The organism is Pseudomonas sp. ADAK7 (assembly GCF_012935675.1).
Lineage (GTDB): Bacteria > Pseudomonadota > Gammaproteobacteria > Pseudomonadales > Pseudomonadaceae > Aquipseudomonas.
Genome location: NZ_CP052861.1, coordinates 5,720,055 through 5,776,878, shown reverse-complemented (window position 1 = coordinate 5,776,878; position 56,824 = coordinate 5,720,055). Strand labels below are relative to the sequence as shown.

The 56,824-nt window shown below is 57.4% G+C and carries 56 protein-coding genes (1 of these 56 running past the window's edge); 30 read left to right on the top strand and 26 right to left on the bottom strand.

The annotated features are described in order from the left end of the window. The first annotated feature begins 49 nt into the window (after positions 1–49). The 6 genes from HKK53_RS26600 to HKK53_RS26575 all read left to right on the top strand — a co-directional run bounded on the left by HKK53_RS26600 (position 50) and on the right by HKK53_RS26575 (position 5,594). Entirely contained in the window at positions 50–367 is a 318-nt protein-coding gene (locus HKK53_RS26600) for a helix-turn-helix transcriptional regulator (protein ID WP_169373229.1), read from the top strand. After that, positions 364–669 (top strand): hypothetical protein, encoded by a 306-nt coding sequence (locus HKK53_RS26595; protein ID WP_148058603.1) that lies wholly within the window; start codon positions 364–366, stop codon positions 667–669. The genes HKK53_RS26600 and HKK53_RS26595 overlap by 4 nt, the downstream gene beginning before the upstream one ends. A gap of 531 nt (positions 670–1,200) precedes the next feature. Beyond that, complete coding sequence (locus tag HKK53_RS26590) at positions 1,201–1,491, top strand: hypothetical protein (protein WP_169373228.1); 291 nt, start codon at positions 1,201–1,203, stop codon at positions 1,489–1,491. Further along, positions 1,488–1,775, top strand: coding sequence for a DUF3077 domain-containing protein (locus HKK53_RS26585; protein ID WP_169373227.1), 288 nt, complete (start codon positions 1,488–1,490; stop codon positions 1,773–1,775). Before HKK53_RS26590 ends, HKK53_RS26585 begins: the two co-directional genes overlap by 4 nt. Then, entirely contained in the window at positions 1,765–4,647 is a 2,883-nt protein-coding gene (locus HKK53_RS26580) for a DUF927 domain-containing protein (protein WP_169373226.1), read from the top strand. Before HKK53_RS26585 ends, HKK53_RS26580 begins: the two co-directional genes overlap by 11 nt. Before the next feature lie 89 nt (positions 4,648–4,736). After that, complete coding sequence (locus HKK53_RS26575; RefSeq protein WP_169373225.1) at positions 4,737–5,594, top strand: hypothetical protein; 858 nt, start codon at positions 4,737–4,739, stop codon at positions 5,592–5,594. Positions 5,595–6,062: 468 nt separating this feature from the next. Here HKK53_RS26575 and HKK53_RS26570 read toward each other — a convergent pair whose 3' ends face one another. Then, positions 6,063–7,796, bottom strand: a complete 1,734-nt coding sequence (locus tag HKK53_RS26570; RefSeq protein ID WP_169373224.1) for a retron Ec67 family RNA-directed DNA polymerase/endonuclease — start codon at positions 7,794–7,796, stop codon at positions 6,063–6,065. 687 nt (positions 7,797–8,483) lie between these two features. On the opposite strand from HKK53_RS26570, the gene HKK53_RS26565 reads away from it, so the two are divergent. Then, positions 8,484–12,491 carry an AAA family ATPase gene (locus tag HKK53_RS26565; RefSeq protein WP_169373223.1) on the top strand — a complete coding sequence of 1,336 codons (4,008 nt, stop codon included), beginning with the start codon at positions 8,484–8,486 and terminating at the stop codon, positions 12,489–12,491. Positions 12,492–13,381: 890 nt separating this feature from the next. Further along, positions 13,382–13,972 carry a hypothetical protein gene (locus tag HKK53_RS26560; RefSeq protein WP_169373222.1) on the top strand — a complete coding sequence of 197 codons (591 nt, stop codon included), beginning with the start codon at positions 13,382–13,384 and terminating at the stop codon, positions 13,970–13,972. Positions 13,973–14,230: 258 nt separating this feature from the next. Here HKK53_RS26560 and HKK53_RS26555 read toward each other — a convergent pair whose 3' ends face one another. After that, a complete protein-coding gene (locus HKK53_RS26555; RefSeq protein ID WP_169373221.1) occupies positions 14,231–15,145 on the bottom strand; it encodes a LysR substrate-binding domain-containing protein in 915 nt (304 codons plus the stop codon). A gap of 121 nt (positions 15,146–15,266) precedes the next feature. Between HKK53_RS26555 and HKK53_RS26550 the strand changes: the two genes are divergently transcribed. Continuing rightward, positions 15,267–16,484, top strand: coding sequence for a cation:dicarboxylate symporter family transporter (locus tag HKK53_RS26550; RefSeq protein WP_169373220.1), 1,218 nt, complete (start codon positions 15,267–15,269; stop codon positions 16,482–16,484). Between the two features lie 31 nt (positions 16,485–16,515). Here the strand turns inward: HKK53_RS26550 and HKK53_RS26545 are convergent, their stop codons facing one another. Continuing rightward, positions 16,516–18,126: an argininosuccinate lyase gene (locus HKK53_RS26545; RefSeq protein ID WP_169373219.1), complete on the bottom strand. Its 1,611-nt coding sequence runs from the start codon at positions 18,124–18,126 to the stop codon at positions 16,516–16,518. Between the two features lie 26 nt (positions 18,127–18,152). Next, entirely contained in the window at positions 18,153–19,400 is a 1,248-nt protein-coding gene (locus HKK53_RS26540) for an OprD family porin (protein WP_169373218.1), read from the bottom strand. Between the two features lie 405 nt (positions 19,401–19,805). Here HKK53_RS26540 and HKK53_RS26535 point away from each other — a divergent pair, with 405 nt between their 5' ends. Both HKK53_RS26535 and HKK53_RS26530 read left to right on the top strand, forming a co-directional pair. Further along, complete coding sequence (locus HKK53_RS26535; RefSeq protein ID WP_169373217.1) at positions 19,806–20,135, top strand: hypothetical protein; 330 nt, start codon at positions 19,806–19,808, stop codon at positions 20,133–20,135. Between the two features lie 147 nt (positions 20,136–20,282). Further along, the gene (locus HKK53_RS26530) at positions 20,283–20,783 is read left to right on the top strand and encodes a DUF3916 domain-containing protein (protein WP_169373216.1); all 501 of its coding nucleotides are present in this window, start codon (positions 20,283–20,285) and stop codon (positions 20,781–20,783) included. A 579-nt stretch (positions 20,784–21,362) separates the two neighbouring features. Here the strand turns inward: HKK53_RS26530 and HKK53_RS26525 are convergent. Both HKK53_RS26525 and HKK53_RS26520 read right to left on the bottom strand, forming a co-directional pair. Then, the gene (locus HKK53_RS26525) at positions 21,363–21,860 is read right to left on the bottom strand and encodes a DUF4411 family protein (RefSeq protein ID WP_169373215.1); all 498 of its coding nucleotides are present in this window, start codon (positions 21,858–21,860) and stop codon (positions 21,363–21,365) included. Next, the gene (locus tag HKK53_RS26520; RefSeq protein ID WP_169373214.1) at positions 21,857–22,993 is read right to left on the bottom strand and encodes an XRE family transcriptional regulator; all 1,137 of its coding nucleotides are present in this window, start codon (positions 22,991–22,993) and stop codon (positions 21,857–21,859) included. Before HKK53_RS26520 ends, HKK53_RS26525 begins: the two co-directional genes overlap by 4 nt. Positions 22,994–23,677: 684 nt before the next feature. On the opposite strand from HKK53_RS26520, the gene HKK53_RS26515 reads away from it, so the two are divergent. Then, entirely contained in the window at positions 23,678–23,989 is a 312-nt protein-coding gene (locus HKK53_RS26515; protein WP_169373213.1) for a DUF3077 domain-containing protein, read from the top strand. 140 nt (positions 23,990–24,129) lie between these two features. Here HKK53_RS26515 and HKK53_RS26510 read toward each other — a convergent pair whose 3' ends face one another. After that, the gene (locus HKK53_RS26510) at positions 24,130–24,498 is read right to left on the bottom strand and encodes a PH domain-containing protein (RefSeq protein WP_149658098.1); all 369 of its coding nucleotides are present in this window, start codon (positions 24,496–24,498) and stop codon (positions 24,130–24,132) included. A gap of 12 nt (positions 24,499–24,510) precedes the next feature. Further along, on the bottom strand, positions 24,511–24,963 hold the full coding sequence (locus HKK53_RS26505; protein ID WP_169373212.1) for a hypothetical protein: 453 nt from the start codon (positions 24,961–24,963) through the stop codon (positions 24,511–24,513). A 377-nt stretch (positions 24,964–25,340) separates the two neighbouring features. Between HKK53_RS26505 and HKK53_RS26500 the strand changes: the two genes are divergently transcribed. Genes HKK53_RS26500 through HKK53_RS26485 form a run of 4 tightly spaced genes read left to right on the top strand, consistent with a single transcriptional unit; the run spans position 25,341 to position 30,446 of the window. After that, positions 25,341–25,820 (top strand): formate dehydrogenase subunit gamma, encoded by a 480-nt coding sequence (locus HKK53_RS26500; protein WP_169373211.1) that lies wholly within the window; start codon positions 25,341–25,343, stop codon positions 25,818–25,820. Then, entirely contained in the window at positions 25,817–27,349 is a 1,533-nt protein-coding gene (locus tag HKK53_RS26495; RefSeq protein ID WP_169373210.1) for a formate dehydrogenase beta subunit, read from the top strand. The genes HKK53_RS26500 and HKK53_RS26495 overlap by 4 nt, the downstream gene beginning before the upstream one ends. Then, positions 27,346–30,228, top strand: a complete 2,883-nt coding sequence (fdhF, locus tag HKK53_RS26490; protein ID WP_169373209.1) for a formate dehydrogenase subunit alpha — start codon at positions 27,346–27,348, stop codon at positions 30,226–30,228. Before HKK53_RS26495 ends, fdhF begins: the two co-directional genes overlap by 4 nt. After that, positions 30,225–30,446 (top strand): formate dehydrogenase subunit delta, encoded by a 222-nt coding sequence (locus HKK53_RS26485; RefSeq protein ID WP_169373208.1) that lies wholly within the window; start codon positions 30,225–30,227, stop codon positions 30,444–30,446. The genes fdhF and HKK53_RS26485 overlap by 4 nt, the downstream gene beginning before the upstream one ends. Before the next feature lie 58 nt (positions 30,447–30,504). On the opposite strand, the gene HKK53_RS26480 is transcribed toward HKK53_RS26485, so the two are convergent. Continuing rightward, positions 30,505–31,254, bottom strand: a complete 750-nt coding sequence (locus HKK53_RS26480; protein ID WP_169373207.1) for a tetratricopeptide repeat protein — start codon at positions 31,252–31,254, stop codon at positions 30,505–30,507. 196 nt (positions 31,255–31,450) lie between these two features. On the opposite strand from HKK53_RS26480, the gene HKK53_RS26475 reads away from it, so the two are divergent. Then, positions 31,451–32,713 carry a VWA domain-containing protein gene (locus HKK53_RS26475; protein WP_169373206.1) on the top strand — a complete coding sequence of 421 codons (1,263 nt, stop codon included), beginning with the start codon at positions 31,451–31,453 and terminating at the stop codon, positions 32,711–32,713. Positions 32,714–32,783: 70 nt separating this feature from the next. On the opposite strand, the gene HKK53_RS26470 is transcribed toward HKK53_RS26475, so the two are convergent. The 13 genes from HKK53_RS26470 to HKK53_RS26410 all read right to left on the bottom strand — a co-directional run bounded on the left by HKK53_RS26470 (position 32,784) and on the right by HKK53_RS26410 (position 44,279). Then, complete coding sequence (locus HKK53_RS26470; protein ID WP_169373205.1) at positions 32,784–33,362, bottom strand: TerD family protein; 579 nt, start codon at positions 33,360–33,362, stop codon at positions 32,784–32,786. Positions 33,363–33,394: 32 nt separating this feature from the next. Next, entirely contained in the window at positions 33,395–33,970 is a 576-nt protein-coding gene (locus tag HKK53_RS26465; RefSeq protein WP_133840491.1) for a TerD family protein, read from the bottom strand. Positions 33,971–34,003: 33 nt separating this feature from the next. Continuing rightward, entirely contained in the window at positions 34,004–35,038 is a 1,035-nt protein-coding gene (locus tag HKK53_RS26460) for a TerC/Alx family metal homeostasis membrane protein (RefSeq protein WP_169373204.1), read from the bottom strand. A 12-nt stretch (positions 35,039–35,050) separates the two neighbouring features. Then, positions 35,051–35,500, bottom strand: coding sequence for a tellurite resistance TerB family protein (locus tag HKK53_RS26455; protein WP_169373203.1), 450 nt, complete (start codon positions 35,498–35,500; stop codon positions 35,051–35,053). Positions 35,501–35,549: 49 nt separating this feature from the next. Further along, positions 35,550–36,731, bottom strand: coding sequence for a TerD family protein (locus HKK53_RS26450; protein ID WP_169373202.1), 1,182 nt, complete (start codon positions 36,729–36,731; stop codon positions 35,550–35,552). After that, positions 36,728–37,315, bottom strand: coding sequence for a TerD family protein (locus tag HKK53_RS26445; RefSeq protein ID WP_169373201.1), 588 nt, complete (start codon positions 37,313–37,315; stop codon positions 36,728–36,730). Before HKK53_RS26445 ends, HKK53_RS26450 begins: the two co-directional genes overlap by 4 nt. Continuing rightward, positions 37,296–38,075, bottom strand: coding sequence for an HAD-IB family hydrolase (locus tag HKK53_RS26440; RefSeq protein WP_169373200.1), 780 nt, complete (start codon positions 38,073–38,075; stop codon positions 37,296–37,298). The genes HKK53_RS26445 and HKK53_RS26440 overlap by 20 nt, the downstream gene beginning before the upstream one ends. After that, on the bottom strand, positions 38,072–39,022 hold the full coding sequence (locus HKK53_RS26435; protein ID WP_169373199.1) for an HpcH/HpaI aldolase/citrate lyase family protein: 951 nt from the start codon (positions 39,020–39,022) through the stop codon (positions 38,072–38,074). Before HKK53_RS26435 ends, HKK53_RS26440 begins: the two co-directional genes overlap by 4 nt. Then, positions 39,022–40,116: a cysteine protease StiP domain-containing protein gene (locus HKK53_RS26430; protein WP_169373198.1), complete on the bottom strand. Its 1,095-nt coding sequence runs from the start codon at positions 40,114–40,116 to the stop codon at positions 39,022–39,024. Before HKK53_RS26430 ends, HKK53_RS26435 begins: the two co-directional genes overlap by 1 nt. Next, positions 40,109–40,867 (bottom strand): trehalose phosphatase, encoded by a 759-nt coding sequence (locus tag HKK53_RS26425; protein ID WP_169373197.1) that lies wholly within the window; start codon positions 40,865–40,867, stop codon positions 40,109–40,111. Before HKK53_RS26425 ends, HKK53_RS26430 begins: the two co-directional genes overlap by 8 nt. Then, the gene (locus HKK53_RS26420; RefSeq protein ID WP_169373196.1) at positions 40,857–41,993 is read right to left on the bottom strand and encodes a phosphoribosyltransferase domain-containing protein; all 1,137 of its coding nucleotides are present in this window, start codon (positions 41,991–41,993) and stop codon (positions 40,857–40,859) included. Before HKK53_RS26420 ends, HKK53_RS26425 begins: the two co-directional genes overlap by 11 nt. Before the next feature lie 69 nt (positions 41,994–42,062). Beyond that, entirely contained in the window at positions 42,063–43,202 is a 1,140-nt protein-coding gene (locus tag HKK53_RS26415; RefSeq protein ID WP_169373195.1) for a trypsin-like peptidase domain-containing protein, read from the bottom strand. Between the two features lie 78 nt (positions 43,203–43,280). After that, on the bottom strand, positions 43,281–44,279 hold the full coding sequence (locus tag HKK53_RS26410) for an ATP-grasp domain-containing protein (protein WP_169373194.1): 999 nt from the start codon (positions 44,277–44,279) through the stop codon (positions 43,281–43,283). Between the two features lie 295 nt (positions 44,280–44,574). On the opposite strand from HKK53_RS26410, the gene HKK53_RS32820 reads away from it, so the two are divergent. Next, positions 44,575–44,706, top strand: a complete 132-nt coding sequence (locus HKK53_RS32820) for a hypothetical protein (protein ID WP_272900291.1) — start codon at positions 44,575–44,577, stop codon at positions 44,704–44,706. Between the two features lie 43 nt (positions 44,707–44,749). On the opposite strand, the gene HKK53_RS26405 is transcribed toward HKK53_RS32820, so the two are convergent. Together HKK53_RS26405 and HKK53_RS26400 are read right to left on the bottom strand one after the other, a co-directional pair. Next, complete coding sequence (locus HKK53_RS26405; protein ID WP_169373193.1) at positions 44,750–46,099, bottom strand: sensor histidine kinase; 1,350 nt, start codon at positions 46,097–46,099, stop codon at positions 44,750–44,752. Beyond that, positions 46,096–46,806 (bottom strand): response regulator, encoded by a 711-nt coding sequence (locus HKK53_RS26400; RefSeq protein ID WP_169373192.1) that lies wholly within the window; start codon positions 46,804–46,806, stop codon positions 46,096–46,098. Before HKK53_RS26400 ends, HKK53_RS26405 begins: the two co-directional genes overlap by 4 nt. 166 nt (positions 46,807–46,972) lie before the next feature. Here HKK53_RS26400 and HKK53_RS26395 point away from each other — a divergent pair, with 166 nt between their 5' ends. The 8 genes from HKK53_RS26395 (at position 46,973) to HKK53_RS26365 (ending at position 52,204) form a co-directional block, all read left to right on the top strand. Further along, on the top strand, positions 46,973–47,764 hold the full coding sequence (locus tag HKK53_RS26395; RefSeq protein WP_169373191.1) for an MlaA family lipoprotein: 792 nt from the start codon (positions 46,973–46,975) through the stop codon (positions 47,762–47,764). Further along, the gene (locus HKK53_RS32695; RefSeq protein ID WP_237150609.1) at positions 47,754–48,005 is read left to right on the top strand and encodes a hypothetical protein; all 252 of its coding nucleotides are present in this window, start codon (positions 47,754–47,756) and stop codon (positions 48,003–48,005) included. The genes HKK53_RS26395 and HKK53_RS32695 overlap by 11 nt, the downstream gene beginning before the upstream one ends. A gap of 60 nt (positions 48,006–48,065) precedes the next feature. Further along, positions 48,066–49,967: an alkaline phosphatase D family protein gene (locus HKK53_RS26390; protein ID WP_169373190.1), complete on the top strand. Its 1,902-nt coding sequence runs from the start codon at positions 48,066–48,068 to the stop codon at positions 49,965–49,967. Positions 49,968–49,975: 8 nt separating this feature from the next. Continuing rightward, complete coding sequence (locus HKK53_RS26385; RefSeq protein WP_169373189.1) at positions 49,976–50,491, top strand: adenylate kinase; 516 nt, start codon at positions 49,976–49,978, stop codon at positions 50,489–50,491. A gap of 13 nt (positions 50,492–50,504) precedes the next feature. Further along, entirely contained in the window at positions 50,505–50,930 is a 426-nt protein-coding gene (locus HKK53_RS26380; RefSeq protein WP_169373188.1) for a bleomycin resistance protein, read from the top strand. Beyond that, positions 50,915–51,499, top strand: coding sequence for a DedA family protein (locus tag HKK53_RS26375; RefSeq protein WP_169373187.1), 585 nt, complete (start codon positions 50,915–50,917; stop codon positions 51,497–51,499). Before HKK53_RS26380 ends, HKK53_RS26375 begins: the two co-directional genes overlap by 16 nt. A gap of 199 nt (positions 51,500–51,698) precedes the next feature. Continuing rightward, positions 51,699–51,953, top strand: a complete 255-nt coding sequence (locus HKK53_RS26370) for a type II toxin-antitoxin system prevent-host-death family antitoxin (RefSeq protein WP_123410196.1) — start codon at positions 51,699–51,701, stop codon at positions 51,951–51,953. After that, positions 51,950–52,204, top strand: a complete 255-nt coding sequence (locus HKK53_RS26365; protein WP_123410195.1) for a Txe/YoeB family addiction module toxin — start codon at positions 51,950–51,952, stop codon at positions 52,202–52,204. Before HKK53_RS26370 ends, HKK53_RS26365 begins: the two co-directional genes overlap by 4 nt. Before the next feature lie 6 nt (positions 52,205–52,210). Here the strand turns inward: HKK53_RS26365 and HKK53_RS26360 are convergent, their stop codons facing one another. Then, a complete protein-coding gene (locus HKK53_RS26360) occupies positions 52,211–53,386 on the bottom strand; it encodes an aspartate aminotransferase family protein (RefSeq protein ID WP_169373186.1) in 1,176 nt (391 codons plus the stop codon). Positions 53,387–53,488: 102 nt separating this feature from the next. Between HKK53_RS26360 and HKK53_RS26355 the strand changes: the two genes are divergently transcribed. From HKK53_RS26355 to HKK53_RS26340, 4 genes are all read left to right on the top strand, one after another. Further along, positions 53,489–54,394, top strand: a complete 906-nt coding sequence (locus tag HKK53_RS26355) for a LysR family transcriptional regulator (RefSeq protein WP_169373185.1) — start codon at positions 53,489–53,491, stop codon at positions 54,392–54,394. A 75-nt stretch (positions 54,395–54,469) separates the two neighbouring features. Further along, positions 54,470–55,483, top strand: coding sequence for a sensor domain-containing diguanylate cyclase (locus HKK53_RS26350; RefSeq protein ID WP_169373184.1), 1,014 nt, complete (start codon positions 54,470–54,472; stop codon positions 55,481–55,483). Continuing rightward, a complete protein-coding gene (locus HKK53_RS26345; RefSeq protein WP_169373183.1) occupies positions 55,480–55,884 on the top strand; it encodes a GNAT family N-acetyltransferase in 405 nt (134 codons plus the stop codon). The genes HKK53_RS26350 and HKK53_RS26345 overlap by 4 nt, the downstream gene beginning before the upstream one ends. 44 nt (positions 55,885–55,928) lie before the next feature. Further along, entirely contained in the window at positions 55,929–56,411 is a 483-nt protein-coding gene (locus HKK53_RS26340) for a GNAT family N-acetyltransferase (RefSeq protein WP_169373182.1), read from the top strand. Here the strand turns inward: HKK53_RS26340 and msrA are convergent. Then, positions 56,406–56,824 carry the 3' portion of a peptide-methionine (S)-S-oxide reductase MsrA gene (gene msrA, locus HKK53_RS26335; RefSeq protein WP_169373181.1) on the bottom strand. 289 nt of this gene lie beyond the right edge of the window, so only the last 419 of its 708 coding nucleotides appear in the window; its start codon lies beyond the right edge, outside the window; it ends in the stop codon at positions 56,406–56,408. The two genes, HKK53_RS26340 and msrA, sit on opposite strands and share 6 nt — an antisense overlap.

Below are 56,824 nucleotides of genomic sequence, written 5' to 3'. Positions count from 1 at the left end.
AGAACTATATAAATAGATACCCCTGTATCCATGAACAGGGTTTTTATCTATGTCCCCAACAAAATTCTCACCGTCCAAACTGCAATCACAAGTAGTGGCGAATGAAGTACCCCTCAGCTCGCTGAGCCTTTCTGGCACAACCTTTGATCCCGCAACAACACTAATCCGCATGCCTGAGGTTATGGCAATCGTTGGACTAGCACGCCCTACAATTTACAAGCTGATGCAGCAGCCAGAAAGTGGCTTTCCATTGCCCGTAAAGCTCAGCAACAGCACTGCCCGTGGCGCGGCTGTGGCATTTGTTTTAGGAGAAGTCCAAGACTGGGTAAGAGCACGCATTGCGGCGAGAAACAAGGTGGCTGCATGAGAAAACTCATCCCTCCACGCGGAAAATATCGACCATTTCACTCACTGCGCAAAGTCGGATTCTCCGTCACTCAAGTTAATCGTTTCGAACGTCTGCGCCGCAAGCATGAAAATCATGGCCGCTCGCTTTGCGTGCTGAGTTGGCCAGATGGGGTCTGGTGTGTGCTGATCATGCATACCGAGAGCTTCGGCATCGTCGTCCTGGGCGAAGCACAAAAGACGGACGCTTATCACGACGCTCGCCAGATGATCCGGGACGGTTACTCCCCAGTACTCACCTTGCGCCACGAGAATCATGCTTGAAATGAAAACGCCCCCGGGAGCGATCCGGAGGCGTTTAGGTAAATCTACATGCACGAACAATTTATGCCGCACCTGAACAAACCGCAAGCTATCAACGCAGTTGCACTTTCGAAAAACGGACGTTACTCTCTGGCCGTCGCTGCAAATTCAGCGAACGGGTTTGGCGACCCGAGTACATACAGGCGCACAGGCGTCTCCATACCGATTGCAGGCGCTTTTTTTGTGCCTGCATTCCTGCTTTATGGTAGCTGTGCGTGGGAGACCTTCGGGTCTGCCGGGGTCCTGTATGCCCGGTTCGCCAACCTGCGCACAGCTGCCACCCTTAAATCGTTTGGCGACGATCAGTGGCAGCTCCTCACATACAGGAGCTCGACCAATGTACGCCCTCAATCCGTTCAAAAATCGCGCCGCAGCACATCGTGCAATGGCTCTCGCCGCTTTACACGCCAACTCCAGCCTCGCTACACGTCTCACCCGATACAACGCCCATATGGCCAAAGCTCGCGCGCTCGAAGCCGCAGGCGGTGCCCAATGAACAACGCCCTGAGCTGCTCCCTACCCGAAGACCTGCTCGACGTCAGCAACGATGTCGAAGCCGGCATTCCGATTGACGCCATTACCTGTGCCATTAACCGCGCTGATTCAGTACTGACCCTGCTCGAGGACCACTTCGAAAGCGAAAGCGACAGACCTCGTCTGGCCAATCACGTACTGGCCGCCGTCATTTGGGACGTGCGCGGCACCCTGGGCCTGATCAAAACCCTGACCCTGCACGGCGATGCGACTTCGCTTCCTCGGGCTAAAACTGGGGGTGCGCAATGAGCCTTCAAGCCAGCATCACCACCCAAGGCACGACCTCTTTCGCACAGTGCGGGCAGCCCCATCAGATGCTGTTTCGGCTTAGTGCCGGCGTCCCAGTGTCCGAAGCGCTTGAATACGCCTCTGACCTGCTGAGCTGCGCGAATCGCATGACGCTTCTGGCCACCCACGGCGACAACACTGAGCAATGCGCGATGGCCGCTCATTACCTCAGCGAAATGGGTAAAGCCGTGATCGACGATGTGACCAGCGCCCTCCTGCGAATGGAGGCTGGCCATGACCAATAACGCGAAACGCCCCAGCTTTGCCGACGTGAAAGCGGCTTCTCTGAAAGAGATCGACCGGGTACTTTCCCATTGGCTGCCCAACGGTAAACGCGTCGACGGTGGTAAGGAATACACCGCCGCCAATCCAACCCGCACCGACAAGCGCGCCGGCTCGCTCAAGGTCAACTTGAGCAAAGGCACCTGGGCAGATTTTGCCACCGGAGACAAAGGCGGCGACCTGATCGATCTGGTGCGCTATCTGGATGGCGGTACCGACGTCGAGGCCTGCAATAAGTTGGCGGATCTGCTGCGCGTTACCGCTGGGGCGGCTCAATCGAAACCTAGCTCCAGCAAAAGCAAAACACCGGAATGGCTCGCAATCCAGCCGATCCCAGCCGAGGCCATGAACAAGTGCCCGACCAAACATCGGCAACACGGTACGCCGTCCAACGTCTGGATATACCGCAACGCTCAAGGCCAGCCGGTCATGGCGCTCTATCGCTTCGATTTGGGCCCGGACGAAGACGGCAAACCACGCAAGGTGTTTGCCCCCTTGACCTGGTGCCAGGGTACCGACGGTCAAACGCAGCAATGGCGTTGGCAAGGTCTGCCTGAGCCGCGTCCACTGCTGCGCCTGGATGAACTGACACAACGCGCAGAGGCTCCCGTCATTCTATGCGAAGGCGAAAAGGCCGCCGACGCCGCAGCGAAGCTGCTGCCCAACTACGTGGCCACGTGCTGGCCGAACGGTTCGAACTCCTGGCACAAAGCCGACCTAACACCGCTCAAAGGTCGAACGGTGATGTTGTGGCCCGACAACGACGCCAGCGGTAAAAGCTGCATGAGCGCCGTAGCCGAACAACTGCAACAGATCGGCGTCGCGTCGGTGCGCGTGATCGCCCTAGGCGTCTTCAAACGCAAGCCCACGCTCAAGAATGACCAACCGACCTTCGCCAAAGGTGGTCAATGGGAAGACGGCGACGACGCGGCCGATGCCCAAGCCAAAGGTTGGACGGCGGCGCACATCGCTGAGCTGGAACGCAGCGGTGAATTGTTTGGCGTCGAGCCGGAGAAAGCACCGGCCGGTCTACCCGAAGCCAAGACTAAGCCGGCGACCAAGCGCGCCGCGAAACCCAAAAACGATCTGTTGCCCGGCGGCTTCCGCCTGACACCCGAAGGCGTGTTTTATTCCGGTGACGATGGCGAGGCACGTCCAGTGTGCTCACCATTGGAGATCCTGGCGCGCACCCGAGATGCGCAGGGTCACAACTGGGGTCTGCTGGTCGAATTCGACGACCCGGACGGGGCGAAAAAGCGCTGGAACATCCCGGCGCGAACCATGACCGGTGACTTCGGCAAGGACGTGCTCGGCCCGCTCGTCGACATGGGTTTGCGTCTCGCCGGCAGTCGCTCCGGTCGTAATGCCCGCAACGACCTGCAGAGTTATCTCGGCGGCTTCGACAGCGCCCAGCGCGCACGCTTGGTCACCCGTTTGGGCTGGCACGACAGCGCCTTTTTACTGCCCGAACAGCAGATCGGTTCGCACGCCGAACACCTGCACTTCTATGAGGCCGGCGCGCAACTCCCGCCGATCAGCGAAGCCGGCACCCTGGAGCAATGGCAAGAGCAAATCGGCGCCTTGTGCATCGGCAACCACCGCTTGGCGTTTGTCGCCAGCGTCGCGTTTGCCGGTCCGCTACTGCACCTGCTTGGTCATGAGTCGGGCGGCTTTCACCTCTACGGTGACAGCTCGGGCGGTAAGACCACCCACCTGCAAGTGGCCGCCTCGATCTACGGCGGGCCACGTCTAGTGCGCTCCTGGCGCTCCACGGATAACGCCTTGGAGTCCATCGCTGCCGCGCATTCTGACGGACTCCTGGTGCTGGATGAAATCGGCATGTGCGACCCGCGCATCATTGGCGAAACGGTGTATATGCTCGGCAACGGCACCGGAAAGGCTCGCGCCAATGATCGAGGACAAGCTGGCCGCCAGGTGCAGGAGTGGCGCTTGCTGTTTCTCTCAACTGGCGAGAAAACCTTGGCGCAGCACATGGCCGAAGCCAATAAGGAGCTGAAAGCCGGCATGGAAGTGAGGATGCTCGCGGTTCCAGCCGATGCGAGCAAAGGCCTCGGCATGTTCGATGCGCTGAACGGTTTTGAGGACGCTGCCGCCCTCTCCGATGCGCTCAAAGCCCGGGTAACCAAATACTACGGCACGCCCCTCACCGCCTTTCTGCAAGCACTATGCGCGCCTGGAGAAATGCTCAGGTGGTCCGTGATTGTCCGGCGTACGGTGGAGCAGTTCATCACCCTGAACCTGCCCGCCCTTGCCAGTGGACAAGCCCAGCGAGCCGCCCTTCGCTTCGGCCTCGCTGCGGCGGCTGGAGAATTGGCCACCGCCTTCGGAGTCACCGGTTGGCCCGACGGCACTGCTACGACAGCCGCACGGGTGTGCCTGCATGCGTGGCTGGCCGAGCGTGGCGGCGCCGGAAACTTGGAGGGCGATGCGATTTTGGCTCGGTTACGCCAGGTCATCGAGCGCTTTGGAGAAAGCCGCTTTACCCGCTGGGAATCTGCCGCTGCAAAGATCGATGAGCACGGTCCCCGCACGATTGACCGGCTGGGCTTTCGCAAGACGATGGAACACGGCATGGGCGACGCCCTGCACACCACAAACACCTACTACGTGCTGCCCGAGGCATGGCGCTCCGAAATTTTCCGAGGCATGAACCTGAGTGCGGTTAACAAAGAGCTTTTGCGAAGAGGTGTTCTAGAGCCAGGAAAGGATGGCAAAGCCTCGACCGCAGTGCGACTACCGGGACTGGGCCTGCAGCGCTGCTATGTGGTTGTCGCAGTGCCAGAACAAGGTGATCACGGTGCCCAGGCGGCCTAAATATGGCTGCGCCATGAGGAAAGCAGGCTCACCTTGGCCTGGCCCGCCAGCGAAAAAACCAATCCACATTTCGTCTTTAGGAACTCAACATGAACGAGCTAAAACAGCAACAAACCGCCTTGCGTCAAGAACTGGAAACCCTGGAACAAAGTCTTCCACAACTGGAAGCCGAATGGCGCAATGCACCCAGCGAATACAATGCTAATGGCAATGCAATTGGGAGCCCTGAGAGCCGCGAGGCTCTGGAGAAAGTTTCAAGCGTCACATCCCGCATACGAGCCATTCCAGGTGCGCTGGCCGCAATTGATCGGAAGATTCAACACCTGGAACGCTTGGAAAAAATTGATCAGGTCAAAGCTGAATCTATCCAAGCGATGACCGATGCAAATGCTGTAGTCGAAGCGCTAGAGCGAAAAAAAAAGCACCTAAATGAACGGTTTCAGACGATTCAATCGGAAGCGGATCAATCACTGGAAAAAGCGCAACAAGCCGAGCGTGACGCTGCGACGTCCTACGCTAAAAGCCTGGCCAGTGGCGATATCGAAGGGGAAAAATCAGCAAGCAGCGAAATGCAGAAGGCGGCCAAACAACTGGCAACAACGGACGAGCAGGTCAGAAGGCAAGACCTGATCCTCGGCGCTCTGCAAGTCGAGATTGATACCCTCGAGGCCCAAATCAAATATGCCCGCCAACGTGGAGATGAAGCCAAGACGGCGGCATTGAACGCAGTCGGGTTTGCGTTAGACGAGGAATGGAATGCTGCAACCGAGCGACTGATGGCCGTGGGCGCCCGGATACTTGCCGTCAGCTATCAGAAAGGCGGTATGGGAGATGCGTTGTCTGGGCTTGAGGTGCCTCGTTTCGGCCCCTTCCATTCGAGACTCGATCGTACCGATTTGGCAAACGTCGCCCATAATATCTCCCTGGCAGAACTACTCGCCGCGTAATCCCGAATCAGCCCGCTCTCGCGGGCTGATTACTCTACCGAGTATCCCGCAACACTTGGCGCAGGTGCGAACAACAATCAACGAGCGAATTAGCAGTTGCTGCGGAGTCCGGTCTGAACGAACGTTCCTCTAAACGCCAAGCACAACTCAATAGAGAGCGCGTACTCAAAGAGACCGCAATGGGCCAGAGGCTGACGAACAAGAATTGATCGCGCTGAGGGTTTGCAGCAAAGAAACGAATTCAACTCGATTACAAACGAACCCGCGACGAAGTGCATGCTGGGACAGATACTCCACTGCAATTGATGGGCATCGTGACACAAACATGGGTGGGTATGGTTTGCAGCGGGAGCCTACTCAGCCCCTGATAATGCGGCTGAACAAGTTGAAGGGTGAAGGTCTATAATTTTTCAAGATATGAAAATTTGATATGTGTTGATTTTTTACAACTCTAGCGGGATTTTTTACTTATGGTAGTGAGTAGAAGTGTTTAGCGGCTTTCTGAATTCGATCTAGAACAGGGGTGAACCCTAAGAAATTTATGGTTTTCTGGTTAGCCTTTACCACTTTTTGTGAAAAGGTATGTTTACTATAAACAAGTTGGTTAGGTGCTTTATGAACTACGGAGAATCGTTGCCCATCTACGATTGTATTTAGGGTATCCGAGGTAAAAAAATCCTCCATCATTGTGTCATCACCCGACATTTTTAACGGAGTGAAAACTACATACAGATTCTGGGCGACGTAGTAGAAATCGAGAGACTTGTCGAGATTTTGCGCCTTCCCTGAACCGATCATGTATTTGTTCCCAGTTACAACTTTGAGCGCCGTAAATATTTTCTGGGAGCCTTCATCGTTATCTACCACAATAATTGTAGGATGTTTGAACGGATGATTTTTATATTTCCCACAACAGCTTACGTAACGCTTTATTAATTCTCCAATATCTCCGGTACCTCCATAGAGACCGAGCAATCTATGAGTGAGATCGGTGTATTTAAAGAAGTTAACATTCAATACAGCTTTGCCGTCGGCATTGAGTTTTGCAAGAATGGTATATTTTTTTGCAAGGCTTTTAATTGCGCACTGCAGGTAGATATTGTCTGTTTTCCCCTCGCAAAGTATTGTTATTTTTTGGTTTCCATAGAAATGTTTGTAGAATGCAAAGTCGGCGTGAACCTTCTCCATCGCGCTAAGCTTAATATCCTCATCTCGTATCGCGCTGTTTTCAACAATTTTTGACCTGTTGAATGTATTTACCATATATATATAGCTTAGCATTCCACCGAGCTGATTTATGGTGCCTGGAATTTTGGCTTTAACTTTTGGGTCTTTATCGGGAACAGAAAATGAACCAGTATTAAATAAGCTGTGCGCCATGGCTCTAGCTTGATGCCGATATACTGCAGGCGAATTTATTTTTCTGTTCACCGTTAGTCCCGTTACAGACTGTCTAGACTCCTGGTACTGCATTCTAGTTTTATTTTCATTTAGTGCGAAGCCACACTTCGATACGATTTTTATAAGTGTAGGGCTGGCCACCCACTCGTTTGATGGCGATACAAGTGCAATTTCTTTTGGGAATGTTTTTTTATTAGTCGAAAATGTAATGTCGTCTGCATATCTTGAATATGAACAGCCTAGTTTTGAAGCTAATTCTACAAGACGCACGTCAATGAGGTGGCCGATTAAATTTGAAAATACAGGGGAGGATGGCGCTCCTTGAGGTAAGGCGTCATCGTGACATGCAATTTGAGCTAAAGCACGCGCCACTTTTGGATTAAGCGAGAAGCTTTTATTCTTGGTAAGAAAGCCGAACACGCGACCTCTGTGAATTGAACCAAAAAAATTCTCTATATCTATGTTAAAAACATATCTTTTTTTTCTATGGAGGTCTGCATTGGTCATTATGGAATGACCTTTTGTAAAGCCGTGCGAAAGCGAGGTTGTTATGTTGAGATCGGCATTCATGTTGTGAATGCACAGCTGTAATAATTTTGAAACTTTGACTTGTAGAGCTTTCAATTCTTCCCTTGGAGCTGCAATTGAACGCGTACCGCCAGAACTTTTCGGTATGGTAAATTTCGTATACCGATTGGGCATTTTGTAGATTACATACGATAGTTTTTTGGGCTCGTATGCAAGCAGCTCTGCAAGGTCATGAAGTCCCTGCGCGGATCGAAGAATGGCTAGTTTAGACAAGTTCATTCATCCATGAAAAAAAATAGTAGAGCTTATAGATACTCATTAGCGTCCGCCAGACATTTACTTTGGCGCCAAGACTGCTGATAACTGTATGAGCAATCACTCACACAAGATTTGCAAATGTCACGAAACATGACAAAAAATCTATCTATAAGCTCTGAAGGAAAGGTAGCACATGGCTATCAGGTACAGTCAAGACTTTTTCTTTTACCACACGCCATTGTCACCACACCGTACCTGCGGGCTACTGGGGTCTTTTTTCCTGTGCTTCCGCACCCGGGTTAAAATCAGTTCGGGCTTGGGACTGTTGGAGTGATTACACGCGTAACTTATAAAGGCGATTGCCTTGACCAAGCTACGGAAACAGTTTCCGCCAGCGAGTGGGTACGTTAGGCGGTATCTATTGCTTCATCCTGAATCGCCCCTAATTTCGTCGACATTGAACAGGCGCATCTGGCCGATAGCCGCCAGTCGGTGAGCGCCCGTCAAACGAAGACATCTGATTGCGCGTTTAACCGGGCGTGACTTGGGGCGGCGTCCTTTAGACAGACTATGTTGTCACAAATCTGGCGATAACCAGCAACCCGGCCCAGACGCGATAAACTATGTTGTCAGGTCCCAAAACCGAGTGACAGAGGCGGGCGCCGATCAGTAGCCCCCCAATCCTCTCAAGGAGGAAAAAGCATGGCAGCGAATCAGTCACCTCTGGAACTGGAATCCAGCACTCTCGAAGAAATTGTCGAGGCGCTGTCGTTGGGTCGATCCATTACGCTGCCTGAGGGCGCTGAAAGCTTTCTTTTCGGCGCCGAAGATGCCCGAATAGCATTTCGCTTCTACGCGTCTAGGCGAGATCTTTGGGCCCAACAAAAGCAAATCTCCAGTACCGAAATAGACCAGTTGCTCCAAGCACTGGAAACGCCTAAGGCCGCCGTGCCTAAAGAACAGCCTGCAGCTTCCGCGCTCAAGCGCCCTCGGTGGCGCATCACGCAGATCAGAGCACATAGGTTTGCGGGCTTACACCGTCATTGCGGTACTGATGGTCAGGCACCGGACCCTCTTTCGCTAGAACTCGACCGTGATGTCACCTGCGTGTGGGGATTCAATGGCGCCGGAAAAACGGCCTTTCAAAGCGCGATCATGTGGTGTCTGACTGGTCAGGCACATCGCTCCCAGCACAAACCGTCGTTTGTGCATCAGCCGATAACCGTTGAACTGATGCAGGCGCCGGACGAGGAGAATCCGGGCCGGGATGAAATCGCCAAATCCATCGCTCTGCCCCCGATAGTCCCACTTCCTTCTGCCGAAGATTTAACAGCGCTGCAGGATAAGCCCGCAGTTGATACCTGGGTTGAGCTGACCCTGAGGGAGCACTCCGGGCAAGAGGTCGTGGTGCGACGAGAGCTCAAGCTAGGTCCCAGAGGAACTGTCACCACCCCAGTGAGCGGCATCGAGCAGCTAGGCCTCCCTCAATGGGCAATTGAAGCGGGTACCTTGATGCCCGCGATCGCGACCACTATGCGCTTCGACGAGAAAACCACGTTTGCTGATGCGATTGCTCAGCTGACTGGACTGAGGCCGTTGCAAGATCTTGGCAAGCGTTCCGAACGACTGGCCAAACGCTTAACGGGTGAAGAAAACGACAAGGCCAAAGAGGATGAAAGTGCCGCGCTTCTGCGATTTTTGACCAGCAAACGCACATTGGGTGAAGCATGGACAATGCAGGTGGAGGCGCTTGGTGACTTACCCGACCTCATGTCCCCCGATCAGGAAAGCGAAGAAAAAAGCTGTAAAGCGGCAGTCGAATCGTCGATAAACCATCTGGAGGAACTTCGCCAGCAAGGACAGAACGACATAGATGAGATTCTCGCGGGCTCAGTCCGGTTGGAAACGAAGGAACAAGTGGAGGCTTTCATAAACATCCTCGCGACGGCGAAAGAGCGTCTCGCGGCTGTGGCACTTGGATCGCTGCCATCTGTCGAAACACTCAAACGGCTAGGCGAAATCCAAGACGCCGACAGAGCAGTTGTGATTGCGAAGCTCGAAGAGCTAAGGGAAAGAGCACTTGATCAGGTTGCACGACAGAAGAAAAAGGAGGAAACCGCACGATGGCAGCTGTACGCCATAGTTTCCCAGTGGCATCGCCGTCATCACCCTGAAGAACCGTTCAGCGATTGCCCGGTATGCGGTTCAGATCTTACCCAAGTACCTCCCGATGCTTTGCTGGACACGGCGGTGCTCGGTGCGCTGGAAGCTAGCGCGCTCGCACATACGGACGCCACGAAGACACTTCAAGACTGGCAGCAAGCCGCTGCAAGCGAGCTGCTGGAGGCGCTTCCTGCCTCGCTTCGCCCGTTCGTTGACATTAGATCACGTGCAACGCTGTTGGAGATCTATCGGGGTGCGTATCTAAGTGAGCTGTTGAAGGATCCAGCCTTTAGCACCCAGTTACGTTCGCTGAAACAAAATGCTGAGAAGGTGTGGAACCATTCGGTGCAAGCGCATCCTCTACCTGTGCTGCCCGACTCCCAGATAATCGAATTACCGCAGGAACTTCGATCTACCTCTCTAGCCAACAGGTTTGCCAATCTGCAGGCGGCGTTATCGCTAGCGCTACATCGTCAGCTCAGTGAGGATCAGATTAAGCTCGTCACGCAGCGTTATTTTGGTAACGGCTCGTTCAGCCGAGCCAAGGCCACTGACGACCAGATTGAAATGGCCATGTGCCCGTTAAGGCACCAAGTGATTGCACTGCAGCAAGCCGTTACGTCCGCCGACCCTATCATCGCGCTTTTGCGCCAGATGAATGAGATCGAAGTGATTCGGCAAAGCTGGGTGAAAGCTCGCAAGCAGCATCGATTGGTACGTCGAGCCGCCGCCGCGATCAAGGAGTTCGCACGACTGCCTGGGCTCGTTCATCACCAGGTAGAGGGCCTGATAACGGTACTAGATGAAAGGACGACTGCGTGGTTGAAAGTCATTTACAGGCCGCACTACGTCGGAGGGCCAGCGTATATCGGTCTGGATCCAGCTAGAGCCCAAGGTGTTGGTCTGTACGCTGGCCTCGGATCTGTTCGAGTGCACGCTCATGAGGTGATGAACTCCTCGCATCTTCGCGCTTGTGTCTGGGCGTTTGTCTTCAGTTTGTGGGAGCGTATTCGTGAACGTGCCGGGGTGCTTGAGGTGCTTCTGCTGGACGATCCGCAAACCTATTTCGATCCGATCAATACCGAGAACCTGGCTGCCGCTATACCGAAACTCGTCGAGGCAGGCATGGCTCTGATCATCACCTCAAATGACAACCGGTTTATCGCGGCCGTAAAAAGCCGATTGCCAAAAACTTCTTTGGCTTCTCCATCCTGGACGATGCTGCAAATCAGCCCCATCTCTTCCTCTCGGTATACGGCTGCGTTCACCCCAGCCGTCGAGGAGGTGTTGGAGCGGCGCGCCGTATGGCTTGAAGACGAATCGGATGTTGCCAAGGCGCAGGAGTTCGTCGAGCGAGTACGCCTTCATATTGAGAACCGGTTGTGGGACTTGCTGGCTTCAGATCCGATCCTCATCTACAAGCCTACTCTTGCGGACCTAATCGCCCACATCAGTAGTGCCCGCAATGGCGGTGAGCAGCCATTCAATGAAATACCGTTTGAACGCCTGCTAAAGTGCAAATCACTGCGCCCAGGTTCAACGTTCTATTCAATCATCAATAACGCGCATCACAACCTGCGTGACGTCACCCCATTTGATGCGGGCGAAGTGAGCGGCGCTTTTGATGAAGTCGATCGATTTATTCGCAGCTGCAGTGCGTCATATGCCCGTTTTATGGGCCGGCTCACCCGTGAGGACGAAGACTTCTTTTTTGCGTCTTCGCCCCCTGCACCCGTACCGATCCATCTCAACGAGAGTCCGATTCGAGTTCTCGGCGACTTTAGCGCTCGCACACATTCGGATGCGGTTGCCGTAGAGGGTGAGTTCACCACAATTTCACTCTCAGACTTGGGTGAAATTGCCCTTTATGCCATCCGAGGTTCCAGTCTGGGGGCATTGGCATTGCCGGGCCAGACGGTAGCCGTTTCGCTGAGCGAAGAAGCCAAAAACGGTGACCCTGTTATTGCTCTCTGTGGGAACACTGTCTTGGCTCGTCGATATCACTCCGACCAGAGAGATCCTTCGAAACTGACTTTGGCGTGCGACCAGTCCGGCACAGAAAGAGTGGCGCCTGCCGTGACGTTGTCAAAAAATAAGGTTCGGATACTTCCTATAGTCGGCATTTTCTACGGCAACACACCGCGAGAGGGAGATCAGGAAGCTCGCTGCGTCGATACCTGTTCGATACTGGACAAGCCGCTTCTCGCCGCACGCATCATTGAGGACAGTGGCTACCCAGTCGTCAGAAACGGCGATCTCGTCTTGCTGGAGTCTGTTGAGCTATCGAGTGAGTCACTCCTGGATCCGATGAAGGGTGACGTCGTAGCGATCATGGCCGCGCAGCACGGCGAGCAATTCGCCTATTTGAAACGGGTCGGGTCTTCCATTCAGGGCACTGGTCTACGCATTTTCGAGAACGTGGGTACCTTCGGCGACTCACTGGCGGTGTCCTGTTCTGACGGGAACTACGGGGCAATTGATTGTTTACAGCTGCAGAGTATGTGGCGCGTTCACGGGGTTATCAGAGCAAGGCTGCCAGGGCACTAGATCTATCACCGCCGAGCAATGACTGTCTGCTTTTGGCCGGACGCGCGCCCATGCAGACAAACGCCAATACTAGAAACTGCCAGTTTACTTATCGCTGTCACATGTAACACCTGTGCGCTTGTAACACTTCATTGTGGTCGAAGCGCACAGACGTGTAACACCATAAAAACCGTTATTAATCAAATACATAAACAATCATGTAACACGAGTAACACCTGTAACACCAATTTTTAGCCCCTAGCCCCGTGAGTGGATAAACCTTCAGCGATGTAGGCCATAGTCATGCCCATCCCATTTAAAAATATCAGGGGCCCCTGGGAGAGCTGACTTGATACGGGGTCGGAAACCCGCCGGACTTTGTTAGCGGATAGGTGCCCAGCTTAGTGAACAGGTGAATCGGGTGAACACACAGTTCACCAGTGCGATTGCACAAGATGTTGAGAGGTCGCCGGGGACCCTGAGCATTTCTGAATTACACGGGGCATAGAACCCGCGCGATCTTGGTAGTGGCTGATTTTTTTACATTGGTTGACAGGTTGACTCGGTTGACGGCCCAAGGTGTCCATAATCATCAACACAAAAGGCCATCGTTACCGGTGCGGTAACGATGGCCTTTTTTCAGCAGGATTCTTTCAATTTCAATGGCTGAAATTTCAGTAACTTTGAAGTTCTCCCACTAACGCAGTCCCGCGGGTTTCCGACCCCGTGTGTCTCGCAACCCCTCAGGGTCCCCACTGGATTTTCACACCCAGGCAATCGACGACTTCGATGACCACGCCACCAGAACCCACCTAATAGATGGAACTGACCATAGTGATAGATCCGCTGGTCGTCGGGCTTCAGCCCAAGCCGGAGCTGCCGCTATAGATCCTAATCATTTGGAGAAGCCTATGACCCGGAAGTTGATTTCCCTGAGCCTCACATCGTTGTTTCTGCTGCATGGCTGCACGTCATCATTCACCGAAACAGACCCCCTGAATATCGCTCTTAAGACTTGTGGCATGGGGTTGAGCACACAGACCTCTCATGTGTTCAAAGCCGCTTACGAAATAGCATCAAAGAAGGGAGCTGCAGAGTTCAGCTCGACGATGAATCGTAGCGTTGATACCCAAGAGCATGCATTACTCGCACAGCTTGGGGACAAGTCTCCGGAAAGTACGAAAGCGATTCTGAAGGAGATCAGCAACGTTCGTGAATGCGTGATCGCACAAAGCACTTTGCTCCGTCCGGCATCTCGCCCGGAATTGCTAGAGCAATGCAGATTGAACATTCAGCAACGAATCTCCCCGCCTGGACCGGTGAGCTACGGCACGCTGCGTTACTGGACGCAGCTACCTGATGATCCAAAGTACAAAAAGGACATGCCAATCATGGCTGGACACTTTGACAACGGAGGGAAGGGATTCGACGTAAAGGCCCAGTGCGATATCAGCGGGGGGAGGCTCCAAGACGTCATAGATCTTGAACCAACTGCCGGTTAATGATCTGATCACGGCCATTAAGACCCTCAGCAGACCTTAGACTTAATGCCCTAGCAATGACCGGCTTGTATCCCTGCTTGTATCCCTACATTTAAAATTAGGCTGCAAGCCACGGAATACATGAATCACGCCAGTCTCCCTCGGGCACCATATACAAAGATCCAGCGGTCCTTACCAGCCACTGGAAAACAAATAAACCGGCACTTAGCCGGTTTTTTTGTGCCTGCGATTCCTGCGCACTCCCCTTCCCAAACTCGTTCATGCCTTTCGATAAACCCCGGCCAGCTCCCGAGCCAAACCAATAAAATTCTGCAACGGCGCCGAGGGATTGAATGCGCGCTGTACCAATGTAATGGGCGCCAACAACCTCGGCTGCGCGTCGCGGATGCGGCAATACACCACGGATTCGCGGTGTACGTCGCGCATCGACGCGGGCACCACCGAGATGCCTTCACCGGCGGCAACCAAACTGACGTTGGTCAGCATCCGCTCCACTTCAAAGGCAATATTCGGCTCGAAGCCGGCGTTCTGGCAGGCCTTGATCAGGTTGGCGTACATGCCCGGCGCGCCGGGGCGGCGGACGAGGATGAAGCGTTCATCCTTGAGTTCAATCATGCTGATCTTGGGTTCGGCCCCTTTGAGCAACGGGTGCCCAATCGGCAAGGCCAGGAGCATTTCCTCGTTGAGCAGGCGGTGGAAGGTCAGGCTTTCGGGGGCGCTGACCGGTGCACGAAGGATGCCGATGTCGATGCGTTTTTCGGTGGTGTCTTCGGTGACTTCACGGGCGCTCCCTTCCTTGATCGACAGTTCCACGCCGGGGTATTGCTCGCGGTAGGCGCGAATGATCCGAGGGATCAGCGGGTGCGCGGCGGCAGAACTGGTGAAACCAATGACCAACGTACCTTCAATCCCCTGCGCTGCGCGGGAGGCCTTGAGGGAACCTTGCTCGACACGAGCCAGAATCGCCCGCGCTTCATCGAGGAACACCAGCCCGCCAGCGGTCAGATCAACGCCCTTGGGATGACGTTTGAACAACTCGAAACCCAACTCTCGTTCCAATGCACGTATCTGTTGGCTGAGGGGCGGCTGCTGCATATTCAGGCGCTCGGCGGCGCGGGTGATATGTCGCTCTTCGGCCACTATGATGAAATAACGTAAATGGCGAAGTTCCATGGTGGTATATCCCGTAACAAGGCCTTATTATTTGCGGCCTGAGTGAGTCTTCAGGCTGACCAATATGCCGAACATGGCCAGTCACGACAATAACAAATAATAAAAATCGCCTGGAGTACGGATGCCGTTCATTCATGCCAAAAATGGAACCCTGCCTATATTGATTGCCATTGCCTGTGGCATGACGCTGGGTCTGGTTTATCCAGAAGTGGCAATTGATATGAAACTGCTCAGCGACACCTTCATAAAAACCCTCGGCTTATTGATGCCGTTCCTGCTATTTGTCTTGGTTTCTACCGGTATTGCCGGCCTCAATCGTGAACACAAACACCCCAATGTGATCTACCGCGTCGTGCTGTATTTTCAGCTGATGTCCATCGCCGCGCTGGTGTTTGGAATGGCGACGGGTTTGCTGTTCAACCTTAATCACGCAGCCGTTTTTGCCGCTGCGCCCACACCGGAAAAACTGCTTCACGAGCTATCGTGGATGGCCATTTCGTCCAGTATTTACGATGTTTTGACCCAAAGCCTGTTATTGCAGGTGATGTTGCTTGCGGTGATTTGCGGGCTGTTGCTCAAGCGTGGCGGGGCCTTCAGCGACCGATGCCAGGGTTGGCTTGAAACCGGCGTACAGATGATGTTCCTGCTGTTGCGGATCCTCTTGAAATTCGCGCCGTTGGCGGCATTTGGCGCCATGGCTTTTGTCGTCGGCAAATATGGCCTGAGTTCGGTCATGCCGCTGCTTAAATTTATTGTGGTTATTTATCTGGCGTGTGGATTATTTGTCGTCGTGGTATTCGCCACCATCACCCGAATGGTGGGCGTTAAATTATCAAGACTGATTATTTACTTAAAGGAAGAGTTACTGTTAGTAACGTTCACCGGCTCGTCGGTGGCCGCACTTCCAGGACTTATCGGCAAACTTGAGGCATTGGGTTGCGACAGCCAATTAGTGCGCCTGATATTGACCACCGGTTACACCTTTAACTTGTCCGGCACCAATCTTTACCTGACCACCGCGCTGATGTTTCTTGCCCAATTGGCCGGGGTGGATATCACCGCGCCGCAACTCCTGGAGGTGCTGTTGATTTGTTTGTTTACCTCCCTCGGCGCGACCAGTGTCGCCGGTTCTGCATTGTTTACCCTGATCGCGACCTTGAGCATTCTGCAACTGGTGCCACTGGAAGGCGTGGGGTTGCTGCTGGGCGTGGAGCGGTTGATGAAGTGCCGGTCGCTGACCAATGTGCTGGGTAACGGCGTGGCGTGTCTGGCGATATGCGGATGGCAAAACTCCATCGATCGTGAGGCCTTGAACCGTGAATTTGCCGACCTGAAGTAGCGCCGGGGATGCCGGCGCCACATTTGATCACCTAGTTTTTGGCATCCGCCAACTTGCTGAATGCCTTGTCCAGATTGTCTTCAGCACCTTTCAGTTTTGCCCGACGCTCCACCAACCACTGCTGATCGCCATCCAGGGTTTTGCGCGCCTCGACCAGCATCCGCTTGACCTCTTCCGGTTGCGGGCCGCCCGTGCCTTTGCGGGTTTTGACCATATTGGTCGGCGACAACGCCGTCCGGAATTGCGCCTCATCCAGCGGCAAGGTGTTAGGCGTCCACTTGAACTTGTCCGCCGCCTGGCGATACAGCTTCTGCGCATCGGCATACGGGAACGTCTTCGGCGTGGTGCCGTTGCTGCGCGCTTCGGTGACGATTAGCGACGCGAAGCTATGACCAATACGGAACGGCACCTTGAATTGCCGCTCCAGGGTGTCGGCCAGTTCCATTGAAGTACTCCACTCCGACTCCAGTTCTTCCAGGGCGCGCTGCGGATTGATTTGCAGCGCATCGAGCACCGCATCCAGGCTCTCGAACATCTCGCCCGTGGCGTGGAACAGCCCCAACGAATCGAAGGCGAACTTGTAGTCGGTCATGCCGGTGGTGACGTTATGCGCGCGCAAAGTAACGGTCTGCGACAGCCCTACGACATCCGAGGCCGATTCACGGGTGCGCATCAGCAAGCCCGGATTGCGTTTTTGCGGCATCGCGCTGCTGGTGTAGGTGGACTCTTCATCCAGCAGCAGCCACGGGCGAATCTGATGATATTGGGTGTGGATGTCGCCAATCATCGCGCCCACCCGAATCGCCGAGGACGCCGCCAGGTTCGCCGCTTCAATCGGAATGTCATAGGTCGAGACCTGGCTCGAATCCAGGGAGTTTTCCCGCACGCCATCAAACCCCAGCAACTCGGCCAGACGCTCGCGGTTCAGCGGGTAAGCGGAGTTCGCCAGCACGGCGGTGCCCATCGGGCTCTGGTTAAGGCGCACGTAGAGTTCGCGGATGCGTTGGCCATCGCGATCAAACGCGGCTTCGAACGCCAGCAAATAATGCGCATAACTGATCGGCATGGCCTGCACGCCGTTGGTATAGGCCGGCACCAGGGTGTCGACGTTCTTTTCCGCCAGGCTCAGGATGCGTTGGCGGGTAGCGTTCAACGCCTCGCTGTAGGCCAACACCTGTGAGCGCAATTTGGCCAGGCGGAACGTCGCCAGCATGTCCTGACGACTACGGCCGGAGTGGATCAGCGACGCCTCGGGACCGATCTTGTCGGTCATGATTTTTTCCAGTTGCAGCACATCGCTGGGACGCACGCCGCCGGGCTGCGCGCCCTGATCGATGGCGTAACGCACGCCGCCAGCAATCTTGCGCCCCATGTCAGGCTTGACGATGCCTTCCTCGGTGAGCATCACAATCGATGCCTTGTTGATGCGGTTCAGCCAGGCGAACTGGGTTTGAGTCGGATCGCCCTTGGCCTTGTGCGACGCCTGCGAGGTGTCCACCGAGGCGCCGACTTTCGCCGCCTGGGCCGCGCACTGTTCGGTGGTCTTGCAGGGCAATTCGCCGGTGTCCGCAGCGTAGGCGCCGTAACTGCTGAACAGGGTGAAGACCACGGCGAGGTGGATGAGTTTTTTCTGGGTGAACATGTCAGTGCTCCGCTTTTCTTTATGGGTTACAACAGGGTCAGGGTGTAGCTGACGATGAACCGGTTCTGATCGATGTCATTGCCCTTCTCGTTGCTGCGGTACGTGCCGTTGCGCCATTTCACGCCGAGGTTCTTCAGCGCGCCGCTCTGGAACACGTAGCCGATGTCGGTGTTGCGCTCCCACTCGGTGCCTTCCACGCCTTTGGTGCGTTCGAAGTTGTCGCCCTTGAGGTAGCGCGTCATGAACGTCAGCCCGGGCAGGCCGAGGGCGGCGAAGTCGTAGTCGTAGCGAACCTGCCAGGACTTTTCCTCGGGGTTGGCGAAGTCCGGCGAGATCATCACGTAGTTGACGAGGTAGGAATCGGTGCCATCGAGGTGCGGAAAGCCAGTCGTGCCTTTCATGCGCTGATAGGCCGTGCCGAACGAGTGTCCCTGAATGCTGTAGGTGAACCGCGCACCAAAAGCCTGGTTATCGATGTTGGTGTTGCCGTCCTTACTGGAGTCGGCGTAGCGCAAATCGGTCTTGAACGACTGCGACTTGCCCAGCGGCAAGGTGTGCACCAGGTTGAAGATGTTCTGCGTGTAGTTGTCCTCCAGATGCGCGTAGTGGTAGCCGGTGGCGAGGTCCTTGGTCCACTTGTAGTTGGCACTCGCGAAGTCGAATTTATCGCTGGGCACCGCGCCCTTGATGCCTTTGCCATCGACCTCGATGTCATCGTGACCGCTGACGTTACGCAAGGTATTGCTGGTCAGGCGCCCGGCGTCGAAGGTCAGACCGTCAATGTCCAAACTGCTCAACTGCGCACCACGAAAGGTTTGCGGCAACAGGCGTCCGTCGTTGGGCAGCACGGTCGGCAGCGACGGGATCAACGTCCCGACCTTCAACACACTCTTGGAAATCCGCGCCTTGGCCGTCGCGCCCATGCGGCTGTAACTGTCCGGCGCCTTGTCGCTACCCACGGGTAACAGACCGGTATTTTGCCGATCAGGGCTGGAATCCAGCTTCAAACCCAGCAAACCAATGGCATCGACACCAAACCCCACTGGCCCTTCGGTAAAACCCGATTGGTAGTTGAGAATCAGCCCTTGGGCCCATTCATCCCGCTTGGACTGACTGGCACCGTCCTGGCGGTAATCACTGTTGAAGTAGAAATTGCGAAATTCGAGGTCGGCCTTACTGTCTTTAAGAAAGTCAGCTTCAGCGAAAGGAGAAAAGGCGAGCGACAAACCCAAGGTGGCCGACGTCAGCCCCAGGGCGATAGGTTTTTTATTCATTGTTATTCCCGTTGCCTACTGCTTATTTTTAGAATTGTTTGTCCGGACGGCGACAGGGAGACCCATCCGGCATACGCAGGCTAACGAGCTGGTTTGCAGATTGAAAATATATTGAAAGTCTTGATTGCAGAGGTTTTGAGTATGGTGAATCTGCGGTGGCAATCGACGAACAGGAGGTAGCAAATATCAGCGACACCGCCCCTCTCACCGCTTAATATGGCGCCCGCAAACCGAGGCTCGAGTCTTCCTCGGCACCGAATCAAATAAGGTCTTGCTGCGCAGGGCTTTTTTTTCGCCCACACAAAAGTGACTGGCACCTCACCACCCCGAAGGCTGCGATCTTTTGATCTTGCCTTTAAGGCACACAATCCAAACCGCTCAGCTAACGAATCAAGGATTCACACAATGGAATTGCCACTGGAAACCGTTGCCCTGTTCGCCCTCAAGCTGGCTTATGAGCGCGAGGGGGAAAGCCCGATCCTGCGGGATGATCCGATCATGAGTGATTATGAGCGGGAGGTTTTTGGGTTGTTGGTGCGGCGGGGGGATGTTGAGGGGATTCAGTTTCGGGTGGGGCATTGTGTGGGGTTGGCGTTGGATGCGTTAGGTGGTGTTGATACGCCGTTGGGGCGGGAGCTGCGTAGGTTGGCTGCTGATTTCAGTGATGCGCGGACGATGGAGCAGCTTGAAGCGCCGGTTATTGCGCTTAGGGATTACTTGAAAGATATTCAGTAATATGATCGGGTTAGGGTAAGTTTGGCGCCGCTTGTACACGACTGGTACTAGGTAAGTATTTGGCTGATAAGGAAATAATTTGCCCACGTTTCCATTGCGCCAGCAGACAAACACAAAAGACTTTTTCAGCATCACAAGGACGTATAAATGCGGAAAATCGCCATAAGCAACAAGCCACTCAGAGGCATTCCCCGTCGCCTTCGTGCACTGGAACGCTGGGCCTCTGGTTTTCGCGACGAGTTTCACCCGCGATCCGCGCACATGGAGCGCTATACACATTGGAAGATCCCGGTGCACGAGGCCCTGATTCAAGGTCCTCAAGCCAGGATCGAAGTTCAAGCCTTCTGCATTCAGCAACTGCTCGAAGCCGCAAACCACCTGTCCAACGCTGCTGACCGCTCACAGGGTTACTATCGCGTCGCTTGCCTACTGGTGTGGCCATGGGTTCATCAAAGTGAAGTCACCGTCTTCTATGACCGAGACTATTATCTGGGTTTTCTCGGTGAAGCTAACGCGCTCATGCCAGAGCGGATCAGTCGTACTCTTGCGTTGCAAACACCAGCGAATTTCATCGAGCACGGACATGACGTAACTCAACCTGACGATGAGGTCGCAGTACAGTGGTGGTGCATCGGGGAACCGGCCTGATGTATTTCGCGAGCAGGCTCGCTCCCATCGGGATTGTGGTGGGCTGGCAGACATCGCTTGTTCCAAGTGCGCTAGAGTGCGTGAATAATAAATCAGTCCCCTTTTCTCTCGAACAAAAAAAGAAAAAACGGGAACGGATTTATTGTAGGGGTTATCCAATAATAAATCTTTCCCATTTTCCTAATTTACTGAGATGACTATAATAAAAATAGGTCTGTCACCTTTTCTCGAAAGAGTTCAGCGACGACCTCAAGCCAATGAGGAGTCTTATTGAGTCTCGACTGGACTGACTTCATCTTTAGAGCATACTTAATTCAAACAAACCTTAACTTAAAATTATTGCTAATTGCTTTTCCTCAAAAGAAAATTAGTTCATCTCCAATAACACCAGACCAATAATTACATCAAAGCATCTCTACAAAAAACACAGCAAATCTGACTCTTTACGACATTACAACTTTTCAACCCAGAGATAATCATAGAAAAAAGAGGCTAGAAAAAGCAGAAAAAAGGGTCAGATTTATTTCCATCCACCCTGACAACCATTTCAAGCCCACACAATTTACCAATTCACTTATTTCAAGCAGGCAACACAAATTTTGCTTCAAGCCTATGCAACAACTCGAACGTATTCAAAAAAGGAATGTTTAGTTCCTTACAAATATTGGGAATAATGAATTTTCGTTTAGCATCGAGATTCAGCACTTCATGAGTAACGACTGTAGCCCCTGTGGTCATCGCTTTCGCAATTAACCAAGGATCAGCACCTGCTAAAAATTCTTCCATAGCACCTGTCTTCATCTTAGGAGCTTGATCAGCCACAAGCCCCGCAACCTGCATGAACGCCAGTTGCGTATCCTGATCAGTGGTGGAGTGGAAAAAATCGGAATTGCCCTTCGCCCAACCCGCCAAATCGTCATTGCCTCTCGTCAGCTCATCTAATACCGGCGCAATACTGGATAAAGCCAGTGCTTTATTTTTAAGTAATAACCATTGCCAAAATCCAGGACAAATGACCATTCCATAGTAGCGATTCTTAGCTTCGATCAGAGTGTTGGCGTCTAGTAAATGATTCATTCCGAAATCTTACTGGCGAGAGTCCTTAATTTAGCAGGTTGCACGCCGAGCAAATTTCCCGCCTCGCGTAGCAGCATCCGGCCACTCATTGCTTCAGTCAGCACTGCCTTGCTTAGACGAGGGCTGTTTTTCGTGGTGGCGTTACGGTAATAGTCACCTGCTCCACCTTTGTCATCCTGGAAAGCCTTGAGGATCATTCGATAGTAAGCGCTGTACTGCGCTTGACTTATATAGCCCAGATCAAATGCGCGACGACCGATAGCTAATTTACTGATGTGAAACCGAGAGGCTAGCGGAGGTAAGTTGTCTTCCCAGTTAACATCTGCGTTCCAAAGGGCGCGAAACTTGACTTCGGGAGCAAGGAACTCACCGGCAACCGCATTGCAGAATCGCTCCTCGTCTCGACCATTTACGGTATTTCCGTCAGATACTCCACTGCTACCAATCCAAATATGTGCCAGCTCATGAATTAAGGTGAAGAGCCTGGCAGTGGGGGCATCAGAACTATTAATAAACACAACAGGTGCGACAACATTACTGATGGCAAAACCACGGAACTCACTAACTTCAAGTTTGCGATGCGTATTCCCTAGCGCAATGCCGCTGCGCATCACCAAAATGCCAGCCGCCTCAGCAGCTTCAATTAAGGCACGGCTGTACTTGTCATAATCCAATCGAGCAATGTCAGGGTGCACGCGGAGGATTCGGCGGATATCGTCCACTACCTCTGCGACTTGAGAACGGCTATTAAAGCGACCTACAAATGCCAGCGGTTGACGCTCTTGATTTTGCAGATGCTCCAGATACCAGTCTTGCTTACGTATGGAATCCCTAACGGTGTCCAACAGTTCCAAACTGGGACGTTGAGGAGCAATCCCACCGACAGTTCGCAGATCAGGTAAAGGCAATTGTTCGACGGGTGGCTGCTTAAGAAAAAGGAAGCCGAACGGGATGTGAGCAAGATTCGCCCACTTTTGAGCCTGAAGGAATGTTGGCTTGGTCTCGCCTGCCTCCCATTCCTCTACTCGATCAGGTTTCACTGGCAGTTTTTTAGCAACCTGCTCAGTGGAGAGACCTGCACGTTCACGAGACCATGTGAGCAGGCTTGGATTGACTAAGGCGGCTTGGCTCATAGGGTCGAAGGCAAATCAGATGGGGCCAGCAAACGTTCTAAAGCATCCTTGGCAGATGCAGCCGACTGACGCTGGTTCCAGTTATCTGGCATTGCCTTTCTCCTTGGCTGTTTAAGGTCGAGTTGCAGCGACTACAGATTAGTCGAGAAACAGAGCTGCCGACGGTGGGAGCGCGCGATTATGAGGTAAATTTTCTTCGACCCGAAGCGCAAATATGTAACCCAAGACAAATGGTATTGACCTGTTTCAATGCGTTTCATATCCGAACTCCACAGGGACTGACTAGATAATCACCCACCCTTCCGAGGTTGCAGGAAAAGTGTCTCCACGATAACCTCCCACCGTCGCTGCCAATTCAGCGACCGGGTGTGGTAACCCGAGTTATTCAAGGCGCTACAGCGCCCCCATCACGTCTGCCGGCGCTTTTTTTATGCCTGCGGCGTGAGTTATGGCAGCTGTGCGTGGGACGTCTTCGGACGTGCCGGTTTCCTTGATTCCCGGTTTACCACCCTGCGCACAGCTGTCACCCATTCGTGTGGTAACGAACGTGGCAGCTCCTCATATCAAGGAGTCTGATAATGCGCAGCATCAATCCGTACACAATTTGGCTTTCCCCTCTACGCAACACCCAATCGCATAACGCTTCCCCCTGCCCCACCGCTTCTCCATCACCGGAGACGCCCAATGACTGATCAACCCGAACTCAAAACCATCGGCCTGACCCCGGCCATTTACTGTGCAGACCAACCGCTGTTCCACGTCACTCGCGATGTGCCGCTGGGTGATGCGTTGTCGATGGCTTCGGACTTTCTGTTTTTGGCTAAGTCGCTGACCAAAGAGGCTGCCTATGACAGGGATACTGACCGTCATGCCTGGGCTGCGCATTATTTGACGTCGATGAGTAAGGCGTTGGTGGATGATGCGGTGAAGGTTTTGACGCGGGGGCGGGATTCTACGGTGCCGCCTAAGCGGGCGGCGGAGAAGGCTGAGGGGTAGGAACGGGGGAGCGGGTTGTTTGGGAGGGTCGTAGTCGGTTCAGCATTGGTGTTGGCTGGGCTGGCGCTTTCGCGAGCAAGCTTCGCTCCTACGTTGGATTGTGTTTAGCCCCGAGTTTTCGGGGCTTTTTCGTGTTTGGGTCAGAGGACGTGTTGGGAGATCAGTTTTGAGATTTCGACCATTGATGTTCTGCCGGTGAATTCGAATTTCACTTTGCCCAGTGACGAGAAGTAGATCTCCAGTTCGGAGTCCAGGTCGAACGTGCCGGACGTTTCCACCGAGTACGCGACGATGTTTTTGTACGGCAGCGAGGTGAAGTCTTTTTTGCTGCCGGTGATGCCCTGGACGTTGACGGCGATGATGCGTTTGTTGGTGAACACGACGCCGTCGCGCATGGATTTGTAGGCGTCGATGACGTGTTCGCCGTCGAGCAAAAGGTCGGTAACGCGCTGGGCGTATTCTTCGTTTTGCTTGAGTTTGAAGAAGCCCTTGTTGTTGAAATCAATCATTTGTCGCTCCTGTTATTCGATTTGAATCGGTCCTTTAGTCCCGGCATCGCTGTCCATCCAGTAATCCTGATTCTGCAATCGCCGATCCCCCTGAATGGTGAAGGTGATCTTGCCCTGGCGGAACTGTAGCGTGCCGTCGGTACGCTTGGCATTGACCCGTTTGCCGTTGACCCAGACTTGCTCCTTGGCATCGATGCGGATGGTGGCGACGGTCGCGCCGGCTTCGCTCTTGGCCACCCATTGCCCGACGTAGGGGGTTGGGGTGCTTGGGGCGTCGGTGGCGGGATTGGTGAAGCCGGCCTTGGCGTTTTCTGCCTTGGACTTGTGGATGTCGCAGCCTTGGGTTTCGCTGACTTGGGTGCAGCCGGATTGCTCCAGTTGTTTGCGGTATTTGTCGTTGATGGCGTAGGCCGGGGCTTGGGCGGCGATCAGGATGATCAGCGCCGGCAGGATGGCTTTCTTCATGTTGACTCCTTGGCGATCAGTTCGCGCCGAACGGCATCGTACGTTCACTGTAGTGGATGGGTGTGCAGTGCTTGTGCCACAAAAGATTTCAGACAGTGCGCGCCTTCGTCAGTGCTCTTCTAGACTTAACGGGTGGTCGTGGAAAGAACCGAGCACGTCGCTTTTGTGCAGTTGAACCGATGCCAGCGTGGCAAGCTGCAATTTATGCCCTGAAGAGGTGCGACAAAGATCGCACCGGGCCCAACAAGATGCCCGCTCAGGGTGCCTGGCCACCGGCCAAAAATGCCACGATACCGTGACGTGGTGTGAACGCCGCAGCCGACACTTTCGGACAACCGACGACCTTCTGGTGTGTCCGTGACCGTGAGGAATGCTGTATGCCTGATGAGATGTTGTTGCACCTGCCGATGGTCAACAGCCTGTTGGAGCGCCATAAAGGCTCTGCGGGTGCACTGTTGCCGATCCTCCATGAGATTCAGGAGGGTATCGGTTATATCCCCGATGTCGCCATTCCCGAAATTGCCCACGCCCTCAATCAGAGTCAGGCCGAGATTCGTGGGGTGATCAGTTTTTACCATGACTTCCGCACCGCGCCGCCGGCCCGCCATATCCTGCGTCTGTGCCGCGCCGAGTCGTGCAAGAGCCGCGGTGCCGAGCAGTTGGCCGCGCAGTTGCGCGAACGTCTGCAACTGGATGATCACGGCAGCAGCGCCGATGGCAGTATCAGTTTGCGTCCGGTTTATTGCCTTGGTGCTTGTGCCTGTTCGCCCGCGCTGGAGCTGGATGGTCAGGTGCATGCGCGGTTGAGTGCCGAGCGGCTGGATGCGCTGCTTGAAGCTTGCCGGGAGGACGTATGAGCCTCTATTTGCCTTGTGATTCCCTGGCTCGCGCCGTGGGTGCCGATGAGGTGGCGGTGGCGCTTGCCGGTCAGGACCTGCAACGCACCAGTTCCCGTGGCCTGTATTGGCTGGAACCGCTGCTGGAAGTGGACACCGCGCAAGGTCGGATCGGCTTTGGTCCGTTGACTGCGGCCGATGTGCCGTCCGTGCTGGATGCGCTGCAAGGCGAGCCGTCCGCCCATCCGCTGGCCTTGGGCCTGGTGGAAGAATTGCCTTATCTGAAGACCCAGCAACGCCTGCTGTTCGCCCGTGCCGGCATCACCCGACCATTGTCGCTGGACGATTACCGGGCCCATGGCGGTTTCGAGGGTTTGAAAAGGGCTGTCGTCATTGGCGGCGATGAAACCGCGACGGCGGTGTTTGATTCAGGGCTGCGTGGCCGTGGCGGCGCGGCGTTTCCGGCCGGGATCAAATGGCGCACGGTGCGCGCCACTCAGGCTGTGCAGAAATACATCGTGTGCAACGCCGACGAAGGCGACTCCGGCACCTTCGCCGACCGTATGTTGATGGAAGGCGATCCTTTCCTGTTAATCGAAGGCATGGCCATTGCCGGCATCACTGTCGGCGCCAGTTACGGCTACATCTATGTGCGCTCGGAATATCCACAGGCCGTCGCGACTTTGCGCGAGGCGCTGGATATCGCGCGGGCCAACGGTTACCTCGGCGCCAATGTCGGCGGCAGCGGCTTGGCTTTCGATATGGAAGTGCGAGTCGGTGCCGGCGCTTATATCTGCGGTGAAGAAACCGCGCTGTTGGACTCGCTGGAAGGCAAGCGCGGGATTGTCCGCGCCAAGCCACCGATCCCGGCGCTGAAGGGTTTGTTTGGTTTGCCGACCCTTGTACACAACGTTTTGACCCTGGCCTCGGTGCCGCTGATTCTGGCCAAGGGCGCGCAGTTCTATCGCGATTACGGCATGGGCCGCTCCCTCGGCACCATGCCTTTCCAACTGGCGGGCAACATTCGTCACGGCGGGCTGGTGGAACGAGCCTTTGGCCTGACCCTGCGCGAATTGGTGGAAGACTACGGCGGCGGCACCGCCAGTGGCCGGCCGCTGAAAGCTGCGCAGGTTGGCGGCCCGCTCGGCGCTTGGGTGCCGCCCGCGGATTTCGACACACCGCTGGATTACGAAGCCTTCGCCGGTATCGGCGCGATGCTCGGTCACGGTGGTGTGGTGGTGGCGGACGACAGCCTGGACATGGCGCACATGGCGCGTTTCGCCCTGCAATTCTGCGCCGAAGAATCCTGCGGCAAATGCACGCCGTGCCGCATCGGTTCAACTCGCGGCGTCGAGGTGATCGACCGAATGCTGGCTGCGCCGGATCAAAGCGGTCGCGATGAGCAGGCAATCATCCTCAAGGACCTGTGCGACACGATGCAATACGGTTCGCTCTGCGCCTTGGGCGGCATGGCGCCGTTTCCGGTCGTCAGCGCCCTCAAGCACTTCCCCGCCGACTTCGGTCTGCAATCTTCGGAGGCCGACCAATGATCACCCTCTTCGACCCGAACACCGATATCGATCTCGGCACCCCGGCGCGCGAAAGCCAGGTGCAAGTCACCCTGAACATCGACGGCCGCAGCATCAGCGTGCCCGAAGGCACTTCGGTGATGCGCGCCGCCGCGCTGCTGGGCACGACCATTCCGAAACTGTGTGCCACCGACAGCCTCGAAGCGTTCGGTTCCTGCCGCATGTGCCTGGTGGAAATCGATGGTATGCGCGGCTACCCGGCGTCTTGCACCACGCCGGTCACTGAAGGCATGAGCGTGCACACGCAGACGCCGAAACTTGCGACCCTGCGCCGGAATGTCATGGAGTTGTACATCTCCGATCACCCGCTGGATTGCCTGACCTGTTCGGCCAACGGCAACTGCGAGCTGCAAACCGTCGCCGGTCAGGTTGGCCTGCGCGAAGTGCGCTATGGCTATGAAGGCGAGAACCATCTGGCGGACGTGAAAGACACTTCAAACCCCTACTTCGACTACGACCCGAGCAAGTGCATCGTCTGCAACCGTTGCGTGCGCGCTTGCGAAGAAACCCAAGGCACGTTTGCCCTGACCATCACCGGGCGCGGGTTTGAGTCTCGCGTTTCCGCCGCCGGTGGCGATAACTTTCTCGACTCGGAATGCGTGTCCTGCGGCGCCTGTGTGCAAGCCTGCCCGACCGCGACCCTGATGGAAAAATCGGTGGTCGAACTGGGCCAGCCGGAACGCAGCGTCATCACCACGTGCGCCTATTGCGGCGTGGGCTGCTCGTTCCGCGCCGAGATGAAGGGCGACAAACTGGTGCGCATGGTTCCAGACAAGAACGGTCAGGCCAACCACGGCCATTCCTGCGTCAAAGGACGGTTTGCCTGGGGCTACGCGACCCACCCGGATCGCATCACCAAACCGATGATCCGCAGTCACATCAACGACCCGTGGCAGGAAGTCACCTGGGATGAAGCGGTGACCTACGCCGCCAGCGAATTCCGCCGCTTGCAGCAAAAGTACGGCCGTGACTCGATTGGCGGCATCACCTCCAGTCGCTGTACCAACGAAGAAACCTATCTGGTGCAAAAACTGGTGCGCGCCGCGTTCGGCAACAACAACGTCGATACCTGCGCGCGGGTCTGCCATTCGCCGACCGGTTATGGACTGAAACAAACGCTTGGCGAGTCGGCCGGGACCCAGAGTTTCGATTCGGTGATGCAGGCCGACGTGATTCTGGTGATGGGCGCCAACCCCAGCGACGCGCACCCGGTGTTCGCTTCCCAACTCAAACGGCGCCTGCGTGAAGGCGCGCGGCTGATCGTCATCGATCCTCGACGCATTGATCTGGTGGACTCGGTGCACGCCCGCGCCGAACTGCACTTGGCGCTGCGTCCGGGCACCAACGTTGCCATGCTCAACGCGCTGGCCCATGTGATCGTCACCGAAGGTTTGCTCGATCAGGCCTTTATCGACGCCCGTTGCGAGGGCAGCGATTTCGCTCGCTGGAGTGAGCAAGTCAGCCGCGCGGAAAACTCGCCGGAAGTGCTGGGCGAGATCTGCGGTGTGGCCCCGGCCGACATCCGCGCCGCCGCTCGCCTCTATGCCAACGCCAACAACGCGGCGATCTACTACGGCTTGGGCGTCACCGAACACAGCCAAGGCAGCACGGCGGTGATGGGCATCGCCAACCTGGCCATGGCCACCGGCAACATCGGCCGCGAAGGCGTGGGCGTGAACCCGCTGCGGGGGCAGAACAACGTTCAGGGCTCGTGCGACATGGGCTCCTTCCCCCACGAGTTGCCCGGCTACCGGCACATCTCCAACGAAGTGGTACGGACCCAGTTCGAGCAGGCGTGGAACGTCACCCTGCAACCTGATCCGGGCCTGCGTATTCCCAACATGTTCGAGGCCGCGCTGGGCGGCACATTCAAGGGTTTGTATTGCCAGGGCGAAGACATTGCCCAGAGCGATCCGAATACCCAACACGTCACCGCAGCACTGTCGGCCATGGAATGCGTGGTGGTGCAGGACATTTTCCTCAACGAAACCGCCAGGTTCGCCCATGTGTTCCTGCCGGGCAGTTCGTTCCTGGAAAAGGACGGCACCTTCACCAACGCCGAGCGCCGCATTTCGCGGGTGCGCAAGGTCATGGAACCGCTGGGCGGCAAGGCTGACTGGGAAGGCACCGTGGCCCTGGCCAACGCGCTGGGTTACCCGATGAACTACACGCACCCATCGCAAATCATGGATGAAATCGCCAGCCTGACGCCGACCTTCACCAACGTCAGCTACGCCGAACTGGATCGCCACGGCAGCCTGCAATGGCCGTGCAACGCGGCGGCACCGGACGGCACGCCGACCATGCACATCGAGGAGTTCGTGCGCGGCAAGGGCCGTTTCATGCTCACCGGCTACGTGCCCACCGAGGAAAAGGTCAACAATCGCTATCCGCTGCTGCTGACCACCGGGCGCATCCTCAGCCAGTACAACGTCGGCGCGCAAACCCGGCGCACCGAGAACGTCGCCTGGCACGATGAAGACCGCTTGGAAATCCACCCGACCGACGCCGAGAGCCGTGGCATCAACGAAGGCGATTGGGTCGGCATCGGCAGCCGCGCCGGCCAGACCGTATTGCGTGCGCGGGTCACCGAGCGGGTCGCCCCGGGCGTGGTGTACACCACGTTCCACTTCCCGGAATCCGGGGCCAACGTCATCACGACGGACAATTCCGACTGGGCCACCAACTGTCCGGAATACAAGGTCACCGCCGTGGAAGTCAGCCGCGTCTACCACCCTTCCGAGTGGCAAAAACGCTATCAGGCCTTCAGTGACGAACAGGACCGTCTGCTGAAAGACCGCCGTCAGGCACGTGGCGCCAAAGCTGAGGTGCGCCGATGAGCACTGCCAACCTGATCAAAATGGTCAACCAGATCGCCCTGTACTTCGCCAGTGAGCCGGACCAGCAACTGGCCGTGCTCGGTGTGCGTAATCATTTGCAGATGTACTGGACGCCGGGCATGCGCAAGGAGTTGTTGGCCTGGCAGACGGAACATCATGGGGAAGACTTGCATCCACTGGCGCAGGAAGCGGTCAGTGGCGCGGGTTGGGAAGCTTAGGAGTTGCGAACCGTTGGATCAGCCCCGAGTTTTTTCGGGGCTTTTCCTCTTTTTAAAACTACAGCTCGACCCGGTGATAAGTGCCGTCAGCCCCCACATTGTGGCCAAAACCGCATGACTCACCGGCCGTGCGATTGACCGTGAGCACATCCTTCTTAAGATCGAAGTCGTACTCACAATCGCCTTCGTCTTCCCCACTCATGGCGTAGTGCGCCTTGCCGTTATCAAAGGCTAATACCGTGGAGAACTCACCGAGATTGGGACCGTAATACATCGCCATCATCCCTGCGTAAAAACCCTGGAAATCAACTTGGTATTTCTTGCCTTGTGGCTTGATCGTCATCGAGCTCCACAACGCAGCCCCGGCGTATTGCCAATACTGCCCTGTTGGCTTGCTCGACTGTTTCTCAAGGGCGTTTTTGATATCGCCACTGATCTTGCCCAGGTTGTAGATCGACTTTTTATCGTTGGGCAGAATACTCAGCCACGCCCGGGCCTTCAGGTAATCGCCTTCATGGATGTAGGTGAGCGCAACGTTGTTATAGGCCATCGCGACTTTATCTTCGTCCAGCTGACAACTCTCGGACCAGCCGGCCTGCTGCTCATATTGCGCCCGGGCCTTGGCGTATTGCTTGAGCTTGTAATACTTGCCGCCTTCGGCGGAATACTCGCTGATCTTGAGGCAATTGGCGGTCGCCTCGTCCTCGGTAATGTCTGCATGAGCAAAAAACGGTGCAGCCAGAAGCAGGATGATCGCTTTCATCTTTATCACGCGACGCACCGAAGGATAGAAGCGCTTAATGTCCATATTGTTTTTCCCTGTTTGAAAGTCGACATGACCAGCGGCGCGAAGGGTAGCGTGGCCAGGGCACCGAGACAATCGGGGGCACCCGTACATCCTCTGCGCAGATAAACTTCCCGCCAAATCGCGCGTCTACTCCCGCATAATCCCCGCACTTCCAATGACTGCCATCACCACGGCGCACCCACTACAAGGACGCAACATGCAAATCAGCCAAGGACAACGCTTACCCTTGTCCAGCCTTATGCAGGGCTCGCAACTTATCCTCTCGATCAACGTTCAGTCGCCCCATGTGCTGGACTTCGTGTGCTTCGGCATCGATGCGCAGGGCAAACTTTCCGATGATCGCTACATGGTGTTTTTCAACCAGCCGACGACACCGTGCAACAGCGTGAGCATGGCCAACGGCGGTGACTTCACCCTCGACCTGTCGAAACTGCCCACCAGCATCGATCGCCTGGTGTTCACCACTTCGATCGACGGTGCCGGCGCGATGCGCGACATCCAGGCCAGCAGCTTCAGTATCAAGAGCCTGTCCGGCGAAGTCTTGGCGCAATGCCCGTTCTCGGGCGCGACCTTCGCCGACGAGAAAGCCATCATGGTCGTCGAGCTCTATCGCAAGTCGGGCGAATGGCGCCTGTCTTCCAACCTGCAAGGGTTCAACGCCGGCCTGGATGCGCTGGTGAAACATTTCGGTGGGGATGTCGCTGACGAACCGGCGCCCGCACCAGCGCCGATACCGGCTCCCGCATCAAAAGTCATCTCCCTTGAGAAAAAGATCGGCGACGCCGCTCCGCACCTGATCAGCCTGGCGAAGAAAGCCCAGATCAGCCTTGAGAAAGCCAAACTCACCGACGTCAAAGCGCGGGTCGGCCTGGTGCTGGATGCGTCCGGGTCCATGAACAACCAATACCAGACCGGCCGCGTTCAGGAAGTGGTCAACCGACTGCTGCCGCTGGCGCTGCACTTCGACGACGACGGCACCCTCGACTGTTGGGCGTTTGGCGCCGAGACACAGCAGTTGTCCGCCGTGTCACTGGCCAATCACAAAGACTTCATCAAAACCGACCGCGGCGGCTGGCAGGATTGGGCGTTGGGCGCTCGCTACAACGACGAGCCCAAAGCCATCAAGAAGGTGATCGACTTCTACAAGAACTCCCGGGACACCACGCCGATCTACATCCTGTTCATCAGTGATGGCGGCGTGTCGGCCAGTGGCGCGATCAAGAAGCTGATGATCGAAGCAGCCAAGCTGCCGATCTTCTGGCAATTCGTCGGCATCGGCGGCCACAACTACGGCATCCTGGAAAAACTCGACACCATGACCGGCCGGGTCGTCGACAACTGCGGCTTCTTCGCCCTGGATGACCTGCACGACATCAGCGAAGAGCAGCTGTACGACAAGCTGATGGAAGAATTCCCGCAGTGGCTGAAGGAAGCGAAGGCTAAAGGCATTATCTTTTAATCGTCGGGTCATGAATTGACACGCAAGAAAAAGCCCCGCGAAAGCGGGGCTTTTTTTTAACCCAAAAGGGTTAGCCGATGCTGACGCCATGGGCTTCAGCCAGAGGCTTCAGGCCGCCGGCGAAACCTTGGCCGATCGCCTTGAACTTGAACTCTTCACCGCTGCGATACAGCTCGCCAAAGATCATGGCGGTTTCGGTGGAAGCGTCTTCGCTCAGGTCGAAACGTGCCAGTTCTTTACCGTCAGCCTTGTTCACAACGCGGATGTAGCCGTTGGAAACCTGACCGAAGTTCTGTTTGCGCGCATCGGAGTCGTGGATGGTGACCGCGAATACCAGCTTCTTCACCAGCGGAGCCAGGGAGGTCAGTTTGACTGTCACTTGCTCGTCGTCGCCTTCGCCAGCACCGGAGCGGTTGTCGCCCATGTGTTCGACGGAGCCGTCAGTCGACTTCTTGTTGTTGTAGAAAATGAAGCTGTTGTCGTCGAGCACTTTGCCGTTTTCGCCTACGACGAAAATCGACGCATCGAGGTCGAACTCGGTGCCGTCAGTAACACGAGGATCCCAGCCCAGGCCCACGAGCACTTCGGTCAGGCCCGGAGCTTCTTTGGACAGGGATACGTTGCCGCCTTTGGAAAGACTTACAGCCATGGTTAGTTTCCTTATTCAGTAGACCGAGGGGTTTAGAAGTTCATACCGTACGAATTGGCCAGCGCTTTCAAGCCACCGGCATAGCCCGAACCAACGGCACGGAATTTCCACTCGCCGTTGTTGCGATACAGCTCGGCGAAGATCATCGCGGTTTCGGTGGAAGCGTCTTCTGCGAGGTCGTAACGAACAATCTCGGCACCGGAGATTTCGTTGACCACACGAATGAACGAGCCGCCGACCTGACCGAAGTTTTGCTTGCGTGCATCAGCGTCGTGGATGGTGACGGTGAATGCGATCTTGTCGATATCGGCCGGAACGCGGCTCAAGTCGATTTTCAGTACTTCGTCGTCGCCATCGCCAGCACCGGTGCGGTTGTCACCGGTGTGCTCGATGGAGCCGTCAGCGCTTTTGAGCTGGTTGTAGAAAATGAAGTCGGCGTCACCACGCACTTTGCCGTTGGCACCCAGCAGGAACGCGCTGGCGTCCAGGTCAAACTCCGTGCCGTCAGTTGCGCGAGGATCCCAACCCAGACCGACCAGAATCTTGGTCAGCGAAGGATCGGTCTTCGATAGGGACAGGTTGCCGCCTTTTTGAAGAGTCAATGCCATGAGTACAGCTCCTTGTGGTTAATGCGTTTTGAATTACTGATTGTCAGCCGGGGCAACTTCCTTTTCGGGGAAGATCACGCTGGCGAAAATACCGATGGCCAGCACTACGACAACGATGATCAGGCTGGTGTTCGGATCGATGTTGTAGCCGTGATGGAACAGGTGGTCAGTCGCATTCAGGCCCAGCTTTACCGCGATGAAGAAAAGCAGCGCAATAACGGCTTTTTCCAGGTGCACCAGGTAGCGTTTCAGCGCTTCCAGCACAAAGTACATGGTCCGCAGGCCGAGGATGGCGAAAAGCATGGCCGAGAACACGATCAGTGGTTCGCGGCTGACGGCGATGACGGCCGGGACGGAGTCGAAGGCAAACAACACGTCCGACACTTCCATGACCACCAGGCACAGGAACAGCGGCGTGGCGAACAGACCGCCCTTGGCCGCCAGCGACATGCCTTTGTTTTCCGGCTTGCTCAGCTCGCCTTCCAGCGTCTTGCGACGGACAAAGAAGTCGTGACCATGCAGTTTCGGCCACACCGGGAACAGCTTCTTGGCGAAGCGGTACGCCATGTGCGTGGAGTAATCTTCTTCCTCTTCGTCGTCACCGCCGCCGCGCAGCATCATGACTGCTGTCCAGGCCACGATCAGGGCAAACACCACTTCGACCCAAGGACCCAGCGCCAGCAGGCCGGTACCGATGGCCACGAAGATCAGGCGGAAAACGATCGCGCCGATGATGCCCCAGTACAGAACGCGATGGCGCAGGCCATTCGGCACTTTGAACCAGGCGAAGATCGCCATGAACACGAACAGGTTGTCCACGCTCAGGACTTTTTCCAGCGCATAGCCGGTGATGAACAGGGTGGCGACATCCGGACCATGTTCGTAGTACAGGAACCCTGCGAAGCCGAACGAGATGAGAATCCAGAACACCGACCAGGCCGACGCTTTGGCGAGGCTGATCGGCTGGTCACCGCGATGGGTGAACATGTCGAGGATCATCGCGCCGAGCGCCAGCGCCACGAATACAGCGATGGTCAGCGGGGGGAAACCCAGGTGAGTAACTTCCACAGTTGTTGTTCCTTACAGTTCAAAGTCAGCCGGGGGTAAGCCCAGCTCGAGGCAGATCAGGCGGCAAACGGCTTTTTCTTTTTCGTCGAAATTACCGTCCGACGCGCCGATGGCGCAGGCAACACGGACCAGCAGGCGACCTGCGCCGTCCTTACCCTTGATCTTGCTGATGTTTTTCAGGGCTTCGGCCTGACCGATCTGGAAGTCGAATTCGAACTTGCCGCACGCGTCGTTGAAGACCTTGATGACGTCGCTCAGGTTGAACACTTTCAGCTCGGGCGAGTTGTTGATGAACCCGGTCATTTTCATTTTTTCAGCCGAGCTGACTTCACCGTCGGCCGCAGCGACCATGGCGCAGCTGTTGGCAACCGCTTCCATGAACTCTTTGTTCTTGAACTTGGCCACTTCGGTGGTCAGCTTCTCGCGGGCGAGTGCCGCGTTTGTTTTCAACCATGACAACATGTTGTTCACCTCTAGGGCGGACCGGACCGGCCCGCCGTTTTTCAAATAATTACTTGGAACCTGCCGACCAGCGCATGCCCCAACCGTAAGCCTTGTCCATGACCGAATGACCTTTGTGGAAATCGACCCGTCGGCTGACCTTGACGCCGCCGCCCTCGTTCTCCAGCAGGGCGATTGCACACATGCCAAGGCGACCGCCCTCTTCATTCAGGCGAACTTCGATCGGTGGCTGACCCGGGACATAAATGGTCACGACGCCATCGGTCTCACGCCAGTTCGGCGCGCCTTCGTAGATGAAGGCGAACACCAGCACCCGGCGGATATCACCCCAATGCCGGCCGTTGATGTGCAGCCATTCGCCATCGCTGACGGCGCCGGTACGGTCATCGCCCATCAACCGGATGTAAGGGTCGTAGTCGAGATCGCCGAAGCTGTTGCCCAGTGCCTGGACCACCCCTTTGGAGCCATCCTGCAACTCGTAAAGGCAACCCACATCGAGGTCGATGGCGTTGTTGCGCGAGAAGAAACCGCCGCCCTTGCCTTTGTTCCAGTTGAGGTTGACCTTGATCTCGCCAAAGCCTTCGGCGGTTTTTTCCAGGCTGATCGAGGAGCGGGTCTTGTCGAGGGTGATTTTGCTCAGGCTCACCGAAGACTTCGGCGGCGCTGCCGGCACTGGCGCGGCAGGTGCCGCTACAGGTGCAGGAGCGGCCACCGGAGCCGGGGCAGGCGCGGCAATTTCGACACCGAAGTACTTGGCCAAAGGCTCAAGGCCACCGGCAAAACCCTGGGCGACGCAACGGAATTTCCACTCGCCCTGGCGGCGATAAAACTCGCCGAGGATCAGTGCGGTTTCTTTCATTCCGCTGGTCGGTATCTGCGCCTCGATACCGCCAGTGACGGTCAGCGCGAGATGGGATACCCGGTCGAAGCTGGCTTTGTTCTCGTAGATCGTCGCCGTCAGCGCCACCTTCTCGACCACCGCGTCCAGGCGCGACAAATCAAGGGTGAAGACCGCACGACCGGCGGACGACTCGGTCATCTGCACCGTTCCGCCCAGCACATTGGTCTGGCCGTAGAAGCACATATCAGTGTCGCCGCGGACTTTGCCCGCGGCATTCAGGACGAATGCAGACACGTCGATATCAGCACCCGGGATGGCCGAGTAGCTGATATCGATCCGCACCTGGCCGGTGGTTACCGGCGCGTTCTCGCCAGGAACCAGGGTGGTCATGCACGCACCGCCTGAACCGCCAGGTTGACCAGGTCGTCAGCGGTGCGGCCGTTGGTCACCTGACCGATGGCCTTGAAATCCCAACCGCCGTTCTCACGCACCAGGCTGGCCATGACCACGCCGGTGTGACGGCCCTTCTCGGACAGATTGAAGCGTGCCAGTTCGGTCTTGTTGCTCGCGTTGAGGATGCGGCAATACGCGTTGGCAATCTTCTCGAAGTTCTGGCCTGTGAAGCTGTTCACGGTGAACACCAGTGACTTGACGGTGGCCGGCAGGCGCTGCAGATCAACGGTGATGGTTTCGTCGTCGCCGGCGCCTTCACCGGTGCGGTTGTCGCCCGAGTGCTGGATCGAACCGTCGCGGGACGTCAATTGACGGAACCACACCAGGTCCACTGGCTTGAAGTCGGCATCGAACAGAATGCAGGAGGCATCCAGGTCGACGTCACCACCGTTACCCATCAACCGCCCCATGAACCCGGCTTTCTCCGGATCCCAGCCGAGGCCGAGCGTGATCGCCGTGAGGCCACCGCCGGCGGTTTTTTCCAGGGAGATTGATTGGTTTTTAGTCAGAGTTAGGGCCATCGGTACGCTCCTTGTTGGTCGTCAATTGCGAGGGTGTCTCTTTGCTGTCCTCAACCGGACGAGTTGCCATCGGCGCAACGCCAGCTTCTCGGGCCAGGGTCTTGGATACCCGCAGACGCCCACGGCGCCATGCAGGGTGGAAATGTCGCCAGTGCGCATCTTGCGCAGCAGCCAGAAGTTCGTGGTCACCGCGAGTGTCGCCCCAGGCGCGCAGGCGGTATTGCGTCAGGTCGCCGTACACCGCTTCAAGTCGCTGCACCTTCGCTTCACAGCGGCAGTTGTTGCCCGATATGCGCCCGGTCAGGCGCCCATCGACGACTTCCAGTTCGGTGGCGATCAATTTGATATTGAGGCGATCGGCAAACGGCTTCAGGACCAATGCCGGCGAGGCGGAACACAAGGTGACTTCACTGCCGGCCTGTCTTTCGGCAGCCACCGAGGTCAAACCGGCAGGACGCATCAGACGGGTCCAGTACAGGCCGCAGAATTCCGCGGCCTTGTGCCGGACCCACTCTTCCTTGGCATCGGTGAGGAACGCGGCGATCAGCCGGGCCTTGAGCTCGTCACGCGACAAGCGACGCGTCAGGTAACGCACTCCCGGTCCGGCGAGCAGGCGCAAGCGTTTGGCAAATTCGATTTTGCCAAACGCAAATTTCAGAAAGGGAACGAAGCTGTCGTGCCGGGTCAAGGTGCCGTCGAAGTCAAAGACCGACAGAACCTTGGCCCCGGCCGGGCCCATCTCAAGCATTTCCTGGGTCATCGGCCGGCCTCGGCAAGACGGATCGACTGATCGCTATGGCTCGGCTCCGCATGCCTGACACCATGCCACTTGGCACGCTCAAGGATATTTATGGCCCATTTTAAGTGAGTTGCTGGTTCGCACATCGTGTCATTGTGATTGAAGACCGCGGGCGCGACTTCATTCAGCATCAATTTGGCACAATTTAGATCTTCGAGACTGACCCGCAGTCTGTCCTGAATGCTGCTGATCTGGCTTGGATGAATCGCCGTTTTGCCCACCAGGCCATGGGCAATGTCCAGGCTCAGTTCTTCCAGCAGTAAATGCGGGGTGGCCAGACGCTCGAACACCGGGGCGGTCAAGGCGAAACCTTGCGATCCCATGACCCCGGCCAGCATCGGAATCACGTAACCCATGGGCGTGCTGTAAAGCGTGGTCGCGGGATTGCGCCGCAGGCCCAGGCAGCCCAGCAAATCATTGCCGCCGATGCGCAGGGCAATGATGCGGTGATCCAGGGTCTGCTTGAGCGCCGTGCCCAGCTCGATCATCGCCACCGGGTTGAAGACCTCACGGGTCTCCAGGGTCGGCATCAGGAAGATGTCGGGGTTGGTCACCGCCAATTCCCACGCGCGCAGATTGGCCAGGCTCAACTTGGGCAGGACAAAACCGTCCACATGCACCATCAACGGCCAGTCGTTGAGCACGGCCGCCATCTGCGAATCACGCGGTCGCACGAACAACATGGGGCCGTCTACCGAGCGGCCACCCTGTTGGTCAATCGAGAGCAGCAGCTTGTGCAGATTGGCCAGCGCCGTTTCGACGTCGATGTCCGCGACCGCATCTTCCAGGCACACCACCATCGACCGCAGCTCGGGCAGTTTTTTGTGCAGGACCACATCGAGGATGTCCTCGCGGGTGGCCGGCATGTAGAGGGTTGCACCGAGGGCATAGGGCGATAGTGTTTTCATCAGCTCAAACTCCGGATGACGGTCACGGCACGATAAGGACCGAGGGCAGCCCCCATCTCCTCAACCGTCACGTTCGCGCGCTCGGTCAGGTGCATCAGCAATTGCACGTCCGGATCGCTGCGATCGCGCACCAGCACCTGATCCGGCACCCGGCGCAGGACGGCACGCGTGGCCTCGGCAATGCCGGGTTTGACCCGATTCAGATTGGTAATACCCCATTGCGCGGCAATCGCGTCGATGACACTCAGTGCCGAAGCCTGCAGCTCGTTGCGCTGCGCTTCAGTCCAGGGTGCGGCGGATTCGACCGCAGGCAGCGCCTGACGCTCGGCTTCGATCTGGTCGATGAATTCGCGCGTAACGTCGTGTTCATGCAAGTGGTCGTAGACCACGCAACCATGCAGGCCACCGTTGGCCGGCCAGATGGAGCGCGAGACCAGGCCGGACACCGTGGCCCCGAGGATGCCGGACGGAATCACCCAGTCTTCGGCCGAAGCCGCCAGCCAGGCGCGCCCGCAAGGGTCGGCCAGGACCACAAGGCGTGGCTGCTCGGGAAAACGCGTGTCGCCCTTGAGGCTGCGCTGGATCTCCCCGGAAATGGCGCCCTTGCCGGTCCAGCCATCGACAAAGACGATGTTCTCAGCGCCGTGAGCCTGAACCACCGCTTCCAGGGCAATCATGTCGATGCCCCGGTCACGCACGATGCTGATGCCGTAATGGTGGGCGTCGCGCCCCAGGTCCAACAGCGCGCGGCGCAGCAACACACCCAAAGGCAGCCCCGCGCGCACGAACGACACCAGCGCGATCGAAGGGCCGTCACAAGCCCGGTCCAAGGCCAGTGCCAAGGACTGGACATCGCGGGCCATCCTGACCGAGTTTTGCGCCATGGCACGCTGGTACAGCCCTTTGTGGACTTCGGTCGGGGCCGATTCCTGACTGATCATCTCGGAGTAATGCTTCTGCCGCGTCTGGATCAGGCGCTCTTTCTCTTCAACGTCCGTCACTTCGATGTCGACGGGTTGCAGCAGAAAGTGCACGTCATCGGACGCGTAACTGCCACTGCCAACCGTGGTCAGATGGGCAAAGGCATTAACCATGGATCATCGCCTCCACTACTTTGGCCAATTGGCTATTGGCAGGGGTCGCCCAGAAGTTGCATTCGTTCATGAAGCCCAGGTCGGTGACGCTGTCACCAAACCCCAGCACCGGGCGCTCGCCATTGGCAGCGCGGTCGCGGCGCAGCAGTTCTTGAACCGCCAGGCGCTTGGACAAGCCGTGCGGCAGGAACGCGAGGTTGTTGCCGTTGCCGTGGATATGCATGTCGTCCAGCAGGCCTCGGGCCTGAACCTCGGCCAAAACCTTTTGCAGCACCGAATCGTCCGACTCGTTGTGCTTGGTCACCACGTAATTCAACAGGCCTTGCTCTTCCACCACCCATCCGCGCAGGGAAAAACCCATTTCCTCGCCGATGGCCAGGGTCGCCGCACTCAGGGCCGGAAGACGATCCTGATACGCCGCCAGCGTGTCGGTCATCTGCCCATGCCAATCACGATCCAGCGAGCCATCGGGCTGCAGGATCACGCCACCGTGGGAACACACGGCGCCTGCAACAAAAGGCAATTGCACGCGGCTGTACGCTTCGACGCTGCGCGCCGTGACCGGCACGACATCGGCCGATGCCAGCAACCACTCGACAAAGTTTTTCTGCACGGCGCTCATGTAGCCGTTGGGCTGGCCGTCGACATCCAGCGTCGCGGTATGGCGTTCCGCGCCCTGTGGCATCTTGCGAGCGGTCTGGAACAAGGTGTCATCAAGATCGATGAGTATCAGGGGACGCTTATTGCTCATCGACAATGACCTCCGCGTTCAGCGCATCAATCAGCGATTGGGGAACCGCTTGCGCAGGCGTTTCGGTACAGATCAACACACGGTCGAACTGCCCCGGACGCACGTTATAGAGAAAGTTCGGAATGCCCAGGCCGTAGTTATCGGAGAACGACAAGGCGTGGCCGATCTCATGGCCCAAGGCAATCGGCGAGCGGCTGGTGGAGCTGAAATGCACATCAGCCCCGGCTCGTTCAAGACGCTCGGCCAACAGAAACGGACGCCAGACGAACTCGCTGGTGCCGACGACCATCACGCGCTCGCCCGGCTTGACCTGAATATGCGGGGCCAATGTGTCCTCGACATGACGCACGCCCAAGCGTCCCCAATCGTTACGCGGGTCGAGCGGCCATTCGCCTACGGCAACGGCGCCAACATCGGGCATTTCCGGCAGCGGTGCATCTTTATCCTCAGAGAAGCGATAAGCGCCCTGCAACAGCGAAACCTGGGTCGCCGTCTCGCCCAACACGTTGCGCACCGCGCCACGGGACCAATCGGTGAGCACGCAGGTCACGACCTGCTCCACTTTGCTCAGGCCGGCATCCACGAGGGCGCGATGCAGATTGATGAAGGTCTTGCCGGTGGAGGCTTCATCGTCGACCAACACCAGGGAACGCGCGTTGAGCATCATTTCCCGCACATCGAGATCGGTGGGCTGGTGAATCAGGTGCGCGCTGGCGTGGCTGTGTTCTTCTTCAAAACGGGTGAACAGCTCGGTGCCGACCGGATGGCGCGTGCTGACCATGTAAACGGTGTCCGGGCGGGTCTTGCTGTAGGCGCGGTGTACACCGGCGCCCAGGCCGACGGCCGTCTCGGCCATGCCGATCACCAGGACCGGGCCGGGCAAGTCAGCGGGAATCTTGGCTGCCAGGCTTTCGTAACTGGCCTGCATGATCGAGGGGCGCACCGGAATATGGCGGCCCAGGACGCGGGACACAAACAGGAACGCCCGTTTAGGATTACGGCGTTCGGCGAACCCGAATAACGAATGGGGTTCGATGGAGGATTCATCGACATCGACTTCCATCAGCCCGCGCTTCAATTGAGCGCTGAGTGTGGTGGTCGTGGATTTTTCTACTGCGAATTCCATGTGCAACATTCCTAAAAGAGGCGAATTAGTGAACTGACAACCCTTCACTATTTTTAAAGCAGGGTGCCTCTAAGGATTTCGGGCTTCGATCCGCCAGAGTGACGACTGGGCTTCACGAGCCATTTCGGCGGTCGAAAAAACCCGACCGGTTGGAGATTTGGGTGGCGAGACATGACAGGCATCCAGAAAAGCCAGTAACAACCCGGCCTTGACCGCGAAGTTCATGTTTTGCGCATCCGGCAGCGACGACGTCACCATCCCGATGACCGCCCCGCTGCTATCGAATAACGGGCTACCGCTGGACCCCGGCTGAATGGCCGCCGTGAACTGCAGCAGGCTTGCATCATTGTGCAACCCGAACAGACCGGACACGCCGCCCTGCGTTACATGCACGCCGCCGCCCGCCAGGCCTGCCATCGGGAAGCCCAGGGCAATCACCGACTCACCCAGCGCACAACCGACCCCTTCCTTGAAGACCACGGGCGACAGCGGCGGGCAATCCTGAATGCGCAGCAACGCCATGTCATTGCGCTGATCAACCACCACCACTTCGGCGCGGTAACGACCGGCAAACGAGGCAATGTGCAGTTCCTCCATCCCCTCGATCACGTGGGCGCAGGTCATGACCTGGTTGGGCGATACGACGAACCCGGTGCCTGTAGCCGAGGTACGACTCCTCGCGGAATCCCCTGAATACGGACGGCGATTGGGGTGCGCATCATCAATCGTGATGCCCATTCGCCGGCCCATCGCGGCCAGGCCATACGCCGAACCTTCGGCCAGTGCGCGGAATTTCCATTGATCGTTGCGGCTGTAGAACTCGCCGATGACGATCGCAGATTCACCGTTGCTTTTCAGGTCCAGGGACAGTTCGACCTGGTTGTCGACTTGCAGCCGCAGGTCCTTGAGTTCGCTGAGAGGGCCAGCGGCGGAAAAGGTATAAACGACCAGCAGCAGCCGTTCGCTGCCGCCGGGAAGACGGGACAAGTCCAGGGAACAACCAATGGACGACGGCGTACCGCTCCATTCCATCCACTGTTGAGTGACTTGAAACAGAGCCGGGTCACCTGTCGGAAGACGCTTCTCAGTGACGGGCAGCAGCGCTACGGCTGCGTATTCCCCAAAGGCGGTAGAGTGGCTGCACTCTAGCGTCCATGCACATTTGACGCCTGAAATAGCGGCGTTGGCTCCAGGCGTAAGCGCCTTCATCCTGTCGTTCCTTGATCGGTAGCTGGCAATTATGCCAAGACAGCAACAATCATTCACTGTCTATGTGGCGTTGTAATATCAGGAAGGCGCTATAACGGCAACTGTGATTGGCTTCACCCGGACGTTGTCCACCCACTGGCCCGCGGGTTCTGGCAGACCCAGCCGACGAACGGCGAAGATTCCAGCCAGGTTTACCCCGGTTGCCCTCGTGTAGCCAATGCCGCCGGAGTAACGCGGGTTGATTTCCAGCAGATGGGGAACGCCATTGTGGTCATCCCGGGTCTGGACATTGACCAGCCCATCGCACTTGAAGTGCGCCGCGGCCTTGAGCGCCAGTTCAACGGCGGCGGACTCGCGCTCGAAGGTCTGGTGAACACCCTGCTTTCTTCTGCCGACGAACGCAACCGGCTTGCCTGCTTCGCACACCATGTCGACGGAACACTCGCTACCCGGCAAATACGGCATGACCAGCATCGGCTTCCGCTCGGGACTGGCCTTATAGAGGCTGAGGTAGGTGTCGAAGTCGACTTCCCGCACATCCGGGTTTTCCAGGCAGCGGAACGGCTCGACATCGTCCTTGAACCGCCAGAAACCTTGCCCGTAAATACCGACGACCGGTTTGATGCACACCTCGCCTTGCGCGGACAGCAACTCATAAGCCGCGGCCAGTTCCTGGGCATTGTTGATCGTCACGGCGGGAATGCACGCCAGCCCGGCGCGCTCGGCTTCTGCGGTGAAGCGGCTTTTATCGTCGACGTTATCGAAGGTGTCCATGGACATCCCGCCCGTCACCAACTGCAAACCGGCGGCTTCGAAGCGATCTCGCGCCACTTCATAGAAGCTGCCGATACGCCCGGCAAGGATCACTTTGATGCCGTGCTCAAGCGCTGTGGCGATCACCCAGTCGATGCGCTCCTCGTTGTCCAGGGGCTCTTGAAAGCTGACATCTGCCTGACTCGTGATTTCAGGTCGATCCTTACGATGGGAAGCAAAAATCCTGACGTTCGCCGGCAGTGCCTCGCGCGCGCCTATAAGAATGTCGCGCTGGCTGGATTGACCTTCGAGAAACCAGATCACGTTTACGCTCCTGAATGAATATCGACCGGGATCGCTACTCGCATTGAGTAACGAAGTCCTACGGCAACTGAATTTCCCGCCACGATAACGGACCTGAAGCAAAAGGCTACTTAATTCCCTACAGGCGCTTCTCACCGTACGCCCGGGCAGTGGCGCAATCCCCTGTTTTTGATATCGTGCCGCCCATCGTCAGTGCTCTGCGAAAGTGGAGCGCGATTTTTTTGTTACTGCGCGTAAGGAAGGGAGTGAATGGAGTTTCTACGCTTTGTGATATTTTGCAGCGGCCTGGGGGTTCATGTGGCGCTGGGTGGTGCTCAATCGCGGCAGCTGGGGCCTGCTTTTCGGCAACATGGCCGGGGCGGTGTCCGGTTTTATCGTCGGGCTGGTCATACTGTCTATCACGCTGTCCCTGGTGCCGATGCATTAAGTGTCGTCCCCACCAGCCAAGCCATAGATAGCCAGGCATGACTTCACGCGGCTGGATGCACCGGCAATACCACCGTCGCCTCCAACCCGCCTTTCGCCCGATTACGCAGGCTCAATTCTCCCCCATGCTCCAACACAATCGCCCGCGCGGCCGATAACCCCAGACCCACGCCCCCGGTACTTTTGTTGCGCGAACCTTCCATGCGGAAGAACGGTACAAATACCTGTTCAAGACTGGACTCGGGAATCCCCGGCCCACGATCCAGTATGTTGATTCGCACCTGATCCGCACTCGGGATCAACTCGATCGTCGGCTCATTGCCGTACTTGATCGCGTTATCCAGCAGATTGGTGATGACGCGCTTGAGCCCCAGCGGTCGGCCGAAATACACCAGCCGCAGCGGCCCGCAGAAGGCGATGTCGATACGCTGATCCCGGTAATCATCCAACAGCGTTTGCAGCAGTTCCGCCAGATCAAATTGGGTCGCCGGCTCAAGCCGCGCGTCGTCGCGGAAAAACTCCAGCGCCGAATTGATCATGGCCTGCATTTCATCCACATCGCGAAACAGCCGCTGCTGTTGTCCGGTGTCTTCGATGAATTCGCCCCGCAAGCGCATCCGCGTCAGGGGCGCGCGCAGGTCGTGGGAGATGGCGGCGAGCATTTGCGTGCGGTCGCGGATGAAGTGTTGCAACTGGGCCTGCATGGCGTTGAACGCGAGAATGGCCTGGCGGATTTCGTGGGGCCCCAGCGGCTCGATGGGCGGAGCGCGGAAGTCCGTGCCGAAGCGTCGGGCGCCTTCGGCGAAGCGCTGCAACGGGGTGGCGAGGCGGCGGGTGGCGATCAGTGCGACCAGGGCGGTGGAGACCAGCACCAGCAGGATCACGATCAGGTAGCGTGGCGCCTCGTCGAGGCCCCAACTGCGCGAGGGCGCCGAGAACATCAGCCACGAGGCGTCCGGCAGTTCGACCACCAGCGCGTAATGCGCGTCCGCCGGGTGCTCCGTCCAGTCGGACGGCTCATAGGCTTCGATTCGCCGGTCGGCGGATTTAAACAGCGGCTGCAGGATCGCCATGCTTTCGTGGGAAATGGGGTCATCCACTGTCGGCAGATTCAGTTCGCGTTGATCCAGGTGCCAACTGACGGTGAAGCCTTTGTCGCTGACGGCGTGGGCCAATTGGCTGCGCATTGGTGCCGGGGCGGCTTCGATGACGCGGGTGATGGCGGCGATTTTTTCCAGCAATCCGGTTTCGGTCAGCGGCGGCCGCGCCCACACCCCGGCCAGTTGGATAAACAGCCCGTTGAGCGCCAGGGAAATCAGCATCGCCAGGATGATCGTCAACGCAATCCAGCGCGCCACCGTGTCTTGCGGCCAGTTTCGTTTGAGCCCGCTCATCGCCGCGTCACGCTGGGGGTGAACAGATAACCGCCATTGCGCACGGTGCGAATCATCGCCGGGCGCTTGGTGTCGGACTCGAGTTTGCGCCGCAGGCGGCTGACCTGGACGTCGATGCTGCGATCAAACGCTTCATGACTATGCCCCCGCGCCAGGTCCAGCAGTTGCTCGCGGGTGAGGATGCGTTGCGGGTGTTCGACGAACACCAGCAGCAAGTCAAACTCACCGGCCGACAACGGGATCATCACGTTGTCCGGCGAACGCAGCTCCCGGCGCGTGACGTCGAGGTGCCAGTCGGCGAAGTCGATCAACGGCCGTGGGCGCTCCTGCAACACCGGACGCCGCTCATCCACGCGACGCAGCACGGCGCGCACCCTGGCCAGCAGCTCGCGGGCGTCGAACGGTTTGGTCAGGTAATCATCGGCGCCCAATTCCAGCCCGACCACCCGGTCGCTGAGCTCGCCCATGGCGGTCAACATGATGATCGGCAGGGCGTGGCGAATCCGCAGTTGCTGGCACAGGATCAGCCCGCTGTCGCCGGGCAGCATCACGTCGAGGATGATCAGGTCCGGCACCTGGCGCTCGATGGCCGCCCACAGCGACGCGCCATCGGTGGCGACCTCGACGCTGTAGCCGTGCTGCACAAAGAATTTTTTCAGCAGATCGAGGACCTCAAGGTCGTCGTCCACGATTAAAAGGCTGTTCACCGAAGGTCACTTAAGGGCCGAATGGAACCGCCATCTAAAACCATTCACGCCAGCCCGTCATATATTTCAATCATGCAATAAAGCGTCATCGGCGCAATAAACCGGACATCTTTGCGCAAGGCTTGGGGTTCAGCATCTCGGCCAATTCCTCCCGAGACTAGCGTCCATGTTGCCTTTCAAATGTGCTCCCTGGCTGGCCCGCAACACTTCGATTGCCATGCTGGCCGCCGGGTTGGCGGGTTGTAGCAGTCAACCGCCGTCCGACACCCGCGTGACCTGCGCCGAAATTGGCTACTCCGTGTACGACCCGGCGGAACCGCTCAATCGCGGGGTCTTTGCGTTCAACCGGGTGCTCGACGACTACGCCATGGCCCCGGTTGCACGCGGCTACCGCTACCTGCCGGACTTTTTCCAGACGGGTGTGCATAACTTCGTGGCGAACTTCGGCGAGCCCAAGGTCTTTATCAACGACTTGTTGCAAGGCAACCCGATGCGCTCGGTCAACACCCTGGGGCGTTTTGCGCTTAACACCACGGTCGGGGTGGTGGGGTTGATCGACGTTTCCGGCAAGGTCGGCATCCCGCGCCACAACGCGGACTTCGGCCAGACCTTCGGCGTGTGGGGCATCGGCAACGGGCCGATCGTCGAACTGCCGTTGTTCGGCACTTCCAACAGCCGCGACGCCGCCGGGCGTGTACTGAGTTTTGTGGTCGATCCGTTCGGCAACAACAGCGATACCGTGGACACACTTTCCACGATCAACACGGTTGGCGGCATCGTCGATGGCCGGGCCGAAGCCTTGCCACTCACCGATAGCCTGAAAAGACTGCCGGACTATTACAGCGCGCTGCGCAATGTCGTGGCCGAGCATCGTGCGACCTTCGTGGCCGATGGCAAACAGGGCTCACCGCAAGCCACCCAATCTCAATGCACAGGAGCGCCGGCCGATGGGTTCTGAAAACCGGAGTTTGATATTGCAACAGCGTGTGACACAGAACGACTCGGCCCATTTGCATTGCCGGGAGATTACCCTGCGTTTGTCGGAGGATTGTCGCGAGTTGGTGCTGAGTCGCTACACCGAACACTATGGGCCGGCGCTGGTGCGGTGGATGGAGAGGAGCCATACGGTGTCGGTGAGTGATTTGTTTCGATGGTTGGTGGCCAATGGTGAGACGGGGGTCATGAGGTCAGGCGGCTAGTTGCAATGCATTGACATCCACTGCGCTATTATTCGGCGCTTCTTCGTAGCCTGAACCCGGATGTCCATGCCTTTGCCTCTGCCCGACAATCATCAATCCCTGCCCCCTGTGCTGGTCGGGCCGTTGTTACGGCGGCTGGAGCCCACGCGGCTGGTGTTGTGGCTCGTGGGTTCTCGGGCGCTGTCACTGACGTTGCGTCTGCAAGGGGTCGGCGATATCCGTCTTGACGCCGGGCGATGCACGATTATCCCGGTCGGCACCCATGCCTTTATTCACTTGATCGATGTGCCGCTGGACACCGCCCTGCCCTGCGACACGTTGATCGAGTACGACCTGCTGATTGACGACGCCGGCATCGCCGACTGGGCCCCGCACTTGCTGTACGGCGACGCCCGTTGCCCGAATTTCGTCCTGCGTTCGCGGATCGATCAACTGCTGCACGGCTCCTGCCGTAAACCCCATCACCCGGCGGCGGACGGCTTGCTGTGTGTGGATCGTCTGTTGGCGACCGACCATGAAGCAACGGAGCGCCCGGCCCTGTTGATGATGAGCGGCGACCAGGTCTACGCCGACGACGTCGCAGGGCCGATGCTGCGGGCGATCCATGCCTTGATCCAGCGCCTGGGCTTGTTCGACGAGCACCTCGAAGGCGCCGTGGTCAGCGACAGCGCCACACTCTACGAACACGCGGCCAGCTACTACCATCGTGCGGATTTGTTACCGGCGCTTGAGAGTAACGAAACCCTGCGCGAGCGATTTTTCGGCGGCGCACGTAAGCCGATTTTCACCAGCAGCAGTGCCGACAATCACCTGGTGACGTTTGCCGAAGTCATGGCCATGTACCTGTTGGTCTGGGCGCCAACCGCCTGGACACTGATCGACCCGAAACCGCCGACGCTGACGCAGGAAAGACGCGAACGCTATGCCCTTGAGCAGACCCGCATCGATGCTTTCAAGGCCGGCCTCGGTGGCGTTGGCCGGGCGATGGCGCATCTGCCGTGCCTGATGATTTTCGATGACCACGACGTGACCGATGACTGGAATCTGTCCGCACAATGGGAAGAAACCGCCTACGGCCATCCGTTCTCCAAGCGCATCATCGGCAACGCGTTGCTCGCTTATATGCTGTGTCAGGGGTGGGGCAATAACCCGGATGCGTTCGCCGAAGTGCTGGAGAAAACCCGCGCGTTAAGCGCTACCGAACGCTATCTCGACAGCACCGTTCAAGACAACCTGATCGACGACTTGCTGGGCTTCCAGAACTGGCACTACGTGTTGCCGACCACCCCGGCCCTGGTGGTGCTCGACACCCGCACCCGACGCTGGCGCAGCGAGATGACCCTCAAGCAACCCTCGGGCCTGCTGGACTGGGAAGCCCTCAGCGAGTTGCAACAGGAACTGCTGGATCACCCGTCGGCGATCATCGTTTCCCCGGCGCCGATCTTTGGCGTCAAGCTGATCGAGACGGTGCAGCGGGTCTTCAGTTGGTGCGGTTATCCCCTGCTGGTGGACGCCGAAAACTGGATGGCTCATCGCGGCGCTGCCCAGGTGATCCTGAACATTTTCCGACACTCGCGTACACCGGGTAACTACGTGGTGCTGTCGGGTGATGTGCATTATTCCTTTGTCTACGAAGTCTTGATCCGACATCGCAAGGCCGGTCCACGGATCTGGCAGATCACCAGCAGCGGCATCAAGAACGAATTCCCGCCGGCCCTGCTCGAATGGTTTGATCGCCTCAATCGCTGGCTCTACTCGCCCCGTTCGCCGCTGAACTGGTTTACCAAACGCCGGCTGATGCGCATCGTTCCGCACACCCCCGAACACGCCGAAGCGGGTGAGCGCTTGTGGAACTCGGCAGGCATCGGGCAGGTGCTGTTTAATGAAAAGGGTCAGCCGCGGGAGATCTATCAGCACAATGCCGATGGCTCGCCGCGCACTCGAATGGTTGCGCCCGAGTAGCAGTCCTTATGAACGCGAACACCTTGAACCTCAGCCGTACGTTGATCATCGGCAACTCCGGCGCTGGCAAGAGTTGGCTGGCCCAGCGCCTGGCCAAACGGCAGCAGGTGCCGTGGATCGATCTTGACCGGGTTCACTGGATTTCCGATGAACACAGCATCGCTCGGCCTCGAAATGAAGCCCTTGAAATAGCACGGGTAGCTGCCAGTGAAGAACGGTGGGTGATCGAAGGCGTCTACGGCTGGATCGTCAGTGAACTCCTGCCCCGGGCGACAGCGCTGATCTGGTTGAGCCTGGACGATGACGATTGCGTCGCCCAGATTCATCAACGAGAAGCGCAGCGTGACGCGAGCGATGAGCTGCTAATCGCGCTGCTGGAATGGGCCGGCAGCTATCGCAGCCGTGAAGGGTCCAGCGGATTCAAGGTTCATCAGCGTCTGTTTCAAGGCTTCAGCGGTTCGAAACGGCAACTGACGAACCGGGCTGAAATCACAACGTTCATCAACGCGCTACCACCCCGCTAACCAAGGATGCGTCATGTTTGCACGGAGCAACTTAGTCCCCGAATTGATGGTCACCCACCTCCCGAGTAGCCTGCACTTCTGGACGTCGCTGATCGGTTTCAACATCGCCTATGAACGCCCCGGCTTTGCTTACCTCGATCAACAGGGCATCCAGTTCATGCTTGAGCAATACGACCCGGACGAAGGCCAATGGCTGACCGGCCCGTTGGAAACACCCCTGGGTCGCGGCATCAACTTTCAGATCACCGTCGATTCAGTTGAACCCCTCCTCCAGCGACTGGCCGAAGTTCAATGGCCGCTGTTTCGTCCCTGCGCCGATGTCTGGTATCGCGCGGATGCAGTGGAAGTCGGCCAGCGTGAGTTTCTGGTGCAGGATCCGGACGGTTACTTGCTCCGGTTGGTGGAAAGTCTGGGGGAGCGGCCGTGTTTGAACACATAGACCTGCATTATCTGCTCGGCACTTATGGCTATTGGGCGGTGTTCTTCGGCTGTTTGCTGGAGGGCGAAACCATCCTGATCCTCGGCGGCATGGCCGCTCACCAACACCTGCTGCACCTGTGGCCGGTGATTGGCTGGGCCAGCCTGGGCGGGATGTTGGGGGATCAGTTGCTGTTCTGGATTGGACGCTATTTCGGCGCACGCCTGCTGCCGCGCCTGCACCGGCAACAAGCGGCGATCGATCGCGTAACGGGGCTGATCGGGCGTTATCCATCGACCTCGGTGTTTGCCGTACGTTTTCTGTATGGCATGCGCCTGGTGGGGCCGATGGTCATCGGCGCCAGCGGTTTATCGCCGTTGCGGTTCGCATTGTTGAATGCCTTGGGCGCGGTGGTCTGGGCCACGGTGTTTGCCAGCGCCGGGTATTGGGCGGGCGAAGCGCTGGAAACGATGCTGGGGAATTTGAAACCGTATCGTTTGCCGATTGCGTTGGCGGTTGTGGGGTTGGCGGTGGTGGTTGGGTTGGTTCGGTATTGGCGGGCGAAGCATAAAGCGCGGCATGTTGAGTGAGTTATTTCGGGGTGACGCTCGGGCTGATCACATACTTATCGGAATGGGATTACAGGGGTTGCGGAAACGTCTTGAAGAAGCTTAGGCGATACTCAATGCAGATGCGGATACATCGTCTGCGTAACGACCACTCGGAGGTATCGCCTTGCCATCCTGTACTCATTTCTGTACGTTCTTTGCATTGAGCGAGGACTACATCATGCAAACCATCAACTACACCACCGCGCGTGCACATCTGGCTGAAACCATGGATCGGGTCAATGAAGACCGTGCCCCCCTCCTGGTAACTCGTCAGAAAGGCGAACCCGTGGTGATGATGTCTCTGGCGGAGTACAACGCTCTAGAGGAGACCGCGTACTTGCTACGTTCCCCGGCCAATGCTGAACGTTTGATCAAATCGATCGGCAACCTGCGAGCAGGGAAAGCCAAAGCCAGGCAACTCATTGAAGAATGAATATCGAGTTCACTACTGAAGGTTGGAACGACTACCTGTGGTTCCAGCAAAACGATAAGGCCGGGCTCAAACGGATCAACCTGTTGATCAAGGCAATTCAGCGCGAACCTTTTAGCGGCCCCGGCAAGCCTGAACCGCTGAAACACAATCTGAGCGGTTTCTGGTCTCGCCGGATTACAACGGAGCATCGCTTGGTCTACGCGATCGAAGAGGGTGCGATACAGATCGTGATGTGCAGATATCACTACTAAGTATTCTCAGGCTGCGTTCAGCACCCGGCATATCCCTCTGACAATCATCTCCACTTCCCGCTCATCAATCGTCAGCGGTGGCAGTAACCGAATGGTTTTGCCACGGGTCACGTTGATCAGCAGGCCGTGATCGCGTGCGGTGATCAGGGTGAGGTCGCGGATCGGTTGTTTGAGTTCGATGCCGATCATCAAGCCCTGGCCGCGGATTGCCAGGACGTTCGGATTGTCGGCCAGTTCGATGCACAACCGGGCGAGCAGGCGTTCGCCTTGTAGCTTGGCGTTTTCCCGCAGGCCTTGTTCTTCGATGATCTCCAGAACGGTGCAACCGACCCGGCACGCCAGTGGGTTACCACCGAAGGTGCTGCCGTGGCTGCCGGGAGTGAACAGCCCGGCGGCTCGGCCCCGGGCCAGGCAGGCGCCGATGGGCACGCCGTTACCCAGGCCTTTGGCCAGGGTCATGACGTCCGGGACGATGCCTTCGTGCTGGAACGCGAACCAATGGCCGGTGCGGCCGATGCCGGTCTGGATTTCGTCGAGCATCAGCAACCACGAGCGTAGATTGCACAGCTCGCGCACAGCCTTGAGGTAACCGGGCGGCGCCAGTTGCACACCGCTTTCGCCCTGGATCGGCTCCATCAGGATCGCCACGATTCTTGGGCCGTGGGCTTGCTGCACCTTGTCCAGAGCCTCGAGGTCGCCGAAGGGCACTTTGATGAAATCCCCCGGTAATTCACTGAAACCCAGGCGTACCGCCGGGCCGTCACTGGCGGACAAAGTGCCGAGGGTGCGCCCGTGAAAAGCGTTCTCCATGACCACCACCAAGGGTTGTTCGATGCCTTTGTGCCAGCCGTAAAGCCGTGCGAGTTTCAGTGCCGTCTCGTTGGCCTCGGCGCCGGAGTTATTGAAAAACGCCCGGTCCATGCCCGACAGCCGCGTCAGTTTCTGCGCCAGCTGTTGTTGCCAGTCGATGCTGTACAGGTTCGACGTATGCAGCAACAACCCGGCCTGCTCGCTGATGGCCGAGACGATTTCCGGATGAGAGTGGCCGACATTGGTCACCGCCACGCCCGCCACGGCATCCAGGTACTCGCGCCCCGCCTGATCCCACAGTCGCGTCCCCAGGCCTTTGGTAAAACTCAGGGCCAAAGGTTGGTAGGTGGTCATCAGGCAGGCGGCGGTCATGACATCAAGCTCCATCAAAGGTCGGTGTTTTTGCAGTATGGTTAGCCACCTGAGCTGGATAAACGCTGCAATACTTCAATCATTTAGAAGTCGGGCTTGATAATGGACCTGTTCCAGGCAATGACCGTTTACGTCCGCGTGGTGGAAACTGGCAGCATGACCGCCGCCGCCTTCCAGTGCGGAATGTCCACCACCATGGTCGGCAATCATCTGCGCGCTCTGGAGCAACGTCTCGGCGTGCGCTTGCTCAACCGTACGACCCGGCGCCAGCGCCTGACGGAATTTGGCACCGCGTATTACCAGCGCTGCCTCGAAGTGCTGGGGTTGGTGGCCGACTCCGAACGCCTGGCCGAACAGGCCCTCGATGAACCGAGCGGCACCTTGCGCATCACCGCGCCACTGACGTTTGGCACCGAACGGCTGGCGCCGGCGCTCAGCGAATTTTCCTTGCGTTGTCCGCAGGTCAAACTGGACGTGGTGCTCACCAACGGCCGTCCGGATTTGCTGGAGAACGGTTTTGATGCGGCTATCCGCCTGGGCGCAATCGAACCGTCCAACATGATTGCCCGCCCACTCATCGATTACACCCTGACCATGTGCGCCTCGAAGGCGTACCTGGCGCGCCGGGGCACCCCGCAGAAGCCCGAAGACCTGCAACATCACGACTGCCTGGCCTTCGCCTACCCGGCCGGAGACGACTGGCACTCGGTGGAAAAACAATGGCGCCTGACCGGCCCCGAGGGTGAAGTCCTGGTTTCAGTCAGTGGACCGATGCTGATCAACAGCTCAGCCGGTCTGCATCAAGCGGCGCGCACCGGCATGGGCATCGTGATGGTCCCCGACGCGTTGGTGGAGCAAGACTTGAAGGACGGAACAATGGTGGCCTTGCTGCCGGACTACCAACTGCCGAGCCGGCCCATGCATTTGGTCTACACCCAGGATCGCTACCGTTTGCCGAAACTGCGCAGCTTCGTCGACTTCGCCGTACAGAAGTGGGGCAAGCACTAGCGGCGCCGCGGTGCCATGGACTAATCTGCTCGGCGGGTGAGTCACTTCGATATCAGGGCGGCAAGGAGAGCGGTGATGGGCGACACATCGAGTATCGAGCCGGTGAAATTCAATCTGTCGGACTTCAACGAAGACCTGCTGCACACCATTATGGAACTGGTCAGCGACGGCATCTGGGACTGGAACGCCAACACCGGTTTCGTCTACCGCAACCCCGGTTGGTACGTGATGCTCGGCTACCCGCCGCACTCGCTGGACAACTCGGTGCTGACTTGGGAAACCGTGATGCATCCCGATGATTATCCGCGGGTCATGGCGTTGTTCGATGACTACCTGAGTCAACGCGCGCCCGGTTATCAGGCCGAATATCGCTGCCGTCGGCAGGATGGCACCTACACCTGGATCGAAGACCGCGGCTATATCCTGGCGCGCAATGCCGATGGTTCGGTGGCGCGGATGGTCGGCGCGCACCGCAGCATCGAAGACAAGAAACGCCTGCTCGAACAGCTGCAACGGCGCAATCACTCCCTCGAAGCCCTCGTCGAAGAACGGACCCGGGAGCTGTCGCGGGTCAATCAGCAGTTGCAAATCCAGCTCGAAGAAAACCGCAAACTGGCGGAAACCGATGCCCTGACCTCGGTCGCCAATCGCTATCGCCTGGAAAAGGCCCTGCCTCAGGAATGCGAGCGTTCCCAGCGATTTCGCCAGCCGCTGTCGCTGATCGCCATGGACATCGACGACTTCAAGACCATCAACGATCACTACGGCCACGCCCTGGGCGATGCGGCGTTGGTGCAAGTGGTCCACTGCCTGAAAAACAGTGTGCGCGACGGTGACGTGCTGGCCCGGTGGGGTGGCGACGAATTCATCATGATCCTGCCCAACACCTCGCTGGTCGATGCGCGCGGGATCGCGGAAACAATTCGCCAGGACCTGACGGGGTTGCTGCCCGTGGGAGACTTTCAAGTGACCCTGAGTTTTGGTGTGGTCCAGCGCTTTGACGAGGAACAACAGACCGGGCTGCTGGCCCGGGCCGATCAGGCGCTGTATCGGTCGAAGGTGATGGGCAAGAATGTGATTTCCGGATGAGCGCCGGTCTGCTTGTTCGCGATGTGCAGCCTTCGGAAGTCGAATCCGTGCGGCTGTTTCTTGGGCAGAATGGCTGGGCTCACCGTACCGGCTCGGCCGAACATTTCGCGCAACTGCTCGCCAACTCCCAACGCACGGCGCTCGCAGTGAAGGACTCGCGAATCGTCGGGTTTGCCCGAGGCATTACGGATGGGCTGTCCAACGGTTATCTGTCGATGGTGGTCGTGAGTGAGCAGCATCGACGTGGAGGTGTAGGTCGGGCGCTGGTTGAACATGTGATGGGAGGAAATTCCGACATCACCTGGGTACTGCGCGCAGGCCGGGAAGGTGCTTGGGCGTTCTTTTCCCGCCTGGGTTTTGAAGCCTCGACCATTGCGATGGAGCGTCCGCGTAGCCAGTAAGCAAACGTATACTCACTGAAAACAATCAACGCTAAGGATAGCCAATGACGTCCCCTCCCCTGTATCGCCGGGCCACACCGGACGATCTCCTGGCCATTTGCGAACTGGGCCAGCAACTCAACAGCCTCCACCACCGTGAACGCCCGGATATCTATGCGCCGGCCACTGAAGATTACGCGCGGGACAGCGGTCACTGGCAGCCGTACCTCGACAGCGAACATCAGGTGACCTTTCTCGCCGAGCAGGCTGGCAAGGCGATTGGCTTCATCACCGTGCAAGTCACTGCGTTCAACAGTCCGCTGGTTCAGCATCAACAGGTGGGCCGGGTGGGCTCGGTCTGTGTTGACGACGATGCTCGTGGCCAAGGTGTTGGGCGTGCAGTGATGGAGCGTGCTCAAGCCTGGGCCATCGAACAGGGCGCCACGGACCTTCGGTTGACCGTTTGGGCGTTCAACGCACCAGCCCTTCGTCTGTATGAAGAATTGGGTTATGAAATGCGCGCATTTGAGATGGGCAAGCGCTTATAACCCGGCCTTCACCAACACCGCTTTCTCCTGATACCGCTCCGGATACAGCTGCTTCAACTGCGCCACTTTCGGCATATCGTTGATCACGATGTACGGATACGTCGGGTGCTCGGTCAGGAAGTCCTGGTGATAGTCCTCTGCCGGATAGAAGCCGTTGTAGGTTTCCAACTTGGTGACGATGGGTTTGTTGAACGAATGTGCGGCGTCGAGCTGGGCGATGTAGGCCTGGGCGACGCGCGTCTGTTCAGGGTTGGCCGGGAAAATCGCCGAGCGATACTGGGTGCCGGTGTCAGGGCCCTGGCGGTTGAGTTCCGTGGGGTTGTGGGCCACCGAAAAATAGATTTGCAGCAAGGTGCCGTAGCTGACCTGGGTCGGATCGAAAGTGACTTCGACGGACTCGGCGTGCCCGGTAT

Coding starts and splice junctions, on each gene's coding strand:
- HKK53_RS26600 (WP_169373229.1), top strand. CDS start 50: ATGTCCCCAACAAAATTCTCACCGTCCAAACTGCAATCACAAGTAGTG.
- HKK53_RS26595 (WP_148058603.1), top strand. CDS start 364: ATGAGAAAACTCATCCCTCCACGCGGAAAATATCGACCATTTCACTCA.
- HKK53_RS26590 (WP_169373228.1), top strand. CDS start 1,201: ATGAACAACGCCCTGAGCTGCTCCCTACCCGAAGACCTGCTCGACGTC.
- HKK53_RS26585 (WP_169373227.1), top strand. CDS start 1,488: ATGAGCCTTCAAGCCAGCATCACCACCCAAGGCACGACCTCTTTCGCA.
- HKK53_RS26580 (WP_169373226.1), top strand. CDS start 1,765: ATGACCAATAACGCGAAACGCCCCAGCTTTGCCGACGTGAAAGCGGCT.
- HKK53_RS26575 (WP_169373225.1), top strand. CDS start 4,737: ATGAACGAGCTAAAACAGCAACAAACCGCCTTGCGTCAAGAACTGGAA.
- HKK53_RS26565 (WP_169373223.1), top strand. CDS start 8,484: ATGGCAGCGAATCAGTCACCTCTGGAACTGGAATCCAGCACTCTCGAA.
- HKK53_RS26560 (WP_169373222.1), top strand. CDS start 13,382: ATGACCCGGAAGTTGATTTCCCTGAGCCTCACATCGTTGTTTCTGCTG.
- HKK53_RS26555 (WP_169373221.1), bottom strand. CDS start 15,145: ATGGAACTTCGCCATTTACGTTATTTCATCATAGTGGCCGAAGAGCGA.
- HKK53_RS26550 (WP_169373220.1), top strand. CDS start 15,267: ATGCCGTTCATTCATGCCAAAAATGGAACCCTGCCTATATTGATTGCC.
- HKK53_RS26545 (WP_169373219.1), bottom strand. CDS start 18,126: ATGTTCACCCAGAAAAAACTCATCCACCTCGCCGTGGTCTTCACCCTG.
- HKK53_RS26540 (WP_169373218.1), bottom strand. CDS start 19,400: ATGAATAAAAAACCTATCGCCCTGGGGCTGACGTCGGCCACCTTGGGT.
- HKK53_RS26535 (WP_169373217.1), top strand. CDS start 19,806: ATGGAATTGCCACTGGAAACCGTTGCCCTGTTCGCCCTCAAGCTGGCT.
- HKK53_RS26530 (WP_169373216.1), top strand. CDS start 20,283: ATGCGGAAAATCGCCATAAGCAACAAGCCACTCAGAGGCATTCCCCGT.
- HKK53_RS26525 (WP_169373215.1), bottom strand. CDS start 21,860: ATGAATCATTTACTAGACGCCAACACTCTGATCGAAGCTAAGAATCGC.
- HKK53_RS26520 (WP_169373214.1), bottom strand. CDS start 22,993: ATGAGCCAAGCCGCCTTAGTCAATCCAAGCCTGCTCACATGGTCTCGT.
- HKK53_RS26515 (WP_169373213.1), top strand. CDS start 23,678: ATGACTGATCAACCCGAACTCAAAACCATCGGCCTGACCCCGGCCATT.
- HKK53_RS26510 (WP_149658098.1), bottom strand. CDS start 24,498: ATGATTGATTTCAACAACAAGGGCTTCTTCAAACTCAAGCAAAACGAA.
- HKK53_RS26505 (WP_169373212.1), bottom strand. CDS start 24,963: ATGAAGAAAGCCATCCTGCCGGCGCTGATCATCCTGATCGCCGCCCAA.
- HKK53_RS26500 (WP_169373211.1), top strand. CDS start 25,341: ATGCCTGATGAGATGTTGTTGCACCTGCCGATGGTCAACAGCCTGTTG.
- HKK53_RS26495 (WP_169373210.1), top strand. CDS start 25,817: ATGAGCCTCTATTTGCCTTGTGATTCCCTGGCTCGCGCCGTGGGTGCC.
- fdhF (WP_169373209.1), top strand. CDS start 27,346: ATGATCACCCTCTTCGACCCGAACACCGATATCGATCTCGGCACCCCG.
- HKK53_RS26485 (WP_169373208.1), top strand. CDS start 30,225: ATGAGCACTGCCAACCTGATCAAAATGGTCAACCAGATCGCCCTGTAC.
- HKK53_RS26480 (WP_169373207.1), bottom strand. CDS start 31,254: ATGGACATTAAGCGCTTCTATCCTTCGGTGCGTCGCGTGATAAAGATG.
- HKK53_RS26475 (WP_169373206.1), top strand. CDS start 31,451: ATGCAAATCAGCCAAGGACAACGCTTACCCTTGTCCAGCCTTATGCAG.
- HKK53_RS26470 (WP_169373205.1), bottom strand. CDS start 33,362: ATGGCTGTAAGTCTTTCCAAAGGCGGCAACGTATCCCTGTCCAAAGAA.
- HKK53_RS26465 (WP_133840491.1), bottom strand. CDS start 33,970: ATGGCATTGACTCTTCAAAAAGGCGGCAACCTGTCCCTATCGAAGACC.
- HKK53_RS26455 (WP_169373203.1), bottom strand. CDS start 35,500: ATGTTGTCATGGTTGAAAACAAACGCGGCACTCGCCCGCGAGAAGCTG.
- HKK53_RS26450 (WP_169373202.1), bottom strand. CDS start 36,731: ATGACCACCCTGGTTCCTGGCGAGAACGCGCCGGTAACCACCGGCCAG.
- HKK53_RS26445 (WP_169373201.1), bottom strand. CDS start 37,315: ATGGCCCTAACTCTGACTAAAAACCAATCAATCTCCCTGGAAAAAACC.
- HKK53_RS26440 (WP_169373200.1), bottom strand. CDS start 38,075: ATGACCCAGGAAATGCTTGAGATGGGCCCGGCCGGGGCCAAGGTTCTG.
- HKK53_RS26435 (WP_169373199.1), bottom strand. CDS start 39,022: ATGAAAACACTATCGCCCTATGCCCTCGGTGCAACCCTCTACATGCCG.
- HKK53_RS26430 (WP_169373198.1), bottom strand. CDS start 40,116: ATGGTTAATGCCTTTGCCCATCTGACCACGGTTGGCAGTGGCAGTTAC.
- HKK53_RS26425 (WP_169373197.1), bottom strand. CDS start 40,867: ATGAGCAATAAGCGTCCCCTGATACTCATCGATCTTGATGACACCTTG.
- HKK53_RS26420 (WP_169373196.1), bottom strand. CDS start 41,993: ATGGAATTCGCAGTAGAAAAATCCACGACCACCACACTCAGCGCTCAA.
- HKK53_RS26415 (WP_169373195.1), bottom strand. CDS start 43,202: ATGAAGGCGCTTACGCCTGGAGCCAACGCCGCTATTTCAGGCGTCAAA.
- HKK53_RS32820 (WP_272900291.1), top strand. CDS start 44,575: ATGTGGCGCTGGGTGGTGCTCAATCGCGGCAGCTGGGGCCTGCTTTTC.
- HKK53_RS26405 (WP_169373193.1), bottom strand. CDS start 46,099: ATGAGCGGGCTCAAACGAAACTGGCCGCAAGACACGGTGGCGCGCTGG.
- HKK53_RS26395 (WP_169373191.1), top strand. CDS start 46,973: ATGTTGCCTTTCAAATGTGCTCCCTGGCTGGCCCGCAACACTTCGATT.
- HKK53_RS32695 (WP_237150609.1), top strand. CDS start 47,754: ATGGGTTCTGAAAACCGGAGTTTGATATTGCAACAGCGTGTGACACAG.
- HKK53_RS26390 (WP_169373190.1), top strand. CDS start 48,066: ATGTCCATGCCTTTGCCTCTGCCCGACAATCATCAATCCCTGCCCCCT.
- HKK53_RS26385 (WP_169373189.1), top strand. CDS start 49,976: ATGAACGCGAACACCTTGAACCTCAGCCGTACGTTGATCATCGGCAAC.
- HKK53_RS26380 (WP_169373188.1), top strand. CDS start 50,505: ATGTTTGCACGGAGCAACTTAGTCCCCGAATTGATGGTCACCCACCTC.
- HKK53_RS26370 (WP_123410196.1), top strand. CDS start 51,699: ATGCAAACCATCAACTACACCACCGCGCGTGCACATCTGGCTGAAACC.
- HKK53_RS26365 (WP_123410195.1), top strand. CDS start 51,950: ATGAATATCGAGTTCACTACTGAAGGTTGGAACGACTACCTGTGGTTC.
- HKK53_RS26360 (WP_169373186.1), bottom strand. CDS start 53,386: ATGACCGCCGCCTGCCTGATGACCACCTACCAACCTTTGGCCCTGAGT.
- HKK53_RS26355 (WP_169373185.1), top strand. CDS start 53,489: ATGGACCTGTTCCAGGCAATGACCGTTTACGTCCGCGTGGTGGAAACT.
- HKK53_RS26350 (WP_169373184.1), top strand. CDS start 54,470: ATGGGCGACACATCGAGTATCGAGCCGGTGAAATTCAATCTGTCGGAC.
- HKK53_RS26345 (WP_169373183.1), top strand. CDS start 55,480: ATGAGCGCCGGTCTGCTTGTTCGCGATGTGCAGCCTTCGGAAGTCGAA.
- HKK53_RS26340 (WP_169373182.1), top strand. CDS start 55,929: ATGACGTCCCCTCCCCTGTATCGCCGGGCCACACCGGACGATCTCCTG.